Annotated in this window: 56 protein-coding genes, 1 tRNA gene and 2 pseudogenes (2 of these 59 running past the window's edge); 29 read left to right on the forward strand and 30 right to left on the reverse strand. The window is 53.9% G+C overall.

All coding sequences use genetic code 11. The features are described from left to right. The 4 genes from RTE01_RS15970 to RTE01_RS15985 form a co-directional block, all read right to left on the reverse strand. Positions 1–561, reverse strand: the 5' portion of a protein-coding gene (locus RTE01_RS15970; protein WP_134525305.1) for an HAD family hydrolase. The gene continues 102 nt to the left of window position 1, outside the view; only the first 561 of its 663 coding nucleotides appear in the window; it begins with the start codon at positions 559–561; its stop codon lies beyond the left edge, outside the window. 165 nt (positions 562–726) lie between these two features. After that, positions 727–2,517, reverse strand: a complete 1,791-nt coding sequence (locus RTE01_RS15975; protein ID WP_134525304.1) for an aryl-sulfate sulfotransferase — start codon at positions 2,515–2,517, stop codon at positions 727–729. Between the two features lie 11 nt (positions 2,518–2,528). After that, positions 2,529–3,287 (reverse strand): ABC transporter ATP-binding protein, encoded by a 759-nt coding sequence (locus RTE01_RS15980; protein ID WP_134525303.1) that lies wholly within the window; start codon positions 3,285–3,287, stop codon positions 2,529–2,531. Beyond that, positions 3,284–4,852: an ABC transporter permease gene (locus RTE01_RS15985; protein ID WP_141335167.1), complete on the reverse strand. Its 1,569-nt coding sequence runs from the start codon at positions 4,850–4,852 to the stop codon at positions 3,284–3,286. The genes RTE01_RS15980 and RTE01_RS15985 overlap by 4 nt, the downstream gene beginning before the upstream one ends. 223 nt (positions 4,853–5,075) lie before the next feature. On the opposite strand from RTE01_RS15985, the gene RTE01_RS15990 reads away from it, so the two are divergent. After that, complete coding sequence (locus tag RTE01_RS15990) at positions 5,076–6,143, forward strand: ABC transporter substrate-binding protein (protein WP_141335169.1); 1,068 nt, start codon at positions 5,076–5,078, stop codon at positions 6,141–6,143. On the opposite strand, the gene RTE01_RS15995 is transcribed toward RTE01_RS15990, so the two are convergent. Beyond that, on the reverse strand, positions 6,140–7,084 hold the full coding sequence (locus RTE01_RS15995; protein WP_134525302.1) for a LysR family transcriptional regulator: 945 nt from the start codon (positions 7,082–7,084) through the stop codon (positions 6,140–6,142). The genes RTE01_RS15990 and RTE01_RS15995 overlap by 4 nt on opposite strands. A gap of 327 nt (positions 7,085–7,411) precedes the next feature. Between RTE01_RS15995 and RTE01_RS16000 the strand changes: the two genes are divergently transcribed. Beyond that, the gene (locus tag RTE01_RS16000; RefSeq protein ID WP_115193491.1) at positions 7,412–7,975 is read left to right on the forward strand and encodes a C40 family peptidase; all 564 of its coding nucleotides are present in this window, start codon (positions 7,412–7,414) and stop codon (positions 7,973–7,975) included. A gap of 87 nt (positions 7,976–8,062) precedes the next feature. Here RTE01_RS16000 and phoE read toward each other — a convergent pair whose 3' ends face one another. Continuing rightward, the gene (gene phoE / locus RTE01_RS16005; RefSeq protein WP_041144215.1) at positions 8,063–9,115 is read right to left on the reverse strand and encodes a phosphoporin PhoE; all 1,053 of its coding nucleotides are present in this window, start codon (positions 9,113–9,115) and stop codon (positions 8,063–8,065) included. Positions 9,116–9,403: 288 nt separating this feature from the next. Here phoE and proB point away from each other — a divergent pair, with 288 nt between their 5' ends. From proB to RTE01_RS26180, 4 genes are all read left to right on the forward strand, one after another. Next, positions 9,404–10,507, forward strand: a complete 1,104-nt coding sequence (proB, locus tag RTE01_RS16010; protein ID WP_041144214.1) for a glutamate 5-kinase — start codon at positions 9,404–9,406, stop codon at positions 10,505–10,507. A 10-nt stretch (positions 10,508–10,517) separates the two neighbouring features. Continuing rightward, positions 10,518–11,771 carry a glutamate-5-semialdehyde dehydrogenase gene (gene proA, locus RTE01_RS16015; protein WP_134525301.1) on the forward strand — a complete coding sequence of 418 codons (1,254 nt, stop codon included), beginning with the start codon at positions 10,518–10,520 and terminating at the stop codon, positions 11,769–11,771. Between the two features lie 115 nt (positions 11,772–11,886). Beyond that, a tRNA-Thr gene (locus RTE01_RS16020) sits at positions 11,887–11,959 on the forward strand. A 657-nt stretch (positions 11,960–12,616) separates the two neighbouring features. Next, on the forward strand, positions 12,617–12,769 hold the full coding sequence (locus RTE01_RS26180; protein ID WP_166793709.1) for a hypothetical protein: 153 nt from the start codon (positions 12,617–12,619) through the stop codon (positions 12,767–12,769). Between the two features lie 88 nt (positions 12,770–12,857). Here RTE01_RS26180 and RTE01_RS16025 read toward each other — a convergent pair whose 3' ends face one another. Continuing rightward, complete coding sequence (locus tag RTE01_RS16025; protein ID WP_141335171.1) at positions 12,858–13,646, reverse strand: hypothetical protein; 789 nt, start codon at positions 13,644–13,646, stop codon at positions 12,858–12,860. Between the two features lie 165 nt (positions 13,647–13,811). Between RTE01_RS16025 and RTE01_RS16030 the strand changes: the two genes are divergently transcribed. After that, on the forward strand, positions 13,812–14,039 hold the full coding sequence (locus RTE01_RS16030) for a hypothetical protein (RefSeq protein ID WP_141335173.1): 228 nt from the start codon (positions 13,812–13,814) through the stop codon (positions 14,037–14,039). After that, positions 14,036–14,494: a hypothetical protein gene (locus RTE01_RS16035; RefSeq protein WP_134525300.1), complete on the forward strand. Its 459-nt coding sequence runs from the start codon at positions 14,036–14,038 to the stop codon at positions 14,492–14,494. The genes RTE01_RS16030 and RTE01_RS16035 overlap by 4 nt, the downstream gene beginning before the upstream one ends. Positions 14,495–14,573: 79 nt before the next feature. Here RTE01_RS16035 and RTE01_RS26415 read toward each other — a convergent pair whose 3' ends face one another. Next, on the reverse strand, positions 14,574–14,705 hold the full coding sequence (locus tag RTE01_RS26415; RefSeq protein WP_255313533.1) for a hypothetical protein: 132 nt from the start codon (positions 14,703–14,705) through the stop codon (positions 14,574–14,576). A gap of 660 nt (positions 14,706–15,365) precedes the next feature. Further along, positions 15,366–15,917 carry a tyrosine-type recombinase/integrase gene (locus RTE01_RS16050; protein WP_134528405.1) on the reverse strand — a complete coding sequence of 184 codons (552 nt, stop codon included), beginning with the start codon at positions 15,915–15,917 and terminating at the stop codon, positions 15,366–15,368. A 1,839-nt stretch (positions 15,918–17,756) separates the two neighbouring features. Between RTE01_RS16050 and RTE01_RS16055 the strand changes: the two genes are divergently transcribed. From RTE01_RS16055 to RTE01_RS16090, 8 genes are all read left to right on the forward strand, one after another. Beyond that, entirely contained in the window at positions 17,757–18,203 is a 447-nt protein-coding gene (locus RTE01_RS16055; RefSeq protein ID WP_134525298.1) for a hypothetical protein, read from the forward strand. Positions 18,204–18,321: 118 nt separating this feature from the next. Beyond that, positions 18,322–18,510 carry a hypothetical protein gene (locus RTE01_RS16060; protein ID WP_134525297.1) on the forward strand — a complete coding sequence of 63 codons (189 nt, stop codon included), beginning with the start codon at positions 18,322–18,324 and terminating at the stop codon, positions 18,508–18,510. Continuing rightward, the gene (locus RTE01_RS16065; RefSeq protein ID WP_141335176.1) at positions 18,485–19,063 is read left to right on the forward strand and encodes a helix-turn-helix domain-containing protein; all 579 of its coding nucleotides are present in this window, start codon (positions 18,485–18,487) and stop codon (positions 19,061–19,063) included. The genes RTE01_RS16060 and RTE01_RS16065 overlap by 26 nt, the downstream gene beginning before the upstream one ends. Positions 19,064–19,075: 12 nt before the next feature. Continuing rightward, a complete protein-coding gene (locus tag RTE01_RS16070; RefSeq protein ID WP_174824238.1) occupies positions 19,076–19,711 on the forward strand; it encodes a hypothetical protein in 636 nt (211 codons plus the stop codon). Between the two features lie 119 nt (positions 19,712–19,830). Further along, positions 19,831–20,199: a hypothetical protein gene (locus RTE01_RS16075; RefSeq protein WP_134525295.1), complete on the forward strand. Its 369-nt coding sequence runs from the start codon at positions 19,831–19,833 to the stop codon at positions 20,197–20,199. A gap of 673 nt (positions 20,200–20,872) precedes the next feature. Next, positions 20,873–21,205 carry a hypothetical protein gene (locus RTE01_RS16080; protein ID WP_134525294.1) on the forward strand — a complete coding sequence of 111 codons (333 nt, stop codon included), beginning with the start codon at positions 20,873–20,875 and terminating at the stop codon, positions 21,203–21,205. Between the two features lie 24 nt (positions 21,206–21,229). Beyond that, positions 21,230–22,267 carry a major capsid protein gene (locus RTE01_RS16085; protein WP_134525293.1) on the forward strand — a complete coding sequence of 346 codons (1,038 nt, stop codon included), beginning with the start codon at positions 21,230–21,232 and terminating at the stop codon, positions 22,265–22,267. A gap of 97 nt (positions 22,268–22,364) precedes the next feature. Next, positions 22,365–22,574, forward strand: a complete 210-nt coding sequence (locus RTE01_RS16090; RefSeq protein WP_134525292.1) for a hypothetical protein — start codon at positions 22,365–22,367, stop codon at positions 22,572–22,574. A gap of 77 nt (positions 22,575–22,651) precedes the next feature. Here the strand turns inward: RTE01_RS16090 and RTE01_RS16095 are convergent, their stop codons facing one another. Both RTE01_RS16095 and RTE01_RS16100 read right to left on the reverse strand, forming a co-directional pair. Then, entirely contained in the window at positions 22,652–22,909 is a 258-nt protein-coding gene (locus RTE01_RS16095; RefSeq protein ID WP_074416330.1) for a hypothetical protein, read from the reverse strand. A 100-nt stretch (positions 22,910–23,009) separates the two neighbouring features. Then, complete coding sequence (locus tag RTE01_RS16100) at positions 23,010–24,221, reverse strand: site-specific integrase (protein WP_141335178.1); 1,212 nt, start codon at positions 24,219–24,221, stop codon at positions 23,010–23,012. A 302-nt stretch (positions 24,222–24,523) separates the two neighbouring features. Between RTE01_RS16100 and RTE01_RS16105 the strand changes: the two are divergent. After that, positions 24,524–24,676: pseudogene (locus tag RTE01_RS16105) on the forward strand (Arm DNA-binding domain-containing protein); the annotation flags it as partial. A gap of 79 nt (positions 24,677–24,755) precedes the next feature. Continuing rightward, positions 24,756–25,205: a cell envelope integrity TolA C-terminal domain-containing protein gene (locus RTE01_RS16110; protein ID WP_409372339.1), complete on the forward strand. Its 450-nt coding sequence runs from the start codon at positions 24,756–24,758 to the stop codon at positions 25,203–25,205. A 492-nt stretch (positions 25,206–25,697) separates the two neighbouring features. Here the strand turns inward: RTE01_RS16110 and RTE01_RS16115 are convergent, their stop codons facing one another. Continuing rightward, positions 25,698–26,657, reverse strand: a complete 960-nt coding sequence (locus RTE01_RS16115) for an NAD-dependent epimerase/dehydratase family protein (protein WP_141335180.1) — start codon at positions 26,655–26,657, stop codon at positions 25,698–25,700. Between the two features lie 96 nt (positions 26,658–26,753). On the opposite strand from RTE01_RS16115, the gene RTE01_RS16120 reads away from it, so the two are divergent. After that, the gene (locus tag RTE01_RS16120) at positions 26,754–27,665 is read left to right on the forward strand and encodes a LysR family transcriptional regulator (protein WP_134528398.1); all 912 of its coding nucleotides are present in this window, start codon (positions 26,754–26,756) and stop codon (positions 27,663–27,665) included. Positions 27,666–27,856: 191 nt separating this feature from the next. After that, positions 27,857–28,348, forward strand: a complete 492-nt coding sequence (locus tag RTE01_RS16125; RefSeq protein ID WP_134525291.1) for a DinB family protein — start codon at positions 27,857–27,859, stop codon at positions 28,346–28,348. 209 nt (positions 28,349–28,557) lie between these two features. On the opposite strand, the gene RTE01_RS16130 is transcribed toward RTE01_RS16125, so the two are convergent. Further along, positions 28,558–29,487 (reverse strand): ketopantoate reductase family protein, encoded by a 930-nt coding sequence (locus RTE01_RS16130; protein ID WP_134525290.1) that lies wholly within the window; start codon positions 29,485–29,487, stop codon positions 28,558–28,560. 828 nt (positions 29,488–30,315) lie between these two features. Between RTE01_RS16130 and RTE01_RS16135 the strand changes: the two genes are divergently transcribed. Next, positions 30,316–30,690: a helix-turn-helix domain-containing protein gene (locus RTE01_RS16135; RefSeq protein WP_255313534.1), complete on the forward strand. Its 375-nt coding sequence runs from the start codon at positions 30,316–30,318 to the stop codon at positions 30,688–30,690. A 785-nt stretch (positions 30,691–31,475) separates the two neighbouring features. Here the strand turns inward: RTE01_RS16135 and RTE01_RS16140 are convergent. The 3 genes from RTE01_RS16140 to RTE01_RS16150 all read right to left on the reverse strand — a co-directional run bounded on the left by RTE01_RS16140 (position 31,476) and on the right by RTE01_RS16150 (position 36,357). Continuing rightward, positions 31,476–34,565 carry an efflux RND transporter permease subunit gene (locus RTE01_RS16140; RefSeq protein WP_041144208.1) on the reverse strand — a complete coding sequence of 1,030 codons (3,090 nt, stop codon included), beginning with the start codon at positions 34,563–34,565 and terminating at the stop codon, positions 31,476–31,478. Continuing rightward, entirely contained in the window at positions 34,562–35,668 is a 1,107-nt protein-coding gene (locus RTE01_RS16145; RefSeq protein ID WP_041144207.1) for an efflux RND transporter periplasmic adaptor subunit, read from the reverse strand. The genes RTE01_RS16140 and RTE01_RS16145 overlap by 4 nt, the downstream gene beginning before the upstream one ends. Before the next feature lie 74 nt (positions 35,669–35,742). Continuing rightward, positions 35,743–36,357, reverse strand: coding sequence for a TetR/AcrR family transcriptional regulator (locus RTE01_RS16150; protein WP_041144206.1), 615 nt, complete (start codon positions 36,355–36,357; stop codon positions 35,743–35,745). Between the two features lie 88 nt (positions 36,358–36,445). Between RTE01_RS16150 and RTE01_RS16155 the strand changes: the two genes are divergently transcribed. From RTE01_RS16155 to RTE01_RS16165, 3 genes are all read left to right on the forward strand, one after another. Further along, the gene (locus RTE01_RS16155) at positions 36,446–37,903 is read left to right on the forward strand and encodes an efflux transporter outer membrane subunit (protein WP_041144205.1); all 1,458 of its coding nucleotides are present in this window, start codon (positions 36,446–36,448) and stop codon (positions 37,901–37,903) included. A gap of 88 nt (positions 37,904–37,991) precedes the next feature. Further along, positions 37,992–38,477, forward strand: a complete 486-nt coding sequence (locus tag RTE01_RS16160; RefSeq protein ID WP_134525287.1) for an NAD(P)-binding domain-containing protein — start codon at positions 37,992–37,994, stop codon at positions 38,475–38,477. 126 nt (positions 38,478–38,603) lie between these two features. After that, on the forward strand, positions 38,604–39,389 hold the full coding sequence (locus tag RTE01_RS16165) for an SDR family NAD(P)-dependent oxidoreductase (RefSeq protein ID WP_134525286.1): 786 nt from the start codon (positions 38,604–38,606) through the stop codon (positions 39,387–39,389). A gap of 204 nt (positions 39,390–39,593) precedes the next feature. Here the strand turns inward: RTE01_RS16165 and RTE01_RS16170 are convergent, their stop codons facing one another. Next, positions 39,594–39,893 (reverse strand): FCD domain-containing protein, encoded by a 300-nt coding sequence (locus tag RTE01_RS16170; protein ID WP_134525285.1) that lies wholly within the window; start codon positions 39,891–39,893, stop codon positions 39,594–39,596. Between the two features lie 572 nt (positions 39,894–40,465). On the opposite strand from RTE01_RS16170, the gene RTE01_RS16175 reads away from it, so the two are divergent. Continuing rightward, on the forward strand, positions 40,466–41,899 hold the full coding sequence (locus tag RTE01_RS16175) for a glycoside-pentoside-hexuronide (GPH):cation symporter (protein WP_134525284.1): 1,434 nt from the start codon (positions 40,466–40,468) through the stop codon (positions 41,897–41,899). A gap of 67 nt (positions 41,900–41,966) precedes the next feature. Then, the gene (locus tag RTE01_RS16180; RefSeq protein WP_134525283.1) at positions 41,967–43,322 is read left to right on the forward strand and encodes a NosD domain-containing protein; all 1,356 of its coding nucleotides are present in this window, start codon (positions 41,967–41,969) and stop codon (positions 43,320–43,322) included. Positions 43,323–43,542: 220 nt separating this feature from the next. Here the strand turns inward: RTE01_RS16180 and RTE01_RS16185 are convergent, their stop codons facing one another. The 8 genes and pseudogenes from RTE01_RS16185 to RTE01_RS16220 form a co-directional block, all read right to left on the reverse strand. Beyond that, positions 43,543–44,553: a LacI family DNA-binding transcriptional regulator gene (locus RTE01_RS16185; RefSeq protein WP_041144200.1), complete on the reverse strand. Its 1,011-nt coding sequence runs from the start codon at positions 44,551–44,553 to the stop codon at positions 43,543–43,545. Positions 44,554–44,713: 160 nt separating this feature from the next. Further along, complete coding sequence (locus tag RTE01_RS16190; protein ID WP_041147529.1) at positions 44,714–44,932, reverse strand: DUF7661 family protein; 219 nt, start codon at positions 44,930–44,932, stop codon at positions 44,714–44,716. 252 nt (positions 44,933–45,184) lie between these two features. Continuing rightward, positions 45,185–45,700 (reverse strand): anti-virulence regulator CigR family protein, encoded by a 516-nt coding sequence (locus RTE01_RS16195; RefSeq protein ID WP_134525282.1) that lies wholly within the window; start codon positions 45,698–45,700, stop codon positions 45,185–45,187. A gap of 107 nt (positions 45,701–45,807) precedes the next feature. Then, positions 45,808–45,950: pseudogene (locus RTE01_RS26625) on the reverse strand (Bcr/CflA family drug resistance efflux transporter); the annotation flags it as partial. 114 nt (positions 45,951–46,064) lie between these two features. After that, on the reverse strand, positions 46,065–46,400 hold the full coding sequence (locus RTE01_RS16200; protein WP_134525281.1) for a DUF1294 domain-containing protein: 336 nt from the start codon (positions 46,398–46,400) through the stop codon (positions 46,065–46,067). A 395-nt stretch (positions 46,401–46,795) separates the two neighbouring features. Next, positions 46,796–47,542: an SAM-dependent methyltransferase gene (locus tag RTE01_RS16205; protein WP_041144197.1), complete on the reverse strand. Its 747-nt coding sequence runs from the start codon at positions 47,540–47,542 to the stop codon at positions 46,796–46,798. Positions 47,543–47,618: 76 nt separating this feature from the next. Beyond that, positions 47,619–47,876 (reverse strand): YjhX family toxin, encoded by a 258-nt coding sequence (locus RTE01_RS16210; RefSeq protein WP_041144196.1) that lies wholly within the window; start codon positions 47,874–47,876, stop codon positions 47,619–47,621. A gap of 368 nt (positions 47,877–48,244) precedes the next feature. Then, positions 48,245–48,637 (reverse strand): nuclear transport factor 2 family protein, encoded by a 393-nt coding sequence (locus tag RTE01_RS16220; protein ID WP_134525279.1) that lies wholly within the window; start codon positions 48,635–48,637, stop codon positions 48,245–48,247. A 112-nt stretch (positions 48,638–48,749) separates the two neighbouring features. Between RTE01_RS16220 and RTE01_RS16225 the strand changes: the two genes are divergently transcribed. Next, the gene (locus RTE01_RS16225; RefSeq protein ID WP_255313535.1) at positions 48,750–49,505 is read left to right on the forward strand and encodes a helix-turn-helix domain-containing protein; all 756 of its coding nucleotides are present in this window, start codon (positions 48,750–48,752) and stop codon (positions 49,503–49,505) included. Between the two features lie 173 nt (positions 49,506–49,678). After that, entirely contained in the window at positions 49,679–50,746 is a 1,068-nt protein-coding gene (locus RTE01_RS16230; protein ID WP_227503272.1) for a LacI family DNA-binding transcriptional regulator, read from the forward strand. A 55-nt stretch (positions 50,747–50,801) separates the two neighbouring features. Here the strand turns inward: RTE01_RS16230 and RTE01_RS16235 are convergent, their stop codons facing one another. The 5 genes from RTE01_RS16235 to RTE01_RS16255 all read right to left on the reverse strand — a co-directional run bounded on the left by RTE01_RS16235 (position 50,802) and on the right by RTE01_RS16255 (position 55,935). Next, positions 50,802–51,221: an RbsD/FucU family protein gene (locus tag RTE01_RS16235; RefSeq protein WP_134525278.1), complete on the reverse strand. Its 420-nt coding sequence runs from the start codon at positions 51,219–51,221 to the stop codon at positions 50,802–50,804. Positions 51,222–51,267: 46 nt separating this feature from the next. Continuing rightward, a complete protein-coding gene (locus RTE01_RS16240; RefSeq protein WP_041144192.1) occupies positions 51,268–52,032 on the reverse strand; it encodes an SDR family NAD(P)-dependent oxidoreductase in 765 nt (254 codons plus the stop codon). A 170-nt stretch (positions 52,033–52,202) separates the two neighbouring features. Then, a complete protein-coding gene (locus RTE01_RS16245; RefSeq protein WP_134525277.1) occupies positions 52,203–54,077 on the reverse strand; it encodes a TRAP transporter large permease in 1,875 nt (624 codons plus the stop codon). A gap of 74 nt (positions 54,078–54,151) precedes the next feature. Continuing rightward, positions 54,152–55,195 carry a TRAP transporter substrate-binding protein gene (locus tag RTE01_RS16250; protein WP_041144190.1) on the reverse strand — a complete coding sequence of 348 codons (1,044 nt, stop codon included), beginning with the start codon at positions 55,193–55,195 and terminating at the stop codon, positions 54,152–54,154. 407 nt (positions 55,196–55,602) lie between these two features. After that, a complete protein-coding gene (locus RTE01_RS16255; protein WP_041144189.1) occupies positions 55,603–55,935 on the reverse strand; it encodes a nuclear transport factor 2 family protein in 333 nt (110 codons plus the stop codon). Positions 55,936–56,208: 273 nt separating this feature from the next. On the opposite strand from RTE01_RS16255, the gene glaH reads away from it, so the two are divergent. Then, a protein-coding gene (gene glaH / locus RTE01_RS16260) for a glutarate dioxygenase GlaH (protein WP_134525276.1) crosses the window boundary here: on the forward strand, positions 56,209–56,548 show its beginning. It continues 638 nt past the right edge of the window; the window shows 340 of its 978 coding nt (coding positions 1–340); it begins with the start codon at positions 56,209–56,211; its stop codon lies off the right edge, out of view.

The following is a 56,548-nucleotide window of genomic DNA, read 5'->3' on the forward strand; positions in this document are numbered from 1 at the left end:
CGGCAGATCGTTGATTGAATCGGTATAAAACGTCACCTCGCCGACGAGCTGCGGATAGGCCTGCCGCCACTGCGCCAGCCGAACCACCTTCCCATGCTGATAGCTCGGCGTGCCGGCAATCACGCCGGTATAGCCGCCATCGGCCATCTCCACGTCAATGCCTAACGCCTGGTCGATGCCCAGCTCATCGGACACCGCCTGCACCAGCAGGCTGACCGAGGCCGAGATCACCAGCATCTGTTCGCCGCGCGCCCGCAGCGTGCGGATAACCTCCCACGCCTGCGGGTAGACGCGGGGCAGGATCTCCTCGCGCACGCAGCGGGCGACCAGGCCGTCAACTTCCGCCTGCGGGACGCCGATCAGCGGGGCCTGGATTAGCGCCACGTAGTCGGCGATATTCATCTCGCCGCGATCGTAATCCGCCATCAGCATCGCTTCTCGCGCCAGATAGTCCGGGTCGCTAATCCATCCTTCCCTCATCAGGAAACGGCTCCATACCGTACTGCTGTCACCCTTAATCAAGGTGTTATCCAGATCGAAAATCGTGAGAGCGTTGGACATCGTTAATTTTCCCTAATCAGTAAACAGGCCCGCCAGAGCATGCTTTCGAAAGATGACAGCAGAATGATCCGCCCAGCCTCTCCGCCGTCACGCCACCGCCTCAAGGTAGCAAACGAAATATCCGTCCATCAACCCGGGCCGGCATAAAGCCAGCCCGCAGCGGTTCTACGACGCCAGCGCGCCGTTCAGCCAGGTCAGCAGATTTTCAACCGACGGCTGCGCGGGCGCCCGCGACGTCGGCTGGCCCTGCTCGATCAGCAGCAGCGTCGGCAGGCCGCGAACCCCGAGGGTGGCCGCCAGCTCCGGGTGGCGATCGGCATCAAGATAGCGCGTATCCAGCGCTGCGATCCGCGCCGCAACCTTTTCCTGCGCCAGCAGCTGCCAGAGCTTACGGCAGTGCACGCAGCGCTCCGCGCCGACAAACAGCAGCACCGGCCGCTCGCTCTCCAGCTCCTGCGCCGCGCTCAGCGGGTTGAAGGCGCTTTCCGCCACCCGGAACAGCTTCGGACTGCGGCGCAGGGTATCGTTGTCGGTCGCCACGCACAGCGCGTCGGCGCTTTTGCTATACGGCTGCACTCCCGCGACCCGCACCACGCTCTGCGCCGGGCCCGCGGCCGCCGCGCCGGGCTGGCGTAGCGTCCGCACGTCCACCGCCGCGATCGGCGTCTCCTGCGGCTGCGCCAGCTGCGGGATCCAGGCGTAGGGGATGCGGTAGGCGCGATAGACCATATTGTTATTCAGCGTCCTGCCCCAGAACGGCGAAATATATTCCCAGACGATCTCATGATCGCGGGTCACTTCAAAAACGCGGCCGTTCGAACCTTCGTTAATCAAGGTATTGCCGTTTTCCAGGCGCTGCATATTGCTGATATAGGGGCTGTAGAAACGGTATGAATCGGTCGGCTGCGGCAGATCCGCTTCGTAGGGCGAGTAGCGCCACTCAATATCAAGGGTTAGCGGATTGATCTCGAGGATCCGCGAATAATCGCGCCAGGCGTTTTTCACCCCGTCCGCCGACGCCGGGTTCGGCGCGCCGTATCCGGCCCAGCCGCCGTTATCGAAGATGAGGATATTGCCCGCGCCCGGCAGCCCGTGGGGGATCATATGTGCGTGATGCTGGCCGATAATCCAGCCGATGTGCTTGAGCTCCGGCTTACTGTAATCCGGGCCAAGCTGCCAGACGATACTGCCGCTCTGCTTATCAATGATGGCGATGATGTTGGATTCGCGGGCGTCCCAGATAATATTGTCGGGATGGAAGCGCCGATCCCCGGCGTCATACCACCTGTTCGGCCCCAGCGCCGACATCGAGTTGATATGCATCCAGTCGCCCATTCCGCCGCCGCTGGCGCGCATATTGGGGTTATTGTACAGCGCGGTGCGCGCCGCATCGTCGAAGCCAAGCTCGTGGAAATGGTCGCTGCAGCGCCACTCCCAGACCACGTTGCCCTGCCAGTCGACTTCGATAATCGTGTCATCCAGCAGCAGCTTGTCGGAGATATCGGCATTCACCAGGTTGGTGTGGGCGAGGATCAGCGTATTTCCCCCCTCCACCTGCGGCTCCAGGCCCGGCGCGTAGTAGCCTACCGGATTGCCGGCGCGCTGGTAATCGTGATGCGCGCGGGCCATCCAGCGCGTTTCGTTGCCGGGATCGCTGACCTGCTCGTAGCGATCGAACTTCCAGGTCACGTTGCCCTCCCAATCGACCTGGATCAGATCGAGCATATCCTGCATGCCGTAGCGCGGATCGCGCTCGCCGCTGTGGCCGAGTATCGCGCCGCCGGGCAGGATCTTATTGGGAAATCCGTGCAGTTCAGGCCATTCGCGTACCACCTGGCCGTTCATATCCACCAGCACCGCGCCGCGCTCGGTAGCCTGGAAAAGGGTGTAGCCGCTCCAGGCGCGCGTGGGATCGTAAACGGTGGCGCCGGTCGGGTAAACGGAAGGATGTCCCATGGTGTTGCTCCTTAAATAACGGTATCAGGCAGAGTGGTAATCAGATTGCGGATCCGCCGGCAGGCGGCGGTAAAAGAGGCCTCTTCGCGCCGACGCGGATGGGGAAGCTCAAGGCTCACCACTTCGCGTATCCGCCCCGGGCGCGGCGACAGCACCACCACCCGGTCGGCCAGCGCAACCGCCTCTTCCACATCGTGGGTCACCAGCAGCGTGGTGGTGCCCGCGCTCCGGTGGATCTGCAGCAGCTCCTGCTGCAGGGTATGGCGCGTCAGGGCATCCAGCGCGCCGAAAGGTTCATCCAGCATCAGAATTTGCGGGCGGCCGACGAGGCCGCGGGCAATCGCCACCCGCTGCGCCATCCCGCCCGAGAGCTGGGCGGGCAGCGCGCTGGCAAACTCGGTGAGCTGGACGCGCGCCAGCATCTCCAGCGCCCGCTGGCGCTTCGCCGCCCGGCTCAGCGGCTCGTCCGCCAGGCCGAGCATCACGTTGTCGATAACGTTGAGCCACGGAAACAGGCGCGGCTCCTGAAACACGATGCCGCGATCTTTGCCGACGCCGGTCACCGGCTCGCCGTGGATGCGAATCTCGCCCTGGGTGGCGGACTCAAGCCCGACCAGCATCCGCAGCAGCGTTGATTTACCGCAGCCGCTGCTGCCTACCAGCGCCACCAGCTCGCCGGCGGCGATATCCAGGCTGAAGTTCTGTAGCGCCGTCACCTGCTGCCAGGATTTACGGACGTGGTCAAAAGAGACCAGGGGCAAAGTCGTCATAGCGGCTCCTGTTGGCGCCAGCGGGTGGCGCGAATTTCCAGTAAACGTCCGGCTTTATCCAGCGCTGCACCGGTCATACCGATAAGCACCATGCCGCAGAGAATGGTTGGCATATCCAGCAGCTGCTGGGCATTGATCATCAGGCTGCCGATACCGACGCCGGAGGACATGAAATATTCGGCGCCGATATTGCCAAGCCAGGCGTAAATCACCGCCAGCCGCAGGCCGGCAAACATACCCGCGGCGGCGCCGGGAAGAATGAGCCTGCGCAGGCGCGTCAGGCCGCTCAGGCGCAGCACCCTGGCAACCTCATCCAGCTGCGGGCTGCGCTGCAGAACGGCCTGCAGGGTGCTAAAGAACATAGGGAAGAAGGAGGCCAGGGCAATAAACACGATTTTGCCGCCGTTGTCGTTGCCGACCCATGCGGTCAGCAGCGGGAGCCAGGCAAACAGGGCGATATGGCGCAGGACGTTAAGCGTCGGGGTAAAGATCGCTCCGGCGCGCGGGCGCAGCGCCAGCAGCAGTCCGCAGAGCAGCCCGCAGCCGATACCCAGCGCGCCGCCGGCAAACGCCCGCCCCAGGCTCGCAAGCATCGCCTGTGCCAGCTCGCCGCTGGCCGCACCCTGAACAAAGCGCTCGGCCACCGCCAGCGGCGAAGAGAATAACGCGCTATCGATCCAGCCCTGCCCGCTGGCAAGCTGCCACAGCGCCAGCAGCACCAGCGGCAGCTGCAGTGACCGCCAGCTGGCCTGCGGTTTCCAGGCCAGGCGCCCGGCCGCCGGCTGCGGCCAGAACACCAGCCGGGAGCAGGCCCGGTTGGCCGCCCACTCCATCGCCATGCCGCTGAGGCCCACTACCGCAATGGTGACGAAGACGATATCCAGCTGAAACAGCTGGCGGCCCCAGACCATCAGGTAGCCAATCCCTTCGGAAGAAGCCAGCAGCTCAACGACGATCAGCGATACCCAGGCCTGCGAAAGCGCCAGCCGCAGGCCGGTAAACCAGCCCGGCAGGCTCGCCGGGATCACCAGCCAGCGCAGCCGCTGCCAGCGGGAGAAGTTCATGACCCTTGCCGCTTCGCTCAGCGCCAGCGGTACGCCGCTGACCGCCTGCTGGGTGTTGATGGTCATCGGCACCACGGTGGTTTTAACGATAACCGCCAGCTTCAGGCCGTTATCGATGCCGAAGATCACCATAAACAGTGGGATCCAGCCCAGCGTCGGAATTTGCGCCAGGGCGTAAAACAGCGGCTCGATGCGCTGGGCGGCGGACGGAACCAGGCCGAACAGCGCCCCGAGCAGCGTTCCGGCTACGGCCCCCAGCAGCAGGCCGAGAGCCAGATGCCGGAGGCTGAATCCCCACTGCGCCAGCAGATCGCCGCTCAGCAGCGACAGCGCGGTATCGGCCACGACCGACGGCGCGGGCAGGATCTGCTCCGCCATCCAGCCTTCGCGGGCGGCGAGGTACCACAGCAGCAGCAGCAGCGCGGGCAGCAGCCACGGCCAGCCGTTTAGCCTGAATGTCGGCCTGCGCGGGGCGCCTGTTCTTAAGATCGTCTGCGACATATCGGTCCACTTTTGCTGAAGGTATGCCGCTATAAAAACGTTCCTTGCGCCCCGCCGCCATTGCGTTAGGCGAATAATCCCGATGCAGCAAATGCATTTCAGCCTGCCGGGCACGCGGCCCCTGGTTTAGCTTTTTTTCAGCTTTGCTCTGCGCATAAAAGCATTTAACACCCGGCCCTTCGGCTCTTTAGGGTGAGAAAAAAACTCAGGGGAGCAACAACTTATGATGAAAGCATTTTTTAGCCGCACCTTACTGGCGCTGGTTGCCGCCGTGGGCCTGCTGGCCGGCGCGCAGGGCGAGGAGCTGCGCACCATCCGCATCGGCGTGCCGGATCAAAGCGCGGGCAGCAAGCCGTTTATCGAAGGGCCCGTCGGCATGGCGTTTATCCGCCATCAGCTGGAAGCGGTGTTTAAGCCGCAGGGCGTGGAGGTACAGTGGCAGTTTTTCAAAGGCGCAGGCCCGGCGGTGAATGAAGCGCTGGCCAACCGGCAGCTTGATTTTGTCTACCTCGGCGACCTCGCGGCGATTATCGGCAAAGCTAACGGACTCCCAACGCGCCTGCTGTTGGGCAGCCGCGGCTCCGAATCTTACCTCGCGGCCACCACCGCCTCGGGGATTAAAACGCTCGCCGATCTGAAGGGCAAACGGGTGGCCGTCTATCGCGGTACGGCGGATCAGCTGGCCTTCGATCGCGCCCTCCAAACCGTCGGCCTCAACGAGCGCAGCATGCAGGTGATTAATCTCGACTGGAGCGCCGGCAAAGCCGCGCTGGCGGCCGGCCGCGTCGATGCGGTGTGGGGCGGCGTCTCGCTGCTGGCGCTGCGCGGAGATAAAATAGCGGTGGTGGTGAAGAGCGGCGATTCCGGCCGCCAGAACACCACCCAGGCGGGCTTCCTCGGGACCCAGACCTTTATTACGGCCTGGCCGCAGGCCACCCAGCAGATTATCGACGTGCTGGTGAAGAACGCCGCTGAAATCAGCGACCCGGCCAACCGGGACGCCTGGGCGGCAGAGATGGCGCAGCAGAGCCAGATCCCGCAGGCGCTGTTCCTGGAGGAGCTGCAGCCGCAGGATCTTAACTTCAGCACCTCCCCGCGCATCGACCCGTTCCTCACCGACAGCTTTAGCAGCAGCGTCGGGCAGGCGCACTCCGGCCGCCTGATCCGCAGCGCTTTTGACGTCGGCCAGTGGGCGGACGGGCAGTTTGTTGAACGGGCGCTAAAAACGCAGAGCCTGGAAAAACGCTGGCCGCAGTACGATGCCAAAGGCCAGGCGCTAAACGGCGCTTAGCCCCTCTCCTCCCGGGCCAGGAGCTGCAGCTGATGCTGGCGGTCGGCGTGCAGGATAACCTCTATCAGCTTTGCCACCAGCGGCGGCTGCGCGGCGTGAACCGGGGAGATAATCGCAAACCGGGTCTGCATCAGCCGCCACTCGTCCGGCAGGTCGCTTAGCTCGAGCTTGACCAGCCGGTGGCTGTGCTGGCAAAGCGCGAAGCCGTCTTCGCTGGCGAAGCTTATCGCGTCGGTATGCGCCAGAGTTGAGAGCAGCGCGTAGATATGGTCGCACTGAATCGCCGGGGCAAAGTCCTGCTGCTGGCTGAGGGTCGCCAGCACTTTGCGCACCCCGGGCGGCAAGTACGGCGCGGCAAAAGGATAGCGCAGCATCTCCTGGATAGAGACCGGGCCCCGCTTTGCCAGCGGATGATCGGCGTGGCAAACGAAGAAGCAGCGCTGGGGGCTGAGCGGCTGGACCCGCAGCTGCGGATCCAGTTCGGCCTGCCAGCTGTCGGCCACCACAAAAGGATACTGCTGGGTGGTGAGCGCATGATGCAGGGCAAACCAGTTATCAATCTGAAAGCGCACCCGCGCCTGCGGCAGCAGACGGTGAAACTCGCCAACGGCGGCCGGGATCAGCCGCGCGGAGGGCGCCGGGCCGCAGCCAAACGCGACCTCGCCGTTTTGCGCATCATCCGCCTCCCGCAGCTGGCTGCTGAGCTCGACGTTCAGCTCCTGAAACCGCCGGGCGTACGGCAGCAGCTTTTGCCCGTGCAGCGTGAGCGTCGGTAGCCTGCTCTGGCGGTCGAATAGCGGATGACCAACGCTCTGCTCGAGCGCCTGAATGCTGCGGCTGAAGGCCGATTGCGACAGGCACACCGCCTCCGCCGCACGATTAAAGGTGCCGTACTCAACCAACGCCACAAAGTTGCGCAGTTGGCGAAAATCCAGATGCATAGACCCGCCCGTTTTCTCTTTTTATGCCACAAAAGTACTGGAGGGCGGCCCGGCGGCGCAATGCCGGGATGATGAGGATCTTTCACCTTGCCGTCAGCCGCAATCATCGCGCCCGCAAAGTTTCCGTGAAATATTGTTGAATAGTGAAATTATTTATTAATAAATGAGATTGAAAATGTTAACGCCAATATTTCCTGCACCGCCGGCATGACAAATTATGCGCGCGCCTAACGTAAGGTTTCGTAAATATCAGCTAATCCCATTCTGGCAATATGGTGAATACGCTATAAATAATTCCGTTCTATAGCTCACTATGAAAATAATGATATGACGCCAAAGCTTGTGCACGCCTTATTATTTGTTCCTTTTTTGATTTTGGCAGGATGTTCATCCCCGGCTAAGCACCCGAAAACCGCGGCCCACCCTGAATATGCCCCCATCGACGGCGGTTCAGATGACCTGATCCCGGTCCTCGCCGCGCTGCACGATCAGATGCATACCTGGCACGGAACGCCCTATGAATGGGGCGGCACCGATCAAAGCGGTGTCGACTGCTCCGGCTTCGTCTGGCGCACGCTGAAGGATCGCTTCAACCTGCCGATGGACAGGGTCACGACCAAGGAGCTGCTGCGAATGGGCGAGCGGGTCAAGCCACAGCAGCTGCGCCCTGGCGACCTCGTGTTCTTCCGCATTAACGGCGGCATGCACGTCGGCTTCTACGACACCAACCACGATTTTCTCCACGCCTCGGCAAGCCAGGGCGTAATGCGCTCCTCGCTGGACAATCCGTACTGGAAGTCGGCTTTCTATCAGGCGCGCCGCCTGCCGAAAGAGTATAACGCTCAGATAACGATGAACGACGATCGCCGGCACCTGGCTAAAAACCGCTAATGCCGAATAAGAAAAAGCCGCTGCGCAAAACGCAGCGGCTTTTTTACCCTCTACCCGGCAGCGCTCGCTGGCCGGGGGTCAGGATAATCAGAACTGGTAGGTCATGCCCAGGGCAACGATGTCGTCATCATTGATCGCCAGCTTGTTATCGCTCTTCAGCTGGTTGATTTTATAATCAACGAAGGCGTTCATGTTTTTGTTGAAGTAGTAGGTCAGGCCGACGTCGATATAGTTGACCAGGTCTTCGCTACCCACGCCTTCGATATCCTTACCTTTAGACAGCACGTAGCCCAGAGACGGACGCAGGCCGAAGTCGAACTGGTACTGTGCCACCGCTTCAAAGTTCTGCGCTTTCGTCGCAAAACCGCCGCTGATCGGGGTCATTTTGCGGGTTTCAGAATACATGGTCGCCAGGTAGATATTGTTGGCGTCATATTTCAGGCCGGTAGCCCAGGCTTCCGCTTTTTTACCCACGCCGCGCGCCAGCTGGTTCTGCGCGTCAGTACGGTCAGAGCTGGTGTAGGCTGCGCTGATGGCGAAATCGCTGCCGCCGAAGTCATAGCTTAAAGATGTGCCGAAGCCGTCGCCGTTCTGTTTCTTGGCTTCGCGACCTTCGTTTTTACCCTGATACTGGAGGGTCAGATCCAGACCATCAACCACGCCGAAGAAGTCGGTATTGCGGTAGGTTGCCAGGCCGCTGGAGCGCTTGGTCATGAAGTTATCGGTCTGTGCGGAAGAGTCGCCGCCGAATTCCGGGAACATATCGGTCCAGGCTTCAACGTCGTACAGCGCGCCGAGGTTACGGCCGTAGTCGAAGGAGCCGAAGTCCTTCAGTTTTACGCCAGCAAACGCCAGACGAGTCTTCTGGGAAGAGTCGCTTTCGGTTTTGTTGCCGGAGAATTCGGATTCCCAGCGACCGTAGCCGGTCAGCTGGTCGTTAATCTGGGTTTCGCCTTTGATGCCGAAACGAACGTAGGTCTGGTCGCCGTCCTTGCTGTCATAGTCGCTAAAATAGTGCATCGCTTTGACTTTGCCGTACACGTCCAGCTTATTGCCGTTTTTGTTGAAAACTTCAGCTGCCTGAGTAGCCGAAGAAGCAATAAGACCCATCATCATTAATGCCAGTGAGCTCTTTTTCATTATTCAGTCCTGGTGATTTATTTATACGCGCTAATCAATTCCGGGCGAACGCCCCGTGAAAACAGGAGGTTTTTTAACGCTCCAGTATTAAAAATTTATGACAATGTGGAACTTTTTATAAAAAAGGGTATTTAAATGTATCTGTCATAAAATTGTCATCATCCCTCTCCAGAATGCCCGATCCCGCGCAATAAAACGGCGCGCTAAAAACGCCGCGGTTGGCAAGCGGCCTGAGTCCTGTTACAACATCACCTCGATATCGATATTCCTTTTGAACGGCAGAGAATCATGAGTGATAGCCAGACGCTGGTGGTAAAACTGGGCACCAGTGTTTTAACGGGCGGATCCCGCCGCCTGAACCGCGCCCATATCGTCGAATTAGTGCGCCAGTGCGCGCAGCTGCACGCCATGGGCCACCGCATTGTTATTGTGACCTCCGGGGCCATCGCCGCCGGTCGTGAGCACCTCGGCTACCCGGAACTTCCCGCGACGATTGCGTCGAAACAGCTGCTGGCGGCGGTAGGACAGAGCCGTCTGATCCAGCTGTGGGAACAGCTGTTTTCCATTTATGGTATCCACGTCGGCCAGATGCTGCTGACCCGCGCGGATATGGAAGACCGCGAGCGTTTCCTTAACGCCCGCGACACCCTGCGCGCCCTGCTGGATAACAACATCGTGCCGGTCATTAATGAAAATGACGCCGTGGCCACCGCCGAGATTAAAGTCGGCGATAACGATAATCTTTCGGCGCTGGCCGCTATTCTTGCCGGCGCAGATAAGCTGCTGCTGCTGACGGATCAGCAGGGCCTGTTCACCGCCGACCCGCGCAATAATCCGCAGGCCGAGCTCATTACGGACGTGCACGGTATTGACGACGCCCTGCGCGCAATTGCCGGCGACAGCGTTTCCGGACTCGGCACCGGCGGGATGGGCACCAAGCTGCAGGCCGCCGACGTCGCCTGCCGTGCGGGCATCGATACCATCATTGCCGCGGGCAGCCGTCCTGGGGTAATTGGCGACGTGATGCAGGGCGTATCGGTCGGTACGCGTTTTCACGCGCAGGAGTCGCCGCTTGAGAACCGCAAGCGCTGGATTTTCGGCGCTCCGCCGGCGGGAGAACTCACCGTCGATGCCGGTGCGGTGCAGGCGATTCTTGAACGAGGCAGCTCGCTGCTGCCGAAAGGTATTAAAGTCGTGACCGGCAACTTCTCGCGCGGCGAAGTTATCCGCATCCGCAATAGCGACGGCCGCGACATTGCTCACGGCGTTAGCCGTTACAACAGCGATGCGCTGCGCCTGATTGCCGGCCAGCACTCGCAGCAGATTGACGCGATCCTCGGCTATGAGTATGGCCCGGTCGCCGTCCATCGTGACGATATGATTATCCGTTAAGGAGCTGAAAATGCTGGAACAAATGGGCATAGCTGCCAAGGCGGCCTCTTACAAACTCGCGCTGCTTTCCAGCCGCGAAAAGAACCGGGTGCTGGAGAAGATTGCCGACTATCTGCAGGCCGAGACCGAGACTATTCTGCAGGCTAACGCCGAGGATCTGGCGGAAGCTCGCGCCAACGGCCTGAGCGAAGCCATGCTCGATCGCCTGGCGCTCACGCCGGCGCGCCTCGACGGGATAGCCAACGACGTTCGCCAGGTGTGCAGCCTGGCCGATCCGGTGGGTCAGGTCATCGACGGCGGGCTGCTCGACAGCGGCCTGCGTATTGAACGCCGTCGCGTTCCGCTGGGCGTCATCGGCGTTATCTACGAAGCGCGCCCAAACGTCACCGTCGACGTCGCCTCCCTGTGCCTGAAAACCGGCAACGCGGCGATTCTGCGCGGCGGGAAAGAAACCTGGCGTACCAACGCCGCGACGGTGAAGGTTATCCAGCTGGCGCTGGAAGAGTGTGGCCTGCCGGCCGCTGCGGTCCAGGCGATTGAGAGCCCAGACCGGGCGCTGGTCGGCGAGCTGCTGAAGATGGATAAGTATATCGATATGCTGATCCCTCGCGGCGGCGCGGGCCTGCATAAGCTGTGCCGCGAGCAGTCAACGATCCCGGTCATCACCGGCGGCATTGGCGTGTGCCATATCTTTGTTGATGAGTCCGCCGAGATTGAGCCGGCGCTGAAGATCCTCGTCAACGCTAAAACCCAGCGGCCAAGCACCTGCAACACCGTCGAAACCCTGCTGGTGCATGAGAACATCGCCGGGCGTTTCCTGCCTGCGCTGAGCAAGCAGATGGCGGAAAGCGGCGTGACGCTGCACGCTGACGCGCGATCGCTGCCGGTACTGCAGAACGGCCCGGCGAGCGTAGAGCCGGTGAAGGCCGAGCAGTACGACGACGAGTTTCTGTCGCTGGATCTGAACGTCAAAGTCGTTGCCGGCCTCGACGACGCCATTGCGCATATCCGCCAGCACGGTACCCAGCACTCGGATGCCATCCTCACCCGCACCCTGAGCCACGCGAATCGTTTTATCAACGAGGTGGACTCTTCTGCGGTGTACGTGAATGCCTCCACCCGCTTCACCGACGGCGGCCAGTTTGGTCTCGGCGCGGAGGTGGCGGTCAGCACCCAGAAGCTGCACGCGCGCGGCCCGATGGGCCTTGAAGCGTTGACGACCTATAAGTGGATTGGTTTCGGCGACGATACCATTCGTGCTTAAAGCCAGACGGGTGATGCAAAAGTAGCCGGTTGATTCATAAGGCCATTGACGCATCACCCACTTAGTTTTAACCTTTTACCCCGTGATTCACCCCGGTGAACGCATCCTCTTCAGGGCCGATATAGCTCAGTTGGTAGAGCAGCGCATTCGTAATGCGAAGGTCGTAGGTTCGACTCCTATTATCGGCACTCACACATCAAAATCCTTATAAATAAATCACTTGCAGAGATTTCATCTCTCAATGTACGATCTTTTTATCAGTGATTCTTTCAGTAACAGTTGCCGCTGTGGTTAATAGTGGCAATTGGGATGTTAACTCATAGCGGCGTGTCGTTTCCAGGCTCAAACACGAACAAAGTGTGAACAGTCGCATCGTTCCGCCAACAACTTGAAGCCGATGACGTTGCCAGCGTCTCTAATCCTTTCCCAGAACCCTTGTCAATGTGGCTCGCGCTTCGTGCGGCGCTCCATGATGCAACACGTCGAGATGACGTTGCAGCGAATAAACAGGCGTAATGTTGGGAAGACTAACCGGATCGGGAAAGAATCCGGCTCTGCCACGGTTTCAGCCACCGGATCACAACGGCTACCTGATAAGAAGCCATGACAAGGCATCATCATTCCCGCGAGGGGATCACATATCGCTCGTTTCTCCCTGTGAAGGGATAAGGGCTAACTGCGGAAGTCGCTATGCTCCGCCTCTCCTTATGTGCCCAACACGGCACGCAATGGTCACTTATTGGGTGTCGAACCCGTTTTCAGTGACATTTTGCAGGTTTACTTATCAGTGAGATTTTTTATAGCCTGCCTTTGTGGCCCAACAGCGGGCCGAACTGGAGGCAATCATGGCGAAGAATGCAGCAGCAACCAAACGCAACAACCGTAAAATTCACGCCCGTAAGTTTCTGGCAACACCGGAGGGCAAAGCCTGGCTGGAACGGAAGAAGGCAGAAGAGGCGGAGTTGAAGATGGTCGCAGAAGCCAGGCAATTTATCTGATTGCTATGAACCGCAAAGAGACCGATCATGGTTCTATGCGGGTTGTTATAGCTGATGAAAATTCAGGCTGCGTTGACCTGCGTAGCCGTCATGGTGCTATATGGTCGGCATTTCTTTTTTCATTCTTCTTTTTGATTCTTTTTACCAACGGATTTAGCCACTCTGGCTCATCAGTGAGATCTGACGAATAACAATATTCTGGGACTGCTTTCCAAAATGCTGTTATTGCGTCGGCAAACTCGACAAATTGCTTTTCTGTGATCTGGAGATCATCATGGTTCGGTACATTCTGAATACCTCGAAGTCCAGTAGGATGAGGATAATACTCTGGATGAGATAATGATAAGGTTTGATGAGACTCTCCATCACCATGCTTGTAAACATTCACGACCAAATTACAGGCTTTGATCTTTTCACCATATTCAGTTCCGTTGATTCTGAGTCCAATCCATTCAAGGAACTTAATAAGTTGATTGAATGTGAAACCCCAAATCATAGGGGTGATGATATCTCTTTCACACCAATGGCTTAACTCTTTGATAGTATGTTCTCGCAGCCTTTTATCAAACTGGTGATACATGCCTGCTGTTACAGCCAACAGTACGGAGTTTTGCATCTCCATCAGAGACCATACATAGCTGACCCCTTCTTGATACGCTTGCTCATAAGCCGCCATCGGATCATCATAATCAGGGTTAAAATGTTCAGCGGATGACTCGAGGGATTGTTCTTCTCTTTTTTCCGCTTCTTTATCCAAATCCTCGAACTGCGATAAAAGCCTACGTCTTGCTTCTGAAACATAGAATTCATGCGGTTCAAGGAAATATGGCAGATCCATCTTTGCGAGCCAGAATGTGACGAAGTTATCGGATGGCATATCTTCCCCGGTAATGTAGGTAAACAGTTTGGATTTTATTTTACATTCAGCGATACAAAAATTCCTGAACTGATGTGTCGGAATTGTCATTTGGTATGAAGTGCGATAAAAGGGTAAAATTCGTACTGTGCGCTTTAAGAGAAACATCCATAAAATGAGGTGGTTATGAGTGAACGCTACGAATTCTTACCCGGTTGCTTCCTGACAGTTTCAATCTCTTCGGGATATTTTACCGTCATCCTTGCTGGTTCGCTTCCTCCTGTTGCCCCTGGTGCTGTTCATGCGGATAATATCGCGCAAATCATAGGCATACTTGATTCGTACTTTCAATTGACTTACTCGCAGCGTCAAGGGATTGCTGATCATCTTAGCTCCCAGGGGATCGAACCGTGAAAGATTGGCTGTTTGATGTGGATAATTTGACCATGCTTGCTGCATGGGCTGGATTTGCGTTATCTATCTTCCAGTTATTAAAATCCAGAACATCCATTCGGCTTTTCTTGGGTTGTGATCTGGACGAAGACAGGATCGATGTATCCAACCTGAGCGCCCACGATGTGACGTTGAGTTCGGCGGGTGTCGTGACTGCCAGCGGACGCCTGAGAATGCTATCAGATGAACATTCCGACGAGTATATGATCAGCCCACTGCTGCCACGTCGATTAAAAGCCCGTGATGAAATAATCTTGGAAGTGCCATTCATCAACAGGGCATACCATAACAAGGTGCATCATCGCGGAGGGGTGTACGTGACTACATCTGACGGAAAGCTGTTCAGTGATGTTAGTTGGCTGCGCCGTCGTTGGTGGTGGTTGTTGTCAGTGATTTTGCGCGATACTAAACGGTGATTCCTGATAACTCCCTCATCTTGGAACTGACCAACGAAGACGGGGCCATCATTAGCCCCGTTGCATTGCTTATGAAGGCCTACCGCAGCGCCTCAAGCCACGCCAGCAACTGGCGCAACTGTTGCCCGCTCATCGCCGGGATTTTAACCGCCTGACCTGCCTCGACGTTGCGAAGCGCGAGCGCTAAGGCCATAATGCTGCTGTTCTGCATTCCTGACTCTCCGTCGGTTTTGTTGAACATGGTGCGGGGTGCTGTCTTGGCGGATTTCACCCCGTGCCACTTCTTCGTTAACTGCCTTCTCTACTGCTTGATTAACTGCCTGCTGTACTGCGCTCCTTAGGTTCTTCGGTAGCAGATGCCGCTGTATCACCGTCCCGGCAAACGTCACCGTCTGCGTATAGACCTGAACCACGGCACCACACCAGATAAAGCTGGCGAGCGGCGCTTCCTTCTTCTTCCTCATCAAAATTTATCTCCAAACAAGGCGACGACTGATGCCGCCGTGATTCCAACAACGATGGCGATACACCACCATAAACCTGACCAGTCTGTTTTCTGCTGTGGTGCTGTCAGGTGACTTCTGAACCGCTCCCGATCTTCGTTCAATTGCGTACCTCATAGTGTTTGTTCTCAGTCTGAGTCCTCCGTGTCGAAGGTCTTCACGGACGGACAATGCTTGCTCCGCGTTACAAAGTTGAAGCTGTAAATGGAATTTTCATACCGGCAAAGCGTTTTGCCGCTTTCGGTCTCCTCCTGTGCTGTTAGTTGCATGGTGATGCGGCCCGCGTGTGCCGCCAGTGGCTGACATGCCAGCAGGGCCAACAAGGTTAATGTTGTTGTACATTTTTTCATCTACGCGTCCCCGTGTTGTTAAATGTTCAGATCGTAGGTCTGATTCACTTCATCTTGCGTGATATCGAGGTACGTCATGGTGACTGATGGGCTGCTGTGGTTCAGCATTTTGGATATTGTCTCGATAGGTACACCACGTTCCCACAACGCACGCCCGCGACACTTGCGGGCGCTATGCGTCCCGATGTTTTTATCCGTGACCATCTCTCCGGCCTCGCTGAATGCCCTGCTCGCTGACTCTCTGGTGACTGGCCTCGCCGCCAGATTTTTCACCCTGTTAGAACGCGACTGAAACAGGAAGACGTCTTTCGGGTATGCAGCCCGGCGGCGGTTGATAATCTCCCGTGCCTTTTCGTTAATCGGGATAACCCGCGCTTTTTTCGTCTTGCCCTCTGTGATGCGGATCTCCGTCCCGGCAACGTCTTTATAGGTCAGTGCCAACAGATCGCTAATGCGTAACGCCAGGTTGAGATTGAGCGCCCAGGCATCGGCGTATGTCTCGTTGCGGTATCGCAACACCTTCTCAATTGCCGCCGCCTCTTCCAGCGTTGGCGCGTTTGTTTTTGCCATGATTTGTGCTCCATTAATCGTTCTGATGAGTGAATAATTGATCGTTAAGCTGATCATTGTAAAGCACTTTTTTGATCATTTTTCTTTGGTCACAAAGGTGTGGTGGATGCAACCCAGCCCCGCCGGGAGGGAATCTAAAGAGGCCCGTCTTCTATGGGTTCGGGAGACGAAAATATCCCTACACACCAACAGATCTGCTTGACGCATGATCACACCACTCATAAAAAGTCAACAGTAATTTCAAAATATCCTTATGGCAGAGTGATCAAGTCCTCGCCCGGTGACCAGGAACTGGGCTGAACTTCGTCAACGCATGCAAAGAATTGAATTTTCATTCACATTTCGGCTTATTCTATTCATCTGGTGACTGCATAAAACCACGATACGGCGGCGGCAGAGACGGCAAGGCAATTAAAGTCTATATTATTCAATTTGTTAACTTAATTCTTCCTTGCTTAGGTCACAGTTGATAATAGTGTGACCTAACTCAGGGAGTCGCTTTTCCCTCTACCTGATAAGCAAGGTTTCCCCACCAACATGACGCTAGGCGCTGGCGATGTGTCCCGGTTCCCGCCTTTGATCTTTGCCACATCCGACAACATTTCTGGCCGATGCCCTTGTACCACCCGGTAACCCTTACCACGCTTCATCAGAAGCCCTTAGCGGCGTTTGCCGTCGCGATCTGAATCACGATAACCGCAATCACAGCGCCCTCCTGAGCGCGTCCCGTGAGCCTGAAAATTGGGCTGAAAGGCGAGGCGATTCTCATCGTTTCTGGTTTTTTGGCGAAGGAATTTTTTTTCAACGAAATGGGGCGTCGTGAATGAATCCGGTTTAACACCGCGATGAACAGGCAAGCCTGCAATATCGGCAGACAAATTTAACGAAGCCGCACCAGCCGGGGCGCTCAGACCTGATCGTTATGTCTTCCACACTATCGCGGAGGTCGTGACTTGACCACTACCACGAGCGGAAATTGTCTCAGACTGACCCGGACGGGTCGAATTAGCGCGTATTTACAGGCTATTAATGTGCATTTATTGATGGTTAATCGTTCGCATATCGAACTTTATAGAGGGTGGCCTTTGTTATCCGTGGCGGCGGTTCTGACCTGCCGGGTTGCGGCGATGCCAGGTAGGGACAGCATAGTGTCATCACCACTGAGGAATGTTTGGCGGTCACGGAGGTGTCTTCTCTCGGAAGGGAGGGTGTCTTCTGCTGGAGGATACGTGTCTTCTGTCAGAAGGGAGGTGTCTTCTGGGAGACGTAGTATAAGAACAACCATAAAAACAGAAATTAAAACAAACATAAAAGCATTACCCCCAGGGCAAACCCTTGTCGTGTTTGGCTGTCGCCTGTTGTTTGCTGGTCTCTGTTCAGTCGCTCCGCGACAGGCTCGCCACCTTTTGGGCAGCAAGGGCGACAGCCCGCGCAGTAATTTGGAAACTGTCACGAAATCGTAGATTGAGAGTCGATGGGGGCCGCGAGGGGTGCTGAGGTTTAAGCAAAGTCCGCGCCAAGAATTAAAGCAGCAGCACCATCAAATCCTTAACGATAGAGGCCTACGCGGCCCTGTAACGCTTCGGGTAATACGACGGTAGCGGGTATGGTTCAGAAGCCAGCAGAGCGGCTTACAGAGCGTTTAAAAAGGACTTGACATTGAATTCTTAATTATGGCATAGTATGATTAGGAAAGTAATATTATCTTGACAAATGCTTGCATTACTGATAACATGGCTTTCAACAATTAAGGTCATCACCGCCCGGTGAGAGTCCTGACTAAATGGGTTACACGAAGAACCTCCGAGAAAAATTTTAATAACTCAACGGAGAACCCAAATGAACAAACCGAAATCCCAACGCATCACCCCTGCCACTATGACTGGCGAGCAGATCGCAGACGCCATCATGTACGGTACGTACACCAAAACCGCGCTTTGGTCTTTCATCTCCAGAAATGGTGGAGCGGATGCGGCACACGCTAAGTACCCGCAGCTTGCCGTTGCACTTCATATCCTGAAAAAGGAAAAGAAGAAGGCGAAAAGTGCGCGTGCTGTTAAGGCGATCCTCAAGCCCTTATCCCGGCAATACGCTGACGGTCAGTCACTGACTGAGATTCTGGCCCCGGTGCTCCAGGGTTACCGTCGTCTATACCGTGAGAGGTTCAATCTGAACATGACGCCCGAGCAGGTGATCATGTTCCTGGTCGCTACCCACGGTGTGGAGAACCTGGAACAACACGGTTACAGCGTTGCGGGCAACTTCCCGACAACTACGACCGTGTGATCCCATCCGGCGCAATGCCAGGCCAACCAAAAATACAGGCCATAAAGGCCGCAGAATCCTGATCGCCACCGCGATGCAGGGTCGATTTTCCATATCCAACGAACAGGAGAACTGAACTATGAACATCTCATTCCCCGATGAGACTTACCGAACGTTGCTGAAAGAGGCAAATCGCCGCGATGTGCCGATGGCGAGACTTTGTAGTGAGTTGCTGCAAACAGCGGCAAAAATCATTGATATAACGAAAACAGATAGCCAAACAGATAACCAGCGAGGAAATGATGAGCAACAGAGCAGCAGAAAATAAACCTTACGAATCACTGCCCCAGCCGAATGTGGCCGAGCCGATCACGATTGATACGTTTTCAAACTGGTCAATCCTGGTAGCGCGGATCAAATGCTTCAACGGGGTAAAGAATGATCCATTAATCATGGCGGTATACAGCCATCTGCTTGGCTGGAAGAAAACGACTGGGCAGATTCGTCCATCTCAGCAGTACATTGCGGATTGCTGTTGCATGGGCCTCTCAACTGTCCAGAAGAAGGCGAAATTACTTGAAAAAATGGGGTGGATTACAACCAAACCAGTTTATAAATCAGGTAGTAAAGAGATCATTTGTACGAATTATACCGTCAAAGATCCTGAGGCCATCCTAACCGAACTCAACGCTGCCCTTGTTCAGCAGAGAGATACAACGGTAACTGTCATCAAGAAATCCGAAGGTAAGCCCCTTGGGCAGACACAACGACAAACAGCAGCCGCCAATGATGGTCACCACGGTGGACGTGTACCGCGTGTACCGCAGAGAGTGAACGATCCAGTGGAAGAGAATGAAAACGACGACGATTGCCCTTATTGATGATGAGGAATAATGAATAATGATGACCGTAACGGCCTAAACGCCGCACCAGAAAAGATTGACCCAGAAGAACAAGCAAGTAACGACCTTCCCGATTTACCCGCACAAGAATTACCCGACCCAGAGTTGCCGGATTTGACTCGCCTGTATAAGCGGCGTTGCAGGGATGAGAGCGTGATCAAAAAAGCGAAATCGCTCCTTGTTCACGGTCATACCGTAAATAAAGTGGCCTTGCTGCTACGCCTGCCGGTGGCAAAAGTGCAGCAACTGCATGACGAAGGCTGGAACAGCAGATGCAGACGTGTGACCCGGATTAATGCATACCAAAACGCAAAACTGGCCCTGACCTCATTCAACGAGGGGGCAATGCTCGCGGAGATTTGCCAGGCTCTGGGCCTGCCCCTCTACACCGTGGTGATGTCACTTCGGCAGAACGGGGTTGCTGAATCAGCTATTCAGGCCCGCCTGCCGCCAGCAAATGACCCTTTGACCTTGGCGTACAATATCGTCGCAGAGAGGAAATCAACCAGCAGGTTTAAATCGATCCGGCTGCATTCAAACCGCTGCAAACTGCATCCTGTAACGGTAGCCACAACACAAAGAAGCGCGAGTCAGACAGCAGCCGCAGGCATGACAGCGACGGCCTGAAAGTTCCACATTGAACCAACATTGAACCCTACTCGAAATCTTATCTTACCTGCCCGTTGCATGGTTGGCGTTTCGCTGCACCCGTGATGGAGTGGCCTTGTACAGGAATAAAAAACATAATGAAAAGTGCATTGCAGAAAGTAAAAGACGGAATCGCCGCCATGTTGCTGGGCAAAAATCCCGAACAATTAGCAGACGAGCAGCGCCAGGCGGCTGTAAAAAACGCCGTGGATGACTACCTGGCTCGCCATCCCGATTGGAAGCTGTCAACGAAGCCAGCGCCGAAAGCTGCGCCAGTGACCAATTCCAAGCAGAAAACCGCAAGGATCAAAATGGCCCTCGGTGCTGGAGCTGGCAAGTTCATACCTCACGTTGTGGATGAGGTAGCTCTCGAACGTGCTCGCATCAAAAGCCGCGAGGTAGTCGCCTCAGACCCTGAACGCTATTCGCACATCATCGACTCCACTTCGCTTAACAGAATTGGATGATTCGAGGCTGAATTGCTGATACAGAATGAGTTACCAACTGAATTTACGTGAAATTTGTTGATAATCGTTATCATTCGTGGTAAAATAATAACATAGGGTGATTAATGGGTTCGAAAGAGTCTACTGCGTATTACAGCCATGTTTACGTAATCTCCTCTCAGGCGCTGGCCTCCTGGATACCTTGCACGAGCCATCTTTGCTTCCCAGCGCCGCCTATTCATTCAGCCGGGTTTTACTCTGCTGAAACACGGAATAATTCTGAGCGTGATTAGCCTTGCGTTCGGGGTTTGCCAGCGGTGTAACAACCGTACTACGTCCCTCTCCTCAGGGGGCCATCTTGTCATGATGCAAACTGGCATTGAGCGCGTCACGTTTTGGACTCCTTGCCCTTCAATGGACGTGCCGCCGCTCACCCTTTCCCAGATCAGAAAAACAAAAGATGTACATTCTCCTTGTCCTCCGGGGCGGTTGATACCGCCTTACTTTTTTCTGATGCAGCGGCATGAACTACCGTTAACCAAAGGTTAACCCGGCATTACCGGGCTGAACTGACCCAGTAAAGAGATGCCGTCCAATGGGACGGCATTTTTTCACCTGCACACCGTCAATAATGACGATACGGCCCGAAAGGCCAAAGCCAACAACCGAACAACAACTTTATGGAGTGACCTTTATGAAAATGGGCGAATCCCAACGCACCTTTAATGATGTCGTGACCTACCAGGCCGACGCTAATTTTGCAGTGAAAACAGTCAACATCCCAAACCTGGCCGTCGAAGTGCAGCCCGGTTCGGTCATTAAGGCCGATGGCACCGCATTTACCTCCGGCAACGATGCATTACTGGTTCTAAGCCATCATCGCGCTGGAACAGATGCAAACATCATCGTTGCTGACCGTGGCGTCTACATCCGCCCGGAAACCGTCATCGCCGTTATGGGCGCGACTGTAGGCGCTGCTGCAATTGCTGCTCTGACTACATCCGGCAACATCCGCGTAGCTCAATAATTTTACCGATAAGGACATCACAACATGGCTCTTACAAAAGATTTTTCATACGTCGATTACAGTTCGACCTTTGCGAACGTTCCGGCCCGTAACCGTATCTTAACCAACCTGAACATTTTCCAGCGTGACGTTACTGACCAGTTTAAAACCAGTCTGGACATCCTTAATGCTCAGGCTGACACCATCGCCCCAGCAGCGAATCGCTTTTCCAGCGAATGGGGAAGCACACCGAAGCCAAAAGCAGCTAACCATTTGATCGAACTGCCGTTATTCCCCACCCAGGATGTGATCACGGCAGCAGACGTGCAGCCATTCCGTAAAATCGGCTCCCCGCTACAGGCCAGCGTGCTGGATGCTGTGACTGCTAAAAGCCTGGCTCACTATGAACGCTTTGCTGCGACTCGTGAACGCATGTTTGCTGAAAGCCTGTTCCGTCATCAAGTCACCGATATGGAATACACCGCTGATGGCCCGATCCTGGATTGGTCAGAGGAATTTGGTTACGACCAGAGCACCGGAACCATCTACACGGGGGTTGCTGCTGATCCGTTAGAATCCCTGTCCGATGAGGTCAGCGCCATGAAGCGCCGCATGGGTGGTCTTGCTTCGCTGCTGAAAGGCATCTACCTGTTCGCGGGTTCCAACCTGTTCAAGAAGCTGCGTTTTAATCCATCGGTTCGCCAGCTTGTGCAGTATGGTGTGCTTGATCCTGATGGTCTGGTATTCAATAAAGAGATCAATCCGGCATTCAGCTATTACGTCCTGGATAACGTGACTGTAGTCGAGATGTCCGATACCGAATTCTACGGCATCGGGGCAGATCAGGGCTTCATGGTTCCGGTCTTCGAGAAGCCGTTAAGCGCTGATCAGGCATCGCCATTTACCAACCTTTGTGGCCCAACAAGCCGCAATCTGGAATTGGCATTTGCTGACGTAGTGGATTTCCGCATCTATAGCAGCACCGATGCGTACAGAAATATCACGCTTTCCAGCGAATTTTCAATGCTCCCTGTGGCATTCCGCCCCGACCTGGTGACAGCCATCACCAACGATGCTTCTTAATCACGGTGAGGTAACAGCCCAACGGGATAAGACACCCACGGGCTAACGGTTTTGGGGGCCATCTTCGGCCCCTCCGTCATTATGGAGAGGTAAAAATATGCAATTGAAAATCCTTGGCGTGGGAAACTCGCCGCTGCTGTCGGTCAAGGTTAAGACGTTGGACGATGCCAACTTGCTGAACGTGTCAGCGCTCGCCAGAATGCTGGGAGTGCATCGCAGCACATTTTTATCACGCGTGGCGACGCACGGCCTCGAAGAATCGGTCATGTTCTACGCGAAACAGCAAAAATTGAAAGACGTTAGTTAAGCCGGACGGGTAAAACCGCCCGGTTTTTTTATGCTGGTGATCAGGTACTTTGCGCAAAAGTAGCTATTTAAACGCCGCTATCTTGCCCATTCCTGAGGAATACTGTTACGGTACTCTGGGTATTGTTCATAAATAGCGTGTTGCAACATTGTCACTCGATCCGTGAGTCTTCCAACTTTAGACATATGTCGCCATTCTCCCCAGATAGTTTTTTTATCACCATCAGGGAGGTTCAATGTAATCCCCATCTGGTTATCCGAGAATCTGGCTCCGTTTGTGAAAACACCTAGGCGGGATTTTACCAATTGGTGCAACTGGATTTCTTCACGAGTCATACACAACGCCCTCTATTATGTACTGGATGTATGATCATACCATCGGGTCGGTGGTGATGTCTTGAGCATTTACCTGATTCTACAAATCCGTAATGCTCAATTACTGCACTAAAAATTCGTAGCTCACCAGCTCGATATACCTTGATAGCTCCTCCATCCCCGCACCCTTGCTGTATGTGCGGAATGATTCAGTTTTCCCCCTCTCATGACCCACAATCAAAGCGATCCTGTCTTCGGGGACGCCGCCACGATCAAGTTGGCTGATGAACATCCCTCGCAGGCTGTGGAATACCTTTCGTTCCGTCCCTTCCTCGCCCAAAGCCTTACGTTTGGCCCGTGTAAAACGCTGCGTATGCCACGTTGAGCGCTTGCCGTCGGCACGTTCTGTAATGCTGGCATGGTAGAACAGAAAACCGCTGTGATTGTTCTTGATAAGCTGTTTAACGAGAGTCCGTAACTTGCTATGAATGGGAACCAATCGGGCAGCATTGCGCGTCTTGCCCTCTGTCACCTCGAAACACCAAACCCCCTCTACCGTCTTGATATTGTCTATCTGTAGCGAACAAATTTCATTAAGCCGCATCCCGGTATACATCCCCACCAACGCGACGTCCTTCATCTCCTGATCAAGCAGTCCCACAACCCGAGCCAGTTCATCACCGCTGAATGGTTCGTAACTCTCGCGATCATGTCGCACATCCAGCTTATGGGCTGTGAAGACGTTCTCCTTTGGCGCGTCGTGGTAGCGGTTCTGAGCCAGCGCCACCAGTTGGGATAAGCAGCCTAGGTAATTGGCTAACGTCTGGCTGGCCTTCTCTTGCTTCGCTTTGTCCAGCCAGTCAGTCACCATCGTTCTGTTGATCTCATGCAACTTGAAATCCTTGCAACTGAAATGCCCCGTGAAGACCTCAACCGCCTTAATATACTTGCTCAGGGTAGACAGCTTGCGCCTGTCACTGTGTTGGACGATGAATTCATCACGCAGTTGGATTAGTGAAGGACACACACGAGCGGTAGCAAAATTGACTCCCGCATTCTGGGTGATGTACTGGTCAACCTGGCGTAGTTCGTTCAGAACGCGATCAACATAACCTCCCTGCGGTTTTGGTCTCAGCCGATCACGGATGGTGAAAAACTCATACATTATCCGGTCACGAATGACACGGGCTTCTCTGATATCTGTCGTGCCAGTTGAACGCATGAACGCTGTTCGATTCCCAAACAGGGAACGCATATAAAGCGGCAAAGATACCTTGACCGCATAACAGGATGATCTTTCTCTGACTAAGTACGCATTCGGCTTGTATTTCATGTTCCCCCCGATCTAAGATTCAGGGGCAACTACTACTGGTTGTGTTAGTACCGATTATCAGTGACAGCGCATTCGATTCGAAGAATCAATGACTTGCGCAGCCAGTCATTGGAATAGAAGGTCGTAGGTTCGACTCCTATTATCGGCACCATCTCAACTTCCCCAAACGTCCGTATTCATCTATAAACACCATGATTTATAAATATTTTACTGATTTTTAATCCGTCATTGTCCGTAACCATCCAGTAAAATCCGATGCTGAATGTGTATATGTTCCTGTTCGATCCTGGATTCCTATACACATGCCTTTAAACGATATGCAGATTCGCCGCGCTAAGCCTGAAGCTAAAGCCTATACACTTGGAGATGGGCAAGGCTTGTCATTGCTTATAGAACCTAATGGAAGCAAGAGCTGGCGGTTCCGCTATCGCTATGCCGGTAAGCCCAAAATGATCAGACCGCTCAGTGCCAGAAGCGGATGTAAAAGTACCTGTACAGTAGTGGTTGAAAAGATGGCAGGAATGACGGAAAAATATGCCAATATTGTTGAAGTTTAAATGGATTGAGGAGCAAGAAGTGGGATCGTCTGAAACAGTAAAGAAAATCGGTATGCTGGCCGTTGTAGTTAGCTTGGCCGCAGGATGCGCGCCGTTACACCCTTCCAGCTGTCATAAGACCACGGCAACGGGTAATTGCAGTTCAGGACGCTGGGATGACCAGGATGAATGGGGTGCGCAAGCGCGGGCAATCAGGGCGGCAATAAATGCCAAACTTGATGCGCGGCAAAACTGGAAAGGGAAAAAATGCCGGTTACATATCGAATTTGCTCAGGATGGCACGGCTTTAAACATATCAACCAGTAACGGCAATAAAGGCTATTGCGAAGCGATAAAATCAGCAGCCCATAAAGCCAAATTCCCTGCCTTCAACAATCCGGAAGTCTATAGAGATTTTCAAAAATCCGGCTTCGACATGCGCGGTTAGACATACGATGACTATCTAATGTCGGCTCCTCGCTCACAGCAGACTATAACGCCTGTACCTATAGCCTGCGGAGGTGAACAGTAAAGTGTTCACTGTTCACCGAGTATTCACGCGCTAATACCTTGAAAATAAATAACAAAAACATGCAGTGAACAGTTAAATGCAAAAAAACTTTTTCTTACGGAGAATTGAGCTCAAAAAAAGAACGCCATCGACGATGTGTATAGGTATGTGTATAGATTTATTTATCGATCTTAAATTTCACTTATATATCAACACCTTGATTTGTTGATTCCTATTATCGCACTATCCAAATCAAATAGTTACAGAAAACACTCTCCTTAAAAGCCTCGTCGGGGTTACGCCAGGGTTACTTTTTCCCTCGCGGCCAACGCACTTAAGCTCACTGTTCTTACCGCTGAACCAGGGCATCAAAACTGTCATACACAGTTCAGGATAGAAGCCTCCACGCTGAGTGACCTGCCCCCGGGATTAGATACAACCGAGACCCTCTAATGTCATCTGGACAGCTTCATCAAGAGGGGTATGAGGCTCGGCACCTAAAAAATTGACGAGTTTCGAATTGTCCAGGCGGACCGATTGGCGCCACAGGTACCGCATCTCCAAAAGTTCGCGTAAGGTTGGGTTGAAAGGTGCTGCCATGTACATGAACCACCAAGGAAATGATTGTATTTTGGCAACACCTCCATAGTTTGCGGTGATGCGCTGAATCGCTCTTGCCATCTCTCTGCCATCGGGATCCCAATGACCTTGCATATGGAAGCGAGCAAAGGGATCAAGTTCCTTGCGTCGAGCTAGCAACGCAGCAATAGTTTCTGCTATATCAGGTAAATAAGCCCACTGATGACCTGTTTCAGGTGAACCGGGGTTGGTAATTACACCTGGCAGCTTGCCGGGCTTGATCAAACCCTGAGAAAACCAGTTATTGCCGGCGTGTGGACCGAAAAAGTCCCCCGCGCGGACAATTAATACTCGTCCGCCACGCTGTGTATAGGCCTCAAGTTCTTTCTCCATTTGTACCCTGATCGCCCCTTTCTTTGTGACCGGCATCTGCTGAGCATCCTCTCGCAGTAGCGGAAAGGCATCAGGACCATAGTTGTAAACGGTACCAGGAAGAACGATTAAGGCGCCATTTCGTTCTGCTGCGCCGATTGTGTTGCGCAGCATAGGCAACACAAGATGCTTCCAGTTTCGGTAGCCAGGCGGATTGACAGCGTGAACGATCACACTACAGTCTGTTGCCGCAGCGGCGACTTGCTCTGCGTCGAGAGCATCGCCCCCTATCCACTGGATGTCACCATTTTGTTCGCTTCCGTGAAGTCCTCGCTTTAGCGCACGTACGTCCCATTTTTCCCGAATGAGTCGGCGAGCAGTTTCACCACCAATACCGCCGGTTGCCCCAAGTATTAAGACCTTCCCTCTGGTTTCCATAGTGTTTGCCTCTTTGCTGATTTGAGATTGACAGCGTACGTACAGGCAGGGATAAATGGAATTGCATATCATAATAGAGCGGCTATACAAATTTGTATGAATACATCTATTCCATGGGAGTGGTACCGAACATTTTTGGCTGTGCTAAGGGAAGGATCGCTTTCTGGCGCATCGCGTATGCTTTCTATTACGCAACCAACGGCAGGGCGACACATCGCTGCACTGGAGTCTGCCCTTGACCAGGTGCTGTTCACGCGTTCGCAAACTGGTTTGCTGGCGACTGATACTGCTCTGGCACTGAGGGTTCACGCAGAAGCGATGGAGAGCACGGCTAATACGCTGGAGCGCACGGCCGCTAACTTTAGTCATAACAGCACGTCCATTCGTGGGGTAGTACGTGTCTCCGCCAGTGACATCATCGGCGTTGAAGTACTGCCGCCACTCATTGCCCGGCTCAGGGAGTCGCATCCGCAAATAACTATTGAATTAGTTCTCTCCAACCGGGTTCAGGATTTATTGCATAGGGAAGCAGATATAGCTGTGCGCATGACGACGCCAGTACAGGAGCAGCTTATTGCACGGTGCGTTGGCAGTATTGAACTCGGTCTACATGCATCTACTTCCTATCTCGCACGGCATGGCACTCCAGAAAGTACCGAAGATCTGCTGAAGCATGCGCTGGTTGGTTTCGATCAGAATACGCCGTTCATCCGTAAGGTATTGAAAAAATACCCTCAGTTAAACCGAGAGTCCTTTTCCATGCGCACCGACAGCGACGTGGCTCAGCTGAATCTTATTCGCGCCGGTGCAGGTATTGGCATATGTCAGGTACAGCTTGCTAATGGATATCGTCCACTACAGAGGTTACTTCCAGATTTCTTTTCTTTAAATCTTGATACATGGCTCGTCATGCATGAAGACCTGCGCAATAGTCGCTGCTGCAAATTGGTTTTCGATACTCTGACAAAGGGATTAGAGGAATATATCGGCCAGATCCAGAGACAGTGAATCGCCACGGGGAAAATTGTCACTTGAACGTCGCCTGTCGACTCCAACGTTTTCTCAGACAAGACGTCTGCTTTTAGCCTACAGCAGAGCTAGCAGGCTTGCTGTCTGTCTGCTCCGTGCCAGAAGCGGAAGCCAGTAGAGAGCCCTACATGTTACTGATATGATCATAAAATAGATAAAAGAGGTGATGCATGGGTACTGACACGATAGTTACGCTGTTTAGATACAAGCGCTGGATAGATATTGAAACTCTACAAGCGATTAAAAGAATTGATGCGTCTGCTAATGCAGAAAAACGCCATCTGACGCTCAGATTGATGAATCACATACATGTGGTTGATATGATCTTCAGAGCTAACATTACCGGTCAGAAGCATTCCTATACTGCACTGAACACACCAGAAACCCCTTCTGCTGATGAACTTCTGATAAAGATGACGGAATGTACAGACTGGTATATTCAACATCTCAATTCTATGTCCCCCACTGACCTTGCTGAAACAATTAAATTCCAATTTGTCGATGGCGGACCTGGTGAGATGAAGGCGGTCGATATGCTCAATCATGTGCTGTTTCACGGGACATACCATCGCGGCGCTGTAGGTTGGCTACTTTCAGAAAGTGGTGTTACCCCACCCAAGGACGTCCTGACTGTTTTTCTCAGAGATCATAACCACGAGTAAACGAGTGACAGGGCCATGTAAATTTAAAAACCCATTGGCCCTTTAAGCAACAACTTAAGTGCATAAATGAATGGCAAGGAGTGCCCGCTTCTCGCGGTGAGTTCAACGGGGTCGATGTAACGCTATTCTTAATCAAAGAGGTGCTCCCATTGCAGGCGTTGTTGCCGGTAGCACCCGCTTGAAGCCCAACACACGGTCCGCCTCGGCTTTTACGAGGTGGTTGCGTGTTGGCGCTCGTAGGCCTGTAGGTTGCAGTAGGCAATGCGCGTCAATGGGAGATCGATTCCATGGCGCTCGGCGCGCTCAATGAGGTCACCGACGATGGCCTGCGCCTCCAGACGCGATGCGTTCTGACTGATGTCGCGCATCATGGAGGCAGCCCAGGTCGAGCGAGGGTCCAACAGGCGTGCCTCCAGAGCAAGGACCTCGTCGGCGGTTGGCGCCTGCTTTTCGGCGGTCGCGACGGCGCAGCACTCTCTTATCGCCTGCCGCATCAGGAACTCGCCATCGCGTGAGGCGAGAATGTCCCCCACCGTAGCACGCATGAGGCAGGTCATCATCGCGCCAGCCGCAAGCATCATCCACTTGTTCCATAACGCATGATTTACATCCGGCGATAGCGTACGCAGGCCGGGCGATTGAGCCAACAAGCTCAGACATTGCCGGGCGGGGCCAGAAGCCTTGGGTGTCCGCGATCCAACAATGACAACATCCGAATTGCCCAAATGCCGTATGACCCCAGCCTGATCCAGCTTGACCGCAATGTATGCGATACCGCCCAGTACGCGGTCTGGACCAAAGAGCGCATCCAGTTGGTCATAGACTGACATGCCATTGATAAAGGGCAGAAGGGCCGTATTCATGCCCATGGCGGGAATGATGTCACGCAAAGTAGCATCCAGGTCGTAGGCTTTGCAGCTCAGGACAATCAGGTCATAAACGGGGGTTAGCTCATCACGAGTGATGGCCGCGACAGGGCCGTTGAAATCCCCCAACTCGCTACGTACCTGCAACCCGTTAGATGCCAGTATCGCGGCCCGTCCGGGTCTAACCAGGAAAGTGACATCGGCACCAGCCTGCAAGAGCCGCGCGCCGTAGTAACCGCCGATTGCACCGGCACCCACAACAAGAATCTTCATACTTAACTCCCGTATCAGATAAAGCAGGCGTTCGTCGCTGCCAAACAACGACAGGCAGGTTTCGGGCCTCATTCGAGGCGGCATATACCCGGCCTTATTTGCCTCTGGCTCATCGGGTACAGGAAATATAGGGCATTCACTAAAACGGCTCCAGCTGCCGCCGTTCTGGTCAAGTGTTCCGGCCTGTTACCAGGCCGCTTGCATGGCGACGGCCCGGTCGCGGTGTGTCCGGTACAATCAACACTCTAAAGTGCGCTATGCGGTAATTAACCCTACACATCATCACAGAGAAAATCGCGTGACCATATTGATTATAGGTCACAAGCTATCATGTATCATGAAATACATCCAGGCCGTACTACCACCACTGCGGAGATCGCAACTAACATACTGAAAAAGAAGATATAAATCGCTTTTTAGAAGCTGAACGACTCCCCGAACTAACCATCTGCCGGTCAGCGTCACGAGAAATACGGTTCACAGACTTCATAAAGTGAAAGGTATGCCGGTGATTTCAGCCGTTAAATTGGCCATCACTCGCCTGATAAGCGTGAGCAAACTGACAAAGGTAACAAAAAAACCGGAACGCAGGACATAGCAATAAAATAAATTATTTTATAATAAATTCATGCAATTATGATTGTTTTCACGATTTTTTCTGGTGCTTTTTGGTGATGAGTAGCTTATTTAAGCTATAACGTGGTTGACAACGCAGTGACCAATGAACAAAATAGTTACATGCTTTTTGCACTAGTTGAAAAATTAAAACCGCTGTAAATATTTATAATGCATTGGCCAGACTCACTGAAGAGAAATAAAGATTTTAAAATGTCTCTTCAGCCAGTAGGAAAAATCATGATAAACAAAAAAGAAATAATAGACGATCTGATTGTATGGATAGAAGGTAACATTGAAAATCGTCTTGATATTGATACTCTGGCAAAAAAATCCGGGTATTCAAAATGGCACCTGCAAAGAGTGTTTTATACTTGTACCGGAACAAAAATTGGTAACTTCATAAGAGAAATGAAGTTGTCACATGCGGCGAATCTGCTTTTGAAAACAGAAGAGCCAATAATAAGCCTGGCCCTAAAGTACGGCTTTGAGTCACAACAATCTTTCACCAGATCTTTCACCAGAAAATACGGCATCCCACCGAATAAATACAGAAAAAACGGACACCCAAATACAAAACAAGCATAAGCACTGGCGGATTTATATTTTAATATAAATTGCACAGCATTTAGTACCTCAGCCGGCCAGGCATACCTCTAACATATCCCTGATTTTCATATGAACTGCCCTACATCCAACTGATAAACCTCAACTTTCATGATAATTCTTGTCATAAGGTTTCTCAGAAAATATGAATGCATGACTTATTTAAATTGTTCCTTAAAAAAGGAAAATGAATTCTTTTAACAACACACCGCTGAAGTGCCGTTATATTATCACTGCCATAAAAACATAGGCTATGCTGTGATGGTCCTTTCCCGAAAAAAAACCACTGCCAGTGGCGACAGTGGTTAATAGCTTACCTTTTATTATATACAACACATCATTTACAATAATACCATTCTTCCAGGTCAATGTTTGCCAGCAAATGCTATTTTAAACATTGCATTTAAATAATGCAGGTTTAATGGTTATTGGCCTGCCATCATTTCCGGATGGCATTCAGCAGAGCACAAACGTTAACCGTTAAAAAAGCAACAATCATCACAACCCCAGGTAATAAACCTCCAGCGCATCAACTTATAAAAGTCAATCTCCAGAAGGTTTTATCGTTTATTCTTCATGAAGACGATGTATTTCCCGTGATTATGCAGGGGTAACCGCTGCACCATAATTCAGGTGCAGACTGCACAGATGTCACAAAAAACAAAACAGCATCATGATGAGAGTCATCGTAAAATCCTCATCATTCGGTCCACGTTTTCAGGGCCGCCGGAATGTAGTCTGGCGGCCCTTCATTTAGTATGTCACGGTCAAACCGCAGCCAGCGGCTCCGCAGGTTTCTGTTCATCAGGACGTATCCTGAACCAGATGGCATACATCGCGGGTAGGAACACCAGCGTAATGATGGTGCCGCCAAACGTCCCGCCAATCAGGGTATAGGCCAGCGTTCCCCAGAACACCGAGTGCGTCAGCGGAATAAACGCCAGTATGGCGGCCATCGCCGTTAGCAGCACCGGCCGGGCACGCTGCACCGTCGCCTCCACCACCGCATGGAAAGGCGCCAGCCCTTCCTGCTCGTTGTGATGGATCTGCCCTATCAGGATCAGGGTGTTACGCATCAGAATGCCCGACAGCGCGATCAGCCCCACCAGGGTATTGATGCCAAAAGGCTGGTTGAAGAGCAGCAGGGTTGGCACCACCCCAATCAGCCCCAGCGGCGCGGTGAGGAAGACCATCACCATCGCCGCCATCGACCGTACCTGCAGGATGATAATTAACAACGTGATGGCAATCATGATAGGGAACAGCGGAACCATCGCTTTGGTGGCTTTCCCCGACTCTTCAATTGAACCCGCCTGCTCGATGCGGTATCCGGACGGTAGCGTATCGATGACCGGCTGCAGCGCCTTGGTGATGGCGGTGGAAACATCCGGCGGCTGCAGATTTTCGGCAATGTCTCCCCTCACGGTAATGGTTGGGGTGCGATCGCGACGGCGCATAACCGGATCTTCCATTTGCACCTCGACCTCTCCGATCTGAGACAGCGGAACGCGCTGACCGGCAGAACCTACCAGGGTGAAGCCGGCTATTTTTGCCGGGTCAAGCCGGATATCGCCCGCCGCGCGCCCCATGACCTGCACCGAACGGATATCTTCCCGTACCGAGGTGATCGGAATGCCTGAAAGCAGGAACTGAAGCTGCTGCGCGGCCGCATTCGATGTCAGCCCCACCGCCTGCAGACGATCCTGATCGAGCGTGAAGTGCAGCGCCGGTACCCGCGGGCCCCAGTCGGTGTTGACGGTTCTCATCATCGGGCTGGCCTGCATCACCTTTTCGACCCTGTCCGCAATTTCACGCAGCGTGGAGGGATCCGGCCCCATAACACGATACGCCACCGGATAGGGTGAATACGGACCAAACACCAGCTGGGTCACGCGCAGGCGCGCTTCAGGCGCCAGCCCGCCAGCCGCGGCTTCACGCAGTCTGAACTTGAGCGCCTCGCGTGCTTGCGGATTGTCCGTCAGCACCACAATTTTCGCAAAAGAGGGATCGGGTAGCTCAGGCGCCATGGCCAGAAAGAAGCGCGGCGACCCCTGGCCGATGTAGGAGGTGACGATTTTTGCCTCTTTCTGCTTGCTCAGCCAGGCTTCGATTTTCGCCGCCGTGGCGCTGGTCTGCTCAATGGATGTGCCATAAGGCATCTGCACCTCCACCAGCACTTCCGGGCGATCGGAGGTGGGGAAAAACTGTTTTTTCACCAGCCCCATGCCGAGTATCGCCAGCGTAAAGACGGCAATCACGGTACCGGCTACCATCCACTTGCGGGCGATAACCCGGGTCAGCAGTCGGCGAAAGCGGTTGTAATGACGGGTGTTGTAGATAGCGGCGTGTCCGCCCTCAACCTTCCTGATGTTGGGCAGCATCTTCACGCCCAGATAAGGCGTAAACACTACCGCCACAATCCATGAAGCAATCAGGGCGATACCGACAATCCAGAACATGTTGCTGGTATATTCCCCGGCGGTGGACTGGGCAAAACCGTTGGGCATGAAACCGACGGCGGTGACCAGCGTACCGGCGAGCATCGGGGCGGCGGTGTGGCTCCAGGCATAGGCCGAGGCTTTGATGCGGTCGTAGCCCTCTTCCATTTTCACCACCATCATTTCGATGGCGATAATGGCGTCATCGACCAGCAGCCCGAGCGCAAGGATCAGCGAGCCCAGGGTGATACGGTCAAAGTTTTTGCCGGAAGCCTCCATCACCACAAAAACGATAGCCAGGGTCAACGGCACGGCGGCGGCGACCACGACGCCCACGCGCCAGCCCATGCTGACAAAACAGACCACCATCACCACCAGCAGCGCGACGAAGAATTTAATCATGAACTCGTCAACGGCGGAGCTGATGTTGACGGACTGGTCGGTCACCTTGGTCAGGGTCATGCCGAGCGGCATACTTTCATTGATTTTGGCCGTTTCCGCATCCAGCGCCTTCCCCAGATCCAGACCGTTCCAGCCGTCACGCATCACGATGCCCAGCAGCAGCGCCGCTTCACCCTGGTTGCGGATCAGGAAGGTTGCCGGGTCTTCGTAGCCCCGCTCCACGGTTGCCACGTCCGATAGCTGCAGGGTCCTGCCCTGGGCAACAATGGGGGTTTTGCGGATTTTCTCCAGCTTGTCAAAGGCGCCATCCAGGCGGATAAAGACCTGCGGCCCTTTGGTATCAATCGAACCGGCGGGCGTCAGCACGTTCTGGCTGTTGAGGGCGGAGAAAATATCCTGAGGCGAAACGCCCAGCGTCGCCAGCCGGTCATGGGAGAAGGAGACAAAGATGCGCTCGGCCTGTTCGCCGATAATATTGACCTTTTTGACCCCCGGCACGTGCAAAATTCGCTGGCGCAACGATTCCGCATCGCGGACCAGCAGCCGCTGCGGCTCCCCTTTCGCCTTCAGCGCAAAGAGCGCGAAGGTCACGTCGGAGAATTCGTCATTGACCATCGGCCCAATCACGCCTGCCGGCAGGTTTTGGGCCTCATCGCCGAGCTTCTTGCGCGCCTGATAGAACTCTTCCTGCACCTGTGAAGGCGGCGTGCTGTCCTGCAGTGACAGCATGGTAAAAGCCAGACCGGGACGGGTGTAAGTTTCGGTGCGGTCATACCACTTGAGCTCCTGCATGCGCTTTTCCAGCGGTTCCGCGACCTGATCCTGCATCTCCTGCGCGGTGGCGCCCGGCCAGGCAGAAATAATCGTCATCTGCTTGACGGTAAACGGGGGGTCTTCTGCCCGCCCCAGCTCGAAGAACGCCAGGATCCCGGCCACGGTAATCAGGATAATAAGGAACAGCGTGATTGAGCGCTCGCGAACGGCCAGCGCTGAGAGATTGAATTTTCCCTCGCTCATGGCTGACTCCCGGCGACGCTGGCATCGCCCTGGGCCGTACGTACGGCCTCACCGTTATGCAGCAAATGCGCCCCGAGAGCGACCACCAGCTCACCAGCCTGGAGGTTACCGGAGACCTGCGCCACATCATCACCCAATCCCAGCACCTGCACGGGCCGCCACGAGACTTTGGCGGGCTGACCTGAAATCTCCCAGACCCCCGGCCCTTTGCCCGGATCGTAGATGGCAGCGAGTGGAACCTGCATCACCTGGCCCGGTAATTTATCGTCGGCAATATGCAGCGTCACGGTCGAACCCAGCGGCGCGCTCGCCAGCGCCCCTTCAAGCACGTATCTCGCTTCGAAGGTACGGGTGACGGAGTCCGCGGCATCGGAAAGGAGGCGCAGCTTTGCCGGAACCGGCTGTTTGTCCGTGCCGTACAGCGTTGCCATGGCCGCGCTTCCGACGGGCGGACGTAGCGTCTCTGGCAGCTGCACGATGGCCTCGCGCTGGCCTGCTCTGGCCAGGCGAACCACCGCCTGACCGGCGCTGACCACCTGGCCGGGCTCCGCCAGCGTATCCATGACCACGCCGTCGGCGTCGGCCAGCAGCACGGCGTAGCCCGTCGCGTTTTGCGCCACGTTCGCCTGCGCCTGCGCCGCGCTGAGCTCAGCTTTGGCGGTATCGGCGGCGGCCTTTATCTGGTCGTAGGCCGATGCAGAAACGGCGCCCGTTGCGACCAGGCCGCGGTAGCGCGCTTCATCCGCAGTGGCTTGTTTTGCGCGGGCTCGGGCAGCCGTGACGGCCTGCTGCTGAGCCTGTGCCTGCAGGCTCAGGTCAACGGGATCCAGGCGCATTAGCGGCTGGCCGCGCTTGACGGTCTGGCCGGTATCGACCAGGCGTTCAAGGATTTTGCCCTGCACTCTGAAACCGAGATCGCTTTGCACCCGGGCGACAACAACGCCGGTGAACGCGCGGGAGACATCCACCGCACTCATTACGGTCGCAGACCTTACCAGAGGAGGCTGAGTACGGGGATCGTCAGTGCCGGAAGAGTCACCGCAGGCCACGAGAGCAAGCGGTAACAGGCATACGGCAAGAGGGGCAAATTTGAACCTGAGCATGGGGTTCCTTAATCATTTAACAGGACAGTATCCCCATACTCTTTCATGTGACCAAATAAGTCAATGGTCACCTATCAGGGTGATAAACTTCTTAGAATTAATGATGACAGCAGTACGGCCGCAGAGGATGCGGTATCGAGGTTAAATTGCAGTTGTACAGGGCAAATATAAGGCTGCATGACCAGACAGATGGCATCACTGGTCTCATCCAGCGGGGTTTTTCGTTCAAACTCCCCTGACTGCCGGCCTTCCTGAATGATTTGCTGTATCAACTGACGCAGGTGCTCCTGATGTCCATTGGCGGAAGGCCAGCGTTCCCGGGAAGCAACGGCAGCAATGTCATAAAGTTTGCGATCGTGGAAAAACAGATCGCTGCCGGCTTCCGTCAGGGCCTGAAATAGACGCCTCAATTTTTCTGACGCTGTAGGCACATCGGCGATCGCGTTATTAACAATCTCAGAGACTTTCGCCAGCCTGTTGGCACAAATCACTTCTCCAATAGCCTGTTTGGAATCGAAAAATTTATAGATATAGGCTTTTGAAAACCCGATGGCTTTCGCCAGATCGGACACGGTGGTTTTTTCGTAGCCGAAATGCCCAAAGTGCTCCGTGGCGGCTTCAACAATCTGGTCGCGGACGCTGTGGTCCGAAGGACCCCGTGGGGGATGTACAGGTGTATGTTTAGTCATTTTTTCAGCTTAGCTCAGAAGACCTCGATTGACAACATGTGACCATTTGGTAATGTAGTCACAAATCAAAATTGACTCAAGGCATATTATGTTCCTTCCGCGTACTTTTGTCCTGGCCGTAACGAGCGGCTTACTGACGAGCTGTGCCGTCGGCCCGGATTATCATCGCCCGGATACGCCACTTCCAGAGCACTATCAGGCTCAGTCTGCCGTTGAGCAGAGAAGTGCATCCCGACCCGCCAGTTTTAATGTGTGGTGGGACGGATTTGATGATCCCCTGCTGAGTCAGTTGGTTTCAGACGCCCTCGCGCAGAATCTCGATCTTGCCCAGGCGACCGCCCGCATGGACCAGGCCCGCGCCGGACTGGGCGCGGCTACTGCCGCGTTGTTGCCGTCCGGAAACATCAGCGGGCAAGCGACGCGCGCGTATCAGTCGACTGAAACCCCGTTGGGTCAGGTTCTCAGCGCAACGCCGGATTATAATCGCTACGGCAACAGCTATGAAGCCGATCTCAACGCAAGCTGGGAGATTGACGTATTTGGTGGTCTGCGCCGCGGTCGTCAGGCTGCACTGGCTGACTACCAGGCCTCTGAAGCGGGTGTCGCCGCGACCCGTCTCGCCGTCGCGGCCCAGACGGCTGATATCTATATCACCCTGCGTGGATTACAAACCCGACTGGCCATCGTGGACAAACAGGTCAGTACGCAGCAAGCGCTGCTGGAAAAGGTACAACTCCTCCATGCTAAAGGGCTGGCGCCGGAGTATCAGGTTCGCCAGACCGAAGGCGCGCTGGCACAAGTTCAGGCAACCGTGCCGGTTCTCCGGACAGGGCTTGATACCGCGATGAACGCTCTCGATGTCATGCTCGGCACGCCTCCCGGCACCCATCGCACTGAGTTAGCACTGCCAGGGGCCATTCCGCAGGCCCCGCAAATAACCTCAACGGGAACACCCGCCGACCTGCTGCGCCGCAGGCCAGACATTATCGTGGCAGAACGCCATCTCGCTGCCTCAAGCGCACGCATCGGCGTGGCGGTCAGCGAGTATTATCCAAAATTCTCGCTCAGCGCATTGCTCGGCAGCGCAACGGCAGTATCGAGCGGCAACCTTTTCTCCGCAGATGCCAGCCAGTCGGCTGGCGTTCTCGGTCTACGCTGGCGGCTCTTCGATTTCGGTCGTATCAACGCCCAGATAGACCAGGCGAAGGGCCAGGAACAGGAAGCCCTCGCCGCCTATCGCCTGTCGGTATTACGCGCCACCGAAGATGTCGAAAATGCCTTCTCCGCCCTGATCAATAGTGAAATACAGGCAGCAACGTTGATTAAAGGTGAATCCGCCCTGGCCAGCGCCCGCCAGTCGTCTTTCATCGCTTTCCGGCAGGGAACAGCCAGCCTGATAGACGTCCTTCACAACGATGAAACCCTTTTACAGTCTTCCGACGCCCGTGCGCAGGCCCAGACAGAAGCTGCCCGCGCCGCTGTCGCTACGTTCAGAGCGCTCGGAGGAGGCTGGCAGCCACCAGAAACGGCGCCAAAGACTTCATAAACCAGGTTCCGGGTTCTAACGCGGAAAGACATGACGAATCTTTTACCACTCATAGCATCACATAACCGTTTTGATAACCGGGGGACGGATGAAAAGAATAGGCATTCTGGGCGTTGATGCGTTAACCGAAAAACTGATCAGAGGATTCTTTCAGGCAGCGCCTGACGCCCAGGTATTTCTGTTCCCGGCAAACAGTGAGCGAGCCCAAAGGCTGGCAAGAGAATTTCCCTGCTGGACCCAGGACAATCACCAGGCGGTCATTGATGAAGTGGATGTTATTATTATTAGCGTTGCCCCTGATACCTTAAATGAACTCGCGGGCAGTGTGCAGTTGCGCTATTCCCAAACCTTGATTTCTCTTGTCCCGGGTATTCAGTCTCGAGCCCTCCGCGTCATGTTTCAGCATTCAGACTGCGTCAGATTACAGATGGCATATAGCGACGAAATAAACAAATCTGCGGTCATACTGACCTCAACGAATGAAGAAATTCAGCGTCTGTTTTCCCCATTTGGCCCACTCTTAGTGGTGGCCGAAGAATCGGACTTTGATTCGTCAATCGGAGGCACTCTATGAGCGATGATTTTTATCAAAAATAGCGAAACATCGGAATTGTTAAACTCTGAAAATTTATCACCTGCACCTCCTGATAAGTTTAACGGCTTTCGACATGCTGCATAAATAACGAACGGAGTAATTAATATGGCTACAAAAAATAATGAATGGATACTCATCACTGGGGCTTCAGGCGGGTTTGGTGAAGAGTTCGCGCGTCAATATGCTGCTCAGGGAAAATCACTTATCCTTGTAGCCCGGCGACTTGATAAGCTCGAGTCGCTGGCTAATGAACTACGCGCGCGTTTTAATATTGACGTGATCGTTGAACAGGTGGATCTTTCCGATATTACCGCTATCAGCGAGCTGCACAACCGCTTGCATGAGCGGAATATCATCGTTGATATCTTAATTAATAATGCCGGTCATGGGTTACAGGGCAGCTTTTTGGATCAATCAGTGGATGATTCGCTTGGCATGATCAATCTGGACATCGCCAGCCTGACGGTAATAACCCGACTTTTTGCAGCAGATATGCGTGCCAGACGTAAAGGATCTATTCTGATGGTCGCCAGTCTGTTGTCATATCAGGGAGTAAAGAATTTTGCCGTTTATTCTGCAGCGAAAGCTTATGTTCTTCGGTTTTCTGAAGCGTTGCATAGTGAGCTGAAAAGCGAGGGTGTCACTGTCACCGCACTATGTCCGGGCATGTCTGACACTGGGTTCGCCGCAGCCGCCAAACAGAAACTGACTCCCGCTTTAAAAGGGATAATGATGCCGCCTCAACCTGTCGTGCTGGCAGGCATCCAGGCGCTTAAAGCCGGGAAAATGAGCGTCGTTCCGGGTATGGGGAATAAGGCGATGGCATTTCTCATCTGGGCTACACCACGCTGGCTACATCAGGCCATTATGGCCCGCATAATGGGCGTATAAACTGTAAACCTGCAGACGGAACAAGTCTGTTCTGTCTCAAGTGGTATAAGTCGAATCAAAGTACTGCGCCGGCCAGTCCCAAGCCGGAGTTCCACAGCGCGGTGGGTGACAACGTAAGCTCGTCAGGATGGACGACAGCGAAGCCCGGCATGTTCTGCTCTACATACGGTTTGAAGTAAGTGTGATCTCAGACCGTATTGACTCTTATTTAAACTCCGAAGGCTTTAGGCGAGCGAGCTTTACGGCGCTTTCGCTGCTGTTCAGCGGCAATGCACAAGAAAGGGCTTTAGCCCGGATGCGCTGAAGGCGCCGCAGAGTTATGGTGCTGGCTCCATTGTGGGCATCCTTAATATGTAGGGTAATCAACTCGACCGCCCTTTCCTCCTGTCGGCGCTCGATAGCCTCCAGAAGTTCGGCATGCTCTTCATAGGTTTGTGCGATGCGCGCTTCATACTCGAAATCGAGGCGGCGCATCATACGGATCCTGTCGGTGATATTGGTCATGGCTGTTTAACCTTCACCCCGCCCGGATATCCGTGATGCTAAATATCACGTTGCGCTGTGTATCGCTGCAACCTCCTTATCCAGGCAGCATCAGGCAGGCTATTTCTGATTATAACTGGATCATATTCGATACCAGGTTCAGCTTGCGCACCAATAGAACGATAAAGCACGCTAAGAAGATAATTTATTTTTTATAATGGCATTGGACACCCACCGTTCCTCCTCCCTAATATCGTTCTGACAGCGAACATAGATAAGCCCGTATCCCCTTTGACAAACAAATTTTCAGATAAAATGAGAGCATTAGTCATTGTTTCATGTAACAAAAAGACATGTGTCCTGGCTTACATTTTTCGCTTTCATCACCATTTATAGTGGACTCACTTTGTAAGTGTGAAGAGTTTAATCATAAAAGCTTAATAAAAGTGAGGCTTCTGGCTGGGCTGTCCTGCAGATTTAGAATAACCCAAATAATGGTGGGATAGATAACATCTCCATCTTTAACCTTCGTTAGCGCAGGCTGTAATGGCCGGTGCTGTGTATTCCTGACAGTGCAATAAAGAGGTGTGCTTATGTCTGCTTCAGTTATTGAAAAGCAGAGCGCTTATGAAAAGCTGAGCCTGAGAGAGAAGGTCGGCTACGGCATGGGTGACGCAGGATCTTGTATGATTTGGAGCGTGCTGGCGCTTTATCTGACCTGGTTTTATACCGATGTCTACGGCTTAGATGCCGGAGTCGTCGGTACATTATTCCTGGTCATCCGTATTTTCGATGCTTTTATCGATCCGCTCATGGGCGCCGTGTGCGACCGCACCAAAAGCAGATGGGGTAAATTCCGGCCATGGCTGCTGTGGATGGCATTGCCGTTTGGCCTGGGAGCTGCGGTGATGTTTACTACGCCAGACCTGAGTATGGACGGAAAAATTCTCTATGCCTGGGTTACTTACCTGGTTATGTCAATGATCTACACCGCGATAAATATTCCCTATTGCTCGGTTGCGGGTGTGATTACGCTTAACCAAAAAGAGCGCATGGGCTGCCTTTCATGGCGCTTCTTCTTAAACGGCCTGGCAACGCTTATCGTCTCTTCTGCTATCTTGCCCCTTACCGACTGGTTGGGCGATGGAAACCGCGCATCCGGTTTCCAGATGACGATGATGATCATGGGAGGAGCGGCCACCTTAATGTTTCTATTTTGCTTCTCCAGCATTAAGGAGCGCGTTGTTGCGGTGAAAGCAAATGACTCGCTATGGCGAGATCTGAAAGATATCGCCAAAAATGACCAATGGGTGCTGATGATTTCAATCACCTTCCTAAACGTCTTTCCGGCCTTTATTCGCGGTGCAGTCACTATCTATTACGCCAGCTATGTGATGCACGCCTCAGTCGGGTTTATCACTTTCTTTCTGGCACTTGGCGTGGCCTGCAATATGCTGGGCAGCGCCATTGCTAAACCACTAACCGATCGTTTCGATAAAATTAAGCTATTCCGCATTATTAATATCATTCTCGGTATTCTGTCGTTCGCATTGTGGTTTGTCGATCCGGCATCGCTAACGCCGCTGTTAACACTGTTTATCATCATTAATATTCTGCATTTAATCCAGTCAGGTCCTATTCTGTGGGCCATGATGTCCGATGTTGACGACTACGGCGACTGGAAGTTTGGTAAACGCCTGACCGGTATATCCTTCGCAGGCAACCTTTTTATGCTGAAAATGGGGCTAGCGGTAGCGGGTGCGATCGTTGCCTGGATCCTGTCGTACACCGGCTATATAGCCAATAAGCCGCAACAAAATCCACAGACGATTCAGGGCATAATTATGATGTTCTCGTTATTACCCATGGTCAGCTATTTCATCAGTGCATTTATGGTGCGTTACTTCAAACTAAATAACGCCTTCATCGAAAAAATAAAAGTCGATCTTGCAAAACGCGAACTGGAAAACGGGAAAAATAAAGCACCTGAATTTACTGATACACCAACCAGACAACCTGCACATTAATTTTTTAAAAATATTCAGTCAGCGAGTTTGTATCGACTTTACATTAATCATTACGGAGTATTAAACAATGGCCAGCGAAAATTATTATGATGTCACGGAATGGAATATCGGCAATCCGTATCAGGATATCGGCGAAGTCATCAACAGTATCATCACCAACATTAAAGCAAGGCAAACTGACGTTGATATTAATGATGGAGGAAAACCCGGCGCGGTCATTTATATTCCACCAGGAGATTATCATCTCACGACTCAGGTGGTGGTTGACATCAGTTACCTTAAAATAATGGGCTCAGGCCACGGTTTCACGTCTTCGAGCATCCGTTTTAATACGCCAGAAAGTGACGTAGCAAACTGGCATGAAGTGTGGCCGGGAGGCAGCCGCATTCTGGTAGATCTTTCTCCGACCGCTGGGGATGAGGAATATAGGGGCGCGGCGTTTTATGTTCAACGGGATGGAGACCCACGTATCAGCTCGGTTGAATTCGCTGATTTTTGTATCGACGGTTTGCATTTTGTCGATGATGGCTCAGGACACAACGATCCAGAGAATACCTACACCAATGGAAAAACAGGTATTTATATCGCAAGTGCTCAGGACTCATTCAGGATAACCGGCATGGGTATCGTGTATTTAGAACATGGAGTGACCAGTTATCATGCCGATGCGTTGTCGATACATAATAACTTCATTGCCGAATGCGGCAACTGTATTGAACTCAGGGGGTCAGGACAGGCTTCAAAAATCACCGACAACCTGATAGGTGCTGGATATAAAGGCTATTCAATTTATGCACAAAACTTTGGTGGCCTGTTAGTGGCGACAAACAACGTATTCCCCCGGGGTTCCAGCAGTATCCATTTTTCCGGCGTGGTACGTTCTACGATTACCAGTAATCGGCTCCACTCATTTTATCCGGGAATGCTGGTTCTCGATGATAACAGCTCCGAAAACCTGGTTTCTGCGAACCATTTCTTACGCGAGCGTGAGCCCTGGGGGCCAATGCAACCTTACGATAATGGTTTAGATGATCTATATGGTCTGCTGTATATTAGCGGGAATAATAACTCAGTTATTGCCAACCATATCTCAGAAACTATTGATGCACAGTACATTAAGCCGTCCGGTGCCAGGCCTGTCATATTGCGTATTGTCTCAGGCAACGGGAACTATATTTCGGACAATCATATTGTCCCCACGACTGTAACCTCTGAAACGAAAACCGTGGCGGCGAACTCCTGCTTCCACGCACAGGTTGGCTCTTTGCTGACGATCAATGCATTGCAGTCACTTGATGTGGTCATGGTGAAGGTAGAGGCAGAATCGCAGCAAAACACGATTCTGGACTCTGGTTGTGATGCACAGGTTGTCATCGACAGAACGCTCAATGCATTCAGAGCCACCCCGGTACCGGGGATATAAGCATCATTATTTCATGACGAATGGTCATTTTAAAATGGGTGCAGAAGGAACACCCATTTTATCCCACCCTGCCAGACATTCATTAATGGATGAACATGATGGCAATTAAAAAATAAATCTGACTCCTGGCACTATATTCCCCCTGGTGTTTTAGCTGCTAATTCTCCCGAGCCACATTGAATCATCAGGTGAATAGAGCCGCTAAACCAAAGGTGCGTAACTATATTTTTGTTACTGTCATATCCAGACTGCTGCTACGAACAATAAGCCGGGTAGTTAATGCTATTGCGTCGATATGTTCTTTCTTTTCAGTACTGTTGATTAACTCAAACGCCAGCTTGCCCATTTCAGTAATGGGCTGAGCAATACTGGTAATATTCATCATTTGTGCAATTATCGTATTATCGAAACTTGCCACGGCGATATCCCCAGGAATATTAACCCCTCTGAGTCGGAGTCTTTCGATGACATAACTTGCAGCGACATCGTTATAAATAAACAGACAGTTTATTCTTTTCTCCAGAGAGATAATGTTATCAACGATATTATCCAGTGAGTGGATATGCCCACGGTTAATTTCGCCATCACCTTTTGGTATCCAGTAGCCATGCTGTTTTTCGACCTTATAACCGTAGCTGACGGCTTTCTTACAAAAAGCGGACATTTTGCGATTGTCCACGCCATCCTGGCCGATAAAGCCGGGTCGGGTACGACCGATATCAAAAAAATGCTCGGCGATGGTCTCGGCACCACGCTCCTGGTTGTTCGAAACCGAATTAAAGAAACGGGAGGTCTGTGTCACCACGGCAGTATGAATACCGGTGCTCAGCAACCACTCAGACAAAGAAGACTCCGCCTCAGTTGGCACCCAAATCAGCGCCTCAATTCCCATGCTGACTAGCGTTTTTACCAGCTGCTTGTCATGAAAAGGTTGGTTTTGATGAGTTTTAACCAGCACAGACTTCCCCACGTAGCGAGCCTCCTCTTCGAGAGAGGCCAGCAACTCGCAAAAATGCGGGTTAATCAAATTAGGTACCACCACACCTATCAATCCAGAACATTTTCCACTGAGCTGTACGGCGTTTCTGTTTGGAACGTAACAGAGAAAATCCATCGCCTCATGCACTGCACGGCGAGTTTCCATGGTAACGCTCGCATGATTATTAATCACCCGGGATACGGTGGCGGTTGAAACACCCGCCTTAGTTGCTACATCTCTGATTGAAGCCATGGTTCGCATGTTACCGATTACATTAGTGACACGCAGTGTAAAAAAAGTGTCTGATAAAAAATGTCGGGCAGATCCCATGTTATGTTGTTACATGAATTCACGGCCACGATCACAGATAGTGGCCTGGACTGAACCCACGACGGGCCTGACGCCGCCTGTGTTATTCAATCCGCCTCACCTCGGGATGCTTTTCCGTCGCGGCCTCGTGAAAAATATCATCCAGCCAGCCGGGAATCTCGGTTTCGGTAAGATCGTCGGGAATAATGACTTCATACAGGCGGGAAAACTTTCGCTCCGTCAGGTCAGCACGAAATATCAGCCAGCGCTCACCTTCACGCTGAACCCCTATATGTCGGCCAAATACATCATAAATCAGCATCATTACCTTCTTTTAGCCCCCGCGATTGACCCCTTCTTTTTCTACCTTAGCTGAATCACCCTGCAAAACGAAGACGTTCGTTTTAGCGAACTGAACGGCAAGACGCCGCCACGCCTCAATGCACTCCTCGCTCAACGCTGTCGGGGATATTTCGAGAGGCAGGCAAGTGTCGGGAGCAGACAAGGGACATGATTCATGAACCAGATGCATAAAAAAGCCCCGCAGATTCGGGGCTTACGGAAACAGGATGTCTTAATCGAAAACACCGTTAATGATGGAAGTCACAATGGCCGTGCTTAAAGCAACAAGCACCAAATCATCGCCAACGGCTCGCCATTCGTAGCCCGGGTAATATGGCAAATCGTTAATCATTGATACTGGTAATGTTTTCTTCGCAATACCTGGAGGTAATGGTTTACCTCGCACGACATTTTTAGCGATACCCGGAGGGAGCGCCTTATAGCCGACAAGACCATAATTTACCGCATATGAGCGAGCACGAGAGAAGCTGATATCGGCGTCGACATGGTCTGGTTTACCGTAATTCTTGCGCTTCCCATGAGCCTCATTCGATTTTTCGTTACTTTGACCTTTATTCCCGTTGTCCGCGCTTTTTCCGCTGTTGCCATGGTTACCACTATTACCGTGATTAGCGCCACCATTGCTTTGCCCACCACCATTACCTGGGTTTGCAAAAACCGGTGAGGCGAGGACCGCCAGAGAGATAACCGCCGCCAGTGCAGTTTGAAGAGTGCGACGCTTAAACATGATGTTCATTCCTGTAGTGTAGAAACACACTTTGAAGATATGTCAGAGCTATAAACCTAACAATCTCATGATTTCTTATTTCTAAATATTTTCCCATGGACGGCTTAATCTTGCGCCATGACGGGCATGGCGGGGAGATAGAGGTCGGTTGATAAGGACGTGACCGCCATTAATGCGCTGAGAATAAGTACAAAGGCAAGCGTGGCTTTTTAGCCGGCGCTGACCGCGTTCGTGCCTGTGGACTCAGCATGATGATCCGTCCGGATATAATGAGATAGACGCATGTTAACCGGTTTGTGCCTGCGGATAATGGCAGGCAGGAGGATAGGCATTATGAGCAGCATTCATGAATGCTTCGCTGGCCTCAGAACAGGAAGACGCGATATATCACCGCCATTACCCCAACGTTCAATATTACGCTGATAAAAAAATGACGCCGAAAGGGCTGCTTTTGCGTCTTATGGCGAAAGAGCTGCTGGCCCACTATCGCCCCCGGCCATCCGCCCACCAGCCCAAAAATAAGCAACGTCATTTCCGGGACTCTGCGCCAGGCCCTGCGGGCCGCCATTTTATCGACGCCATAAATCGCCAGCGTCAGCGCGTTAACAAGTAAGAACCATATAGCCAAAGGATGGGGAAGAAATAAGCAGACCAGCGCCGCTAAGCCGAGAAGAAGATAACAAAAGCGATTGAGGTTCATTGGCGAGGGATAACATTTATAAGCTGAAACAGGAGGCTACTATACCCGATACCTGCCCCGGGCAGTATCCTGGAGTAGGCGACAATCATCCGGGCTCTCCACGCCGCTGACAAACGGCCGCCGAGCTCCAGCCAGTAGCATCCGCTCCCCGGCAATTTATAGATAAGTTATGTTTATCAGCAGCGCAATAGTCTTCACCTTAACTACCGCTGGACTGCATCAGGCCCCGCTGAAAGTACGTTGCTTTAACGATCCCAGATGCGTAGACGCAGCTGCCGACCGCTACCGTTACTCATCTTAATAGCGAGAGAAAAATGCGCTAAAGAGGATAGTGACGCGCGACAAGGTTGATGAAAAGCCGGTATCACCTCTTCTGCGATACCGGCCGAACGATCTTACCGCTGCATTAGCGCAAACACGCCCCAACCAAAGTATTCCCGGGTGAAGGTGACATGGCGTTGAGGCGATATCGTTAGCTCCCGTCGGACTTCCCCGGCAAAGTCATCGTCCGGATTGTCCTCCAGCCAGCGCCGCATAGTGAGCCATTTCGCCGCTTCATATCTGTCCCAACCTTCCTGGTCTGCCAGCACCATTTCCACCACATCGTATCCGAGCTCGTCGAAAGAGCCGGCCAGCTCAGGAAGGGATAGAAAATCATGCACGGCTGCGACGCCGCAGGCTTTAGCGATCTCTTCCGTCGCCGGCAGTTGACGCCAGTACGGCTCCCCAATAAGCATGATGCCGCCGGGTTTAAGACTTTTTGCCAGCAGCGCGATCGTTCCGGCGACGCCTCCGGCAATCCAGGTGGCACCCACGCAGCCCACCACATCGTATTTTTCTTGCGCAACAAAACCGGCAGCATCGTTATGAATAAAATCGACCTGCCCGGCAACACCAAGCTCCTCAGCGCGGCACCTCGCCTGTTCGCTGAATAACCTGCTCATGTCGATGCCAGAACCGGTAATGCCATAGTCGCGTGCCCAGGTGCAGAGCATTTCGCCCGAGCCGCTGCCGAGGTCAAGCACCCGCGTGCCTGGCCGCATCCGCAATACGTTGCCGAGGGTGGTGTACTTCTCCGCCGTAAACGGATTATGAATACGGTGGGCGCTTTCGCTGATGGTAAAAATACGTGGAATATCCATTGCAGGGTCCCTGCTGTCGTTCCGTTTCATCGATGCTTCTATAAGAGTCGGGCGGTGATTTTTCACGGCGCTCTCCTTAGCGATTATCCAACTGGGCGCGAACGTTGTTCAGCCCGGTGGTATTGATGCGGTAAGGCTGACCGTTAACGGAGCGGATCAGCTTTTTCGTTTTAAGTTTTTTAAACACGGCGAGCGTGCAGTCGCTAAGCAGCAGCCCTTCACGGCTGTAGCATTCAACGGAAGTGACGCGGCCTGAAGTATCGCGGACGTGGGTAATACGTCCACCTTTGGCGAGAACGTGTAAGGTACGTTGTTCCTGACGGGATAAATTCATACTGAAAAACCTTTAATCATCATGTGCAAAACGTGCAAACACACCGCGGTGTCCGCATTCGATTTCAGCGCATTGATAATCAGTCCGGCCTGAAAAGGTCGGGAAGCTGATTATCGGATGATTACATTCTCCAGCATCAAAGCCTCGGGTTGAGTTGAAAGGTATTTACCGGATGAATAATAACACGTCGTTTTAAAAGGGATATCCGCGAGGCGGAAAAGTGTGATCTCAGTTATTTGTAAAAGCTCACTATTCTGCCGGCCGTGGCGCCTGCAATGGGTAAACGCGATCTTTATTGCGGTACAGGCTTCATGATAAATACCCTCTTCATACAAAACGCAATATGAAAAGCCGCCCTGGCCGCCTCACTAACCGCGGCTGCCTAAATCGCGATCCTCCAGTTCCCCAACGAGAAGGTGAGTAAGCTCATCGCAGCGCAGGATGCGCCCGGATGCCAGGGTAAAACGCGCCATCACCGCAATTTCGCTCCGCTGGCCGCTCTTTTTATCCACTTTGACATGGTGATGAGTGAACACCGTATTCCCATCGCCGACAATGGCCAAAACCGAGAGGCTCATTCTGCTCGTCAGCGTTTTTAATAACGCCATATGCCCGACGAAGCCCTGGTAGTCGAGGCGCTTGCCATCCACCTGCTGCTGATAGTCAGGGGAGAAATAGCGGGCAATCTTTTCCTCCTCATGCTGAGGGTTCGTAATGATTTCGCGCAGGGCATCAATAACGATCTGGGTTTCTTTGCTCATTTGCTTCCTTAATGGGTGTATGTCGTCGCGCAACGCCGGGTTGAATGAAGGTTAGAGGATCGCGGCCGTGGTACGATAACCGTATTCAGACATGATATACGGCCAATCAGCCATGATGATGCGCATCGAAACCTTTGATTATCAGCGAGGCCACGTCACCGAGTGGCACGAGCATGACGGCGGTCAGTTCTACTGGCTTACAAGCGGCATCATGGTCGTTGAGACCGAGCAGGCGCAGTGGACGGTCACGCCGGGCTCCGTGGGATGGTTTCCCGCCGGCCTTCGCCACAGGGCCCAGGTGCCGGGCCAGCTCAGCGGGACAAGCCTCTACCTTCACGCATCGACCGGCGCGGGGCTGCCGCCAACGCCCGGGATCTACGGTGCCGATAGCTTCATTCAGGCTCTGCTGGAGCGCCTGTGCGCCGGTCCCCGGCCGGGCTTTCCCGCAGATTACTCGCCCAGCCTGCTGTCGCTGCTGGCGGCTGAAATCGCCAATGCGGTCGAGCTTCCGCTGCAGCTGCTTTTGCCGACCGATCGCCGCGCGCGTAACGTTGCCGACCAGCTGCTCGCCCATCCGGACAGCCCGCTGACCCAGACGCAGCTGGCCCAGCGCTGGGGCCTCAGCGTTCGCTCTCTCAGCCGCCTGTTCCGCGAACAAACCGGCCTGAGCTTTTGCCAGTGGCGACAGCAGGCGAAGGTGGTCACGTCGCTCCAGTGGGTGCTGGCAAGGGAGCCGATCGCTGAGGTCGCCGCGCGCAGCGGCTACGCCAACGTCAGCGCCTTTATCGAGGTATTTCGCGAACGCTTTGGCCGCACGCCCGGCCAGCTTCAGCTCGCCAGCGCTAAATCCCCCCTCGCCGGCGGCTAGCGCTCGCTCGTCCCGGCGGGATAGTGCCGCGAAAAAGCCGGCTAACGCCCCGGTTTAGCGGCGGTATTACGCCATTGACAGCGCTAACTGTAACGTTACACTAAACCGCTGTAGTTTATGAATCCCATCAAAAAAGCGATGCTGAAGGCGACGAAGACTCTGCCATTCACAAATTGCTGCAAAGGAGATGTATGGCAAACATTCGTGATGTCGCAAAGCACGCCGGCGTGTCGGTGAGTACCGTATCCAACGTGCTCAACGGGCGCACCGATCAGATGCGCGTTGAAACCCTGGCGCGTATCCAGCACAGCATGCAGGCGCTGAACTACCTGCCGAATCGGGTCGCCCAGCAGCTAAAAACGGGGCAGGCAAAAATGATCGGTCTGCTGGTGCCTTCGATCGTTAACCCCAGCTTTGCCTCGCTGGTGCGCGAAGTGGATCTGGCGGCGAAAAAACGCTTCTATCGGGTGCTGATCGGCAATACCTATCGGCAGATCGAAGAAGAAGAGGCCTTTATTGCCGATATGTTTGCCCACGGCGTGCGCGGGATCATCGTCGCCGCCTGCGACATTGAAAAGCCGCATTTTGCCCAGGCCGCCGCGCAGGGCATGATGATGGTCAACTATGACAGCCGGATGCCCACCGGGGCTGAATCCGGCGGCCTGGCGCTCGACAGCGTCTCTATGGATAACATCGAAGCAGGCCGCATGGCCGCCGAGCATCTTATCGCCCGCGGATGTCGGCGCCTGATCTTTACCACCGTCGCCGGCATGACCTCCAGCCGGGCGCACAAAATTGAAGGCTTTCTTAGCGCGGTGCGCCGCCACGGCCTCTATTACGACGGGATGATTGTCGAAGAGCAAACCATGGCGGCCTACGGCGACACGGAAATGACCGAGCTGGGCCGCTCGCTGGCGAAAAAGATCTGCCAGCAGTCGCAGCGTCCTGACGGGGTGGTCGCCATTAACGACGCGCTGGGCATTGGGCTGATGGCCGGCCTGCACGAGGCCGGGATCAGCGTTCCCGGGGAGATCTCGATTATCGGCATTGATAATATCCCGCTCTCCGGGCTGGTTTATCCCGGGCTGACCTCCATCATGCCGCCGCTGGCAGAGATGGCCGAGGTGATGGTCGAGCGGTTAATTGAGCGGATAGAGAACCCGACGCTTTCGCCCGCCGAGTTTCTGTTCCCTCCCGCGCTGGTCCGTCGGCAATCGGTACGCGAGGCGCCCGCGTCCTGAAGCAGGCGCGTTCCGCTGCGGTAAAAGAGAAGCGCCCGGGGCGCTTCTCTTTTTTTCATACCAGCGTCGGCCCGACGGTGAGCAGAATATTGGCAAAGCGTCGGGTTTCGCCAGACGCGATGACCAACAGCGTATCCGATGATTTTGCCTGTGCGTAAAAGGCGTTGCGCTCAATATATTCAAGCTCGGTCGTCTGCGTCAGAACCTGGCGATATTCGCGCGCAATAGTATTATCAAACTCGGGCGGGCTGGCCATCAGCGTCGCTTTTTCAACGCTAATATAGCCAAGAATTTTTTGCAGGATCGTCACGCTGCCAATTAAGCCGGGAGAAAAGTTCAGGTACACAATCCGCGCCTGCGCTGCGCTGTTGGTCAAAATAGAATAATTAGCATCGGCAATAAGAATATTGGCCTTATGCCCGCACAGCGCCAGCGCCTGGAGTAAATCAGGATGGATAATATCGGATTTAATCATCAATACGCTCTCGTAATACGGGCGGCGTTAACCGCCCGGCTTTCCGCTATGCCCGGTAAATACCGCCGTTTATGTCAATTGTCGCCCCGGAAATAAAGCCATCGTATTCGGAGGCAAGGAAACAGATGGCTCTCGCGACATCCTCCGGCGTGCCCGCCCGGCCCAGCGGGATCTCCTGGACCGTGCGATCGGCAGATTCCTGGGTGGTGTGCTGGTTATGGAAACGCGTTCCCAGAATCAGGCCCGGGGCGACCGCGTTGACCCGAATGCCAAACTCCCCCAGCTCGGCGGCAAGCGATCGCGTCCACGTCAGCACCGCGCCTTTCGTCGTAGAGTAGACCAGCGAACCCGAGTGCCCGCCGGAGCGCCCGGCCAGCGAGGCCAGATTGACGATGCTGGCGCCGTTCGCGGCGCTCTTCAGCCACGGCAGCGCCTGCTGGGTCACGTTGAGCATGGTGGTCATATTGACGTCAATAACGGTCCGCCAGAAGTGGGCGTCAATCTCGCCGAGCCACTTGCGCCCGATGATGCCGCCGACGTTGTTGATCAAAATATCGATACCGCCTAAAAACTCTGCCGCCTCCGCCACGCAGCGGGCGGCGTCCGCCTCATCGGTTAAATCGGCACGGCCGCAGGCCGCTTTGCGCCCTTTTTGTTCGGCAATCGCCATCAGCTCTTTGGGCCCCTCTTCGCCGCTGAAATAGTGAATATAAATATCGCATCCCGCCTCAATTAATTTTCTTGCGGTCTCTTTTCCAATACCCTGTTCAGCACCGGTAATAAATACTTTTTTTGCCGTTAACAATCCCATTTCAGACTCCTGTTATTCAGACTCATCGCACCAGAAAATAATATTTATCGCCTCGGGCAATTTTGGAACGTGGACGTCCCTGCCCCAGGCATAGTCAATTTCAGCTTGCGGATAATTATTTCGGCGGCATAGCAACGGTGCCGCCGCCTTGTACTCGATTAACGCAACGCTTAGTAACCCGCCAGACCCGGCAGCCAGGTGGTTAACGGTGGCACCATCGCCACGATAATGATGCCGACCAGAACCACCGCCAGGTATTTCGCCATCGGCCGGATCACGTGCTTCATCTCCACGCCGCAGATGGCGCAGGTGGTATATAGGCCCAGCCCAATGGGCGGTGAAAATAGCCCAAAGCCCATTGCCAGAATCATGACGATGCCGAAATGCAGCGGATTGAATCCAAGCTGCACGGCAATCGGCACCAGAATCGGGGCAAAGATAATCAGGGCCGGCGCGCCTTCCAGCACCGCGCCGAAGATAATCAAAATCACGATGGTGAGCAGCAGGAACAGCCAGGCCCCCTGCTCAACGCCAATACCGACCAGCAGCCCGGCGATTTGCTGCGGGATCATCTGTATGGTCAGCGCATAGGAGAGGCTGGTGGCGCAGGCGACGATAAACAGCAGCACCCCGGACATCGCGGCGATATCAATAAACATCTTCACCGTGGCCTTAAACGTCAGCTCGCGAAAAGCCAGCCGGCCGACCACGATGGCGTAGATCACCGCAAAGGCGGAGATCTCGGTCGAGGTGGCGATCCCCATCATCACGCCACGACCGATCATAAAGATCATCACCAGCCCAACGGCGGCGCCAAGATAGAGCTGAGCGCGCGGGCGCAGTACGGGATAGGCCTCGCTGACGTTAATTTTGCCGCCAAAGCGGTTGGCGGCAATCATCAGCAGCACCAGCAGACAGGCCGCGGGCACCAGGCCGGCAATAAACAGCGCCCCGATTGAGATATTGGCTACAAAGCCCATCACGATCAGGTTTACGCACGGTGGAATGGTTTCGGCCATCACCGCCGAGGCGGCGAAAACGCCGGCTGCCTCCTCTCCGTCCTGCTTCGCCCGTCGTACCGCCGGCATCAGCACGCCGCCCACCGCGGCGACGTCCGCCAGCTTGGAGCCTGAAATGCCCGAGAAGAAAGCCATCGACAGGACGGTGGTCATGTTTAAACCGCCGCGAAAGCGCCCCATACCCCGCACGATAAGCTCCACGAGGCGCGTGGACATGCCGTTGATCTCCATCGCCGCGCCGGCGAGCAAAAAGAAGGGGATCGCCAGCAGGACAAAGTGATCGACCCCGGCCGCAACCTGCTGGGAGAAGAAGACAAACGGCAGCGACGGATCGCAGATAAAGAACACCATCGCCGACATGCCGAGGGTGAAGGCGATCGGCACGCCGGCGAGAATACCGAGGACGAAGCAGATAAGCATCAGCCCCGCCGCCGCGCTGGCCGGGTCGGCCATCAGCGACAGCTTGACGTAGCCAAGCGCGGCGAGCGCGAGGATCCCGGCGCCGCTGAGCAGCACGACCCTGGCGCGTTCACGTAAGGCCAGCTCCAGCGCGGCGACCATCATCACCAGCGAGCCAATCAGCACCGGGATCACGTAGATGACCTGCGGTAAACCGGTTTCGGTGGTCTGCACCCGCGCGGCCTGAACCAGGTCATAGCTGGAGACAACCAGCCCGACGGACACCAGGAACAGGATCCAGCGGCTGGCGTGCACCACGTACGGCCGAACGTGCTGCGGCAGAAAGCGCAGGAACAAATCGACGCCGATATGCCCCCCTCTTGCCGTCGACGTTGCGACACCAAAAAATACCAGCGCAATCATCAGCGCCCGCGCCACCTCTTCCGCCCAGTGAATCGGGGAGTGCAGCGCATAGCGCCAGATAACGGAGGCGAAAACCACCAGCACGTTGATAAACAGCACCAGCGCCCCGGCCCAGGCGGTCAGGGTCGTCAAAAATCGACTTAGCCTGCCGAGCAGCGCCAGCGCGACGCACTCATCCTTTGCTTTAATAGAGATATCAGCCATCTTGAACTCTCTGTGTAAGGTCATGGATATCATCACAGGCTCGCCGCGAAGGGCGGGCGAGCCGACGCTCCCCGCTACTGCTGGCTCTCCGGCGCCGCGGCGGTAATCTCATCAACGATAGGTTTCATATCCGGGTACTGGCCAAGGAATGCCTGCCACACCGGCTGCACCTGCTGATAGAAATAGCGGCGATCGGTTTCGCGGAAGGTTACGCCCTTCGCCTCGAGGTTCTTAATGGCCTCCTGCTCTTTTTTACCGGCCTGCAGGCGTTCGTAGTCGGTCGCCTCTTTTGCCGCGGCCAGCACCTCGCCGCGCAGCTCCGCCGGGATCTGCTCGAAGCTTTTCTTGTTCATGGCGATCATCAGCGGGTTGTAGCTATGGCGGGTCAGAGTGCCATTTTTGACAATTTCATAATATTTACTCGAGTAGATCGTCGGGGCATCGTGCTCTACGCCGTCAATCACCCCCATCTGCAGGCTCGAATAGACTTCTCCTCCCGGCATCGGAATCGCCACCGCCCCCATATGGTTCAGGGTGGCGATAAAGTTGGGCACCGGCAAAACGCGGATTTTGAGATTTTTTAAATCTTCAGGTTTTTCAATAACCTTCTTGGTGTAAATATTGCGCGCGCCGAGGTTATAGCCGTAACCCAGCACCATCACGTTAGCCTTATTCATCATTAAAGCCGCCAGCTTTTCACCTGCTTTGCCGTCGAGTGTTTTGCCGACCTGCGCGTAATCTTTAAATAAGTAGCCGAGATCCAGGACGCCAATTTCAGGGACCAGCGTGGCCCAAATGGAGGTCCCGGAGATCATCATATTAATTGCGCCAATGCGTACCTGCTGGGTGGCGTCCGCCTCTTTCCCCAGCATGCCGTTGGGAAAATAGTTCAGCTTGATCTGCCCTTTCAGTTTTTCATTGTTATTCAGGTTTTCCTGAAAGCGGCTGAACCAGATGTAGTGGGCCGAGGATTCATCCGCGGGCAGCGAAGAGTAGACCCGAAAATTAAGCGCCGCATGGGCCAAAGAGGTCACGGCGCTGCCGGCTAACAGGGCCGTGCCCAAACATGCAACGGCAAAAATACGACTTACTGAACAAAACGGTTTCATTTTCATCATCGTTATCCTTTCACGTCCCGTTGAGATAGATGTCACCCTCTCAGGCCTTGCTGAATCGGCGGGGGAGTTAAACAAAAAAGTAGCTTCACGATTCTACTGTAACGTTTTAGTGTAACGTTACAGAAACTATCCGGCGCCCTGGCTAAAAGCAAGGTGCTTAACGGGATCCTGGCGGATGAGATGTGATTTTTGTGGCGGACATCGCTAATTTGCGCCCGGGTGTTACACAGTGAAAAGCAGGTCGTGGCTGTTTAGTCACTGTTTAGCGCAGAGAGGGAGGAAGGGAGAGGGAGAGAGTGTGGCGCCGCGACGGCCCGGCACCAGCGGCAGAGCGTTTGGCCCCACCGCGCCGGCGGCTATCCGCTGGCGAAAATAGCGCGGCTGGCTCTCCTCACCGGCGAGGAGCGTCAGGCGGCAAAGTAAAACCAGGCGGTCTTAATAAGCTGATTCTCAACCTCAAAAACCGCCATACTCTCAATCGGCTCCGCGGAGAGTCCGTAAATCAGCTCGTGGTCGAAAACCTTATTGCCGAGAACGGTACGGAAAATAAGCTCCGCCCGCAGTTCAGCAACGTTAAAACGCTGGTTGACGTAAAACTCCCTTAACGCCGGAATGCCGATCATCGTGGGGCTTTCCGCTGGCATGCGGTACGCTTTGAAATCTTCGGAAAAGCAGGCAATAAATTGATTAATATCGTGGGCGTTGTAGGCCTTAAACTGCTTCTCCACCGGGCATTCCATGACGCTTTCCTTTCCACTATAAGTAATTATAAATGCACAATAACTGAATTTTTATTCAAATACCAACCCCTATTTTTGTCACTTATACCCGCCAGCGCTCTTCTTCACGTCCAATGACCCCGCTGCACAAACGGCTCTCTTTTAACGCCCCGGATCACAAAAAATAAACAATCAGCGCAATAAATGCGCACCTTTTAAAAATGTAGATATTTTTAAGTTATGGCGACGAAATTAATAGCGCCGCGCCAGACCCTACCGCGAGGATCGATTCTGATGAATACGTTCACTGCCGTAAAACCTCATCCCGACGATAGTGCCCGCAGCGACGGCGGGTTCACCATCTCCCCCTCGGCCCACTCGCCGCGGCTGCTGGAGCTCACCTTTTCCGCGCAGACTGCCCGCCTGTTTATGCAGCAGGCCGCGCAGTGGCCGGTGCAGGCGCTGGAATATAAATCCTTCCTGCGCTTTAAAATCGCCAGGGTCCTCGACGATCTCTGCGCCGGCCAGCTGCAGCCGCTGCTGTACGACACCCTGCTGGATCGCCGTCAGGGGGCGCTGCTGATCGGCGCGGAAGGAATCGATAGCGTGGCCCAGGCCGATGAGATGGTAAAGC

Origin of the sequence: Klebsiella terrigena (assembly GCF_006539725.1) — a bacterium.
GTDB lineage: Bacteria > Pseudomonadota > Gammaproteobacteria > Enterobacterales > Enterobacteriaceae > Klebsiella > Klebsiella terrigena.

Bases quoted from the DNA above. Each gene is read 5' to 3' on its own strand.
- RTE01_RS16155 (WP_041144205.1), top strand. From the start codon at position 36,446: ATGTTCCTTCCGCGTACTTTTGTCCTGGCCGTAACGAGCGGCTTACTG.
- RTE01_RS16130 (WP_134525290.1), bottom strand. From the start codon at position 29,487: ATGAAGATTCTTGTTGTGGGTGCCGGTGCAATCGGCGGTTACTACGGC.
- RTE01_RS16185 (WP_041144200.1), bottom strand. From the start codon at position 44,553: ATGGCTTCAATCAGAGATGTAGCAACTAAGGCGGGTGTTTCAACCGCC.
- RTE01_RS16160 (WP_134525287.1), top strand. From the start codon at position 37,992: ATGAAAAGAATAGGCATTCTGGGCGTTGATGCGTTAACCGAAAAACTG.
- RTE01_RS16070 (WP_174824238.1), top strand. From the start codon at position 19,076: ATGAATAATGATGACCGTAACGGCCTAAACGCCGCACCAGAAAAGATT.
- RTE01_RS16165 (WP_134525286.1), top strand. From the start codon at position 38,604: ATGGCTACAAAAAATAATGAATGGATACTCATCACTGGGGCTTCAGGC.
- RTE01_RS16065 (WP_141335176.1), top strand. From the start codon at position 18,485: ATGAGCAACAGAGCAGCAGAAAATAAACCTTACGAATCACTGCCCCAG.
- RTE01_RS16255 (WP_041144189.1), bottom strand. From the start codon at position 55,935: ATGGAATGCCCGGTGGAGAAGCAGTTTAAGGCCTACAACGCCCACGAT.
- RTE01_RS16150 (WP_041144206.1), bottom strand. From the start codon at position 36,357: ATGACTAAACATACACCTGTACATCCCCCACGGGGTCCTTCGGACCAC.
- RTE01_RS15995 (WP_134525302.1), bottom strand. From the start codon at position 7,084: ATGCATCTGGATTTTCGCCAACTGCGCAACTTTGTGGCGTTGGTTGAG.
- RTE01_RS16235 (WP_134525278.1), bottom strand. From the start codon at position 51,221: ATGATTAAATCCGATATTATCCATCCTGATTTACTCCAGGCGCTGGCG.
- RTE01_RS16250 (WP_041144190.1), bottom strand. From the start codon at position 55,195: ATGATGAAAATGAAACCGTTTTGTTCAGTAAGTCGTATTTTTGCCGTT.
- RTE01_RS16245 (WP_134525277.1), bottom strand. From the start codon at position 54,077: ATGGCTGATATCTCTATTAAAGCAAAGGATGAGTGCGTCGCGCTGGCG.
- RTE01_RS16240 (WP_041144192.1), bottom strand. From the start codon at position 52,032: ATGGGATTGTTAACGGCAAAAAAAGTATTTATTACCGGTGCTGAACAG.
- RTE01_RS16075 (WP_134525295.1), top strand. From the start codon at position 19,831: ATGAAAAGTGCATTGCAGAAAGTAAAAGACGGAATCGCCGCCATGTTG.
- RTE01_RS16135 (WP_255313534.1), top strand. From the start codon at position 30,316: ATGTCTCTTCAGCCAGTAGGAAAAATCATGATAAACAAAAAAGAAATA.
- RTE01_RS16120 (WP_134528398.1), top strand. From the start codon at position 26,754: ATGAATACATCTATTCCATGGGAGTGGTACCGAACATTTTTGGCTGTG.
- RTE01_RS16025 (WP_141335171.1), bottom strand. From the start codon at position 13,646: ATGCCATCCGATAACTTCGTCACATTCTGGCTCGCAAAGATGGATCTG.
- RTE01_RS16175 (WP_134525284.1), top strand. From the start codon at position 40,466: ATGTCTGCTTCAGTTATTGAAAAGCAGAGCGCTTATGAAAAGCTGAGC.
- RTE01_RS16195 (WP_134525282.1), bottom strand. From the start codon at position 45,700: ATGTTTAAGCGTCGCACTCTTCAAACTGCACTGGCGGCGGTTATCTCT.
- RTE01_RS16050 (WP_134528405.1), bottom strand. From the start codon at position 15,917: ATGGCAAAAACAAACGCGCCAACGCTGGAAGAGGCGGCGGCAATTGAG.
- RTE01_RS15990 (WP_141335169.1), top strand. From the start codon at position 5,076: ATGATGAAAGCATTTTTTAGCCGCACCTTACTGGCGCTGGTTGCCGCC.
- proB (WP_041144214.1), top strand. From the start codon at position 9,404: ATGAGTGATAGCCAGACGCTGGTGGTAAAACTGGGCACCAGTGTTTTA.
- RTE01_RS16095 (WP_074416330.1), bottom strand. From the start codon at position 22,909: ATGACTCGTGAAGAAATCCAGTTGCACCAATTGGTAAAATCCCGCCTA.
- RTE01_RS16085 (WP_134525293.1), top strand. From the start codon at position 21,230: ATGGCTCTTACAAAAGATTTTTCATACGTCGATTACAGTTCGACCTTT.
- RTE01_RS16125 (WP_134525291.1), top strand. From the start codon at position 27,857: ATGGGTACTGACACGATAGTTACGCTGTTTAGATACAAGCGCTGGATA.
- RTE01_RS26415 (WP_255313533.1), bottom strand. From the start codon at position 14,705: ATGCAGAACAGCAGCATTATGGCCTTAGCGCTCGCGCTTCGCAACGTC.
- RTE01_RS16145 (WP_041144207.1), bottom strand. From the start codon at position 35,668: ATGCTCAGGTTCAAATTTGCCCCTCTTGCCGTATGCCTGTTACCGCTT.
- RTE01_RS15985 (WP_141335167.1), bottom strand. From the start codon at position 4,852: ATGTCGCAGACGATCTTAAGAACAGGCGCCCCGCGCAGGCCGACATTC.
- RTE01_RS15980 (WP_134525303.1), bottom strand. From the start codon at position 3,287: ATGACGACTTTGCCCCTGGTCTCTTTTGACCACGTCCGTAAATCCTGG.
- RTE01_RS16000 (WP_115193491.1), top strand. From the start codon at position 7,412: ATGACGCCAAAGCTTGTGCACGCCTTATTATTTGTTCCTTTTTTGATT.
- RTE01_RS16180 (WP_134525283.1), top strand. From the start codon at position 41,967: ATGGCCAGCGAAAATTATTATGATGTCACGGAATGGAATATCGGCAAT.
- RTE01_RS16220 (WP_134525279.1), bottom strand. From the start codon at position 48,637: ATGAGCAAAGAAACCCAGATCGTTATTGATGCCCTGCGCGAAATCATT.
- RTE01_RS16115 (WP_141335180.1), bottom strand. From the start codon at position 26,657: ATGGAAACCAGAGGGAAGGTCTTAATACTTGGGGCAACCGGCGGTATT.
- RTE01_RS16110 (WP_409372339.1), top strand. From the start codon at position 24,756: ATGCCAATATTGTTGAAGTTTAAATGGATTGAGGAGCAAGAAGTGGGA.
- RTE01_RS16055 (WP_134525298.1), top strand. From the start codon at position 17,757: ATGAACAAACCGAAATCCCAACGCATCACCCCTGCCACTATGACTGGC.
- RTE01_RS16090 (WP_134525292.1), top strand. From the start codon at position 22,365: ATGCAATTGAAAATCCTTGGCGTGGGAAACTCGCCGCTGCTGTCGGTC.
- phoE (WP_041144215.1), bottom strand. From the start codon at position 9,115: ATGAAAAAGAGCTCACTGGCATTAATGATGATGGGTCTTATTGCTTCT.
- RTE01_RS16030 (WP_141335173.1), top strand. From the start codon at position 13,812: ATGAGTGAACGCTACGAATTCTTACCCGGTTGCTTCCTGACAGTTTCA.
- RTE01_RS16205 (WP_041144197.1), bottom strand. From the start codon at position 47,542: ATGGATATTCCACGTATTTTTACCATCAGCGAAAGCGCCCACCGTATT.
- RTE01_RS16080 (WP_134525294.1), top strand. From the start codon at position 20,873: ATGAAAATGGGCGAATCCCAACGCACCTTTAATGATGTCGTGACCTAC.
- RTE01_RS16170 (WP_134525285.1), bottom strand. From the start codon at position 39,893: ATGACCAATATCACCGACAGGATCCGTATGATGCGCCGCCTCGATTTC.
- proA (WP_134525301.1), top strand. From the start codon at position 10,518: ATGCTGGAACAAATGGGCATAGCTGCCAAGGCGGCCTCTTACAAACTC.
- RTE01_RS16210 (WP_041144196.1), bottom strand. From the start codon at position 47,876: ATGAATTTATCCCGTCAGGAACAACGTACCTTACACGTTCTCGCCAAA.
- RTE01_RS16060 (WP_134525297.1), top strand. From the start codon at position 18,322: ATGAACATCTCATTCCCCGATGAGACTTACCGAACGTTGCTGAAAGAG.
- RTE01_RS16100 (WP_141335178.1), bottom strand. From the start codon at position 24,221: ATGAAATACAAGCCGAATGCGTACTTAGTCAGAGAAAGATCATCCTGT.
- RTE01_RS16140 (WP_041144208.1), bottom strand. From the start codon at position 34,565: ATGAGCGAGGGAAAATTCAATCTCTCAGCGCTGGCCGTTCGCGAGCGC.
- RTE01_RS15975 (WP_134525304.1), bottom strand. From the start codon at position 2,517: ATGGGACATCCTTCCGTTTACCCGACCGGCGCCACCGTTTACGATCCC.
- RTE01_RS16190 (WP_041147529.1), bottom strand. From the start codon at position 44,932: ATGCTGATTTATGATGTATTTGGCCGACATATAGGGGTTCAGCGTGAA.
- RTE01_RS16200 (WP_134525281.1), bottom strand. From the start codon at position 46,400: ATGAACCTCAATCGCTTTTGTTATCTTCTTCTCGGCTTAGCGGCGCTG.
- RTE01_RS26180 (WP_166793709.1), top strand. From the start codon at position 12,617: ATGGCGAAGAATGCAGCAGCAACCAAACGCAACAACCGTAAAATTCAC.
- RTE01_RS16225 (WP_255313535.1), top strand. From the start codon at position 48,750: ATGATGATGCGCATCGAAACCTTTGATTATCAGCGAGGCCACGTCACC.